Here is a 57,388-nt window from a genome sequence, read left to right on the forward strand (position 1 = left end):
GCGATCCCGACCATCGTCGGGGAGATCAAGCGGCACTTCCGTGACCGCACCTGGTCGGTCCGGGTGCCGCGGCGGCTGCAGGAGATGCGGCTCGCCATCACCGCCGCCAACGCGACGCTCAGCAACGAGCTGGGCCGGGCCGCCACCGTGGCCGACATCGCCACCCACCTCGGGGTCACCGAGGAAGAGGTGCTCGAGGGCCTGGAAGGCGCCCGCGCCTACAACGCCACCAGCCTCTCCACCCCGGTCAGCGCCGACGGCACGACCGAGCTCGGCGACACCCTGGGCGGCGAGGACCGCGAGTTCGAGGCGGCCGAGTTCCGGGTCGCGCTCGGGCCCGCCCTGGCCACCCTGAACGAGCGCGAGCAGCGGATCGTCCACCTGCGTTTCTACGGCAACCTGACGCAGACCCAGATCGCCGAGCAGGTCGGCATCTCCCAGATGCACGTGTCCCGGCTGCTCACCCGGGCCCTGGCCAAGCTGCGGAGCCACCTCGGCGAGCAGTGAGCAGGGCGGACTGCAGCCAGCGGTACGAGTCTCTCGGCGTACGGACCTGGGTGTCGAAGTCGACCTCGACGAGCCCGAACCGCTGGCTGTAGCCCTCGGCCCACTCGAAGTTGTCGAGCAGGGACCAGACGAAATACCCGCGCACGTCGACCCCGGCGGCGATGGCGTCGTGCACGGCTCGCAGGTGGCCGTCCAGGTAGTCGACGCGGAACTGGTCGTGGACGCCGGGCGCGGTCGAGCAGCCGTTCTCGGTGATGTGGATCGGGGGCAGCGCCTCGCCGTACGTCTCGCGCAGGCCGGTCAGCAGGTCGGTGAGCCCGGACGGGACGACCGGCCAGCCGAACGCGGTGGTCGGGTAGCCCTCGATCGGTTGCAGCTCGAACGGCAGCGGGGAATCCTCGCCCGGAGCGCCGACCTGGGTGGGGTTGTAGTAGTTGATGCCGAGCGCGTCGAGCGGCGTGCTGATCACCGCCAGGTCGCCGTCGCGGACGAGGTCGCCCAGGGCGTCGGCGAGGAAGCCGGGGTACGAACCGAGCAGCACCGGATCGTTGAAGAGCCGGTTGTGGAAGGCGTCGTAGACGGCCGCGGCGGTGACGTCACCCGCGTCCTCGCCCGCCGGCTGGACCGGCGTGCAGTTGTTGGTGATCATCACCTCGGACGCGCCCGCCGCGCGCAACGCCCGCGCGGCCAGCCCGTGGCCGAGCAGTTGGTGGTGCGCGACGGGCAGCGCGTCGAGCATGAGGGTGCGGCCGGGGGCGTGACTGCCGTACGCGTACCCCTGGGCCATGTGCACGATCGGCTCGTTGAGGGTGATCCACCGGCGGACCCGGTCACCGAGGCGGGTGACCACGTGCGAGGCGTAGTCGGCGAAGTACGAGGCCGTGTCGCGGTTCAGCCAGCCGCCCCGATCCTCCAGGGCCTGCGGCAGATCCCAGTGGAACAGCGTCGGCACCGGCACGATGCCCTTTTCGAGCAGCGCGTCGACCAGCCGGTCGTAGAAGTCGAGGCCGGCCCGGTTGGGCATGCCCGACCCGGTCGGCTGCACCCGGGGCCAGGCGATCGAGAACCGGTACGCGCCGACGCCCAGATCGGCCAGCAGGGCGATGTCCTCGGGATAGCGGTGGTAGTGGTCGCAGGCCACGTCGCCGGTGTCGCCGTTGAGCGTCCTGCCCTCGGTGTGCGAGAACGTGTCCCAGATGGAGCGACCGCGCCCGTCCTCGTGCACCGCCCCTTCGATCTGGTAAGAGGCCGTGGAGCAGCCGAAGAGAAATCCATCGGGGAAGAGGGGCAGCGGATCCACCATCTGCTGACCCTAATACAGGCGCTGCGCCGGCTTCCGCGGTCGGCACGTCGGGCCCCAAGCGCCGGCCAGGCCTGCCGGCCGTCCGGAGGCGTCTCGTGGAACCTCGGCCGGCCGCCGCGCCGCCGTGGTCGTCCCGGCCCCGAGACAGCCACCCGTTGCCCATTTCCACCCTGTCCGGCGGTCTGACAGCTTCCTGACTTCCGGTCGCGAGGCTGGTCGCTCGGCCCGGAACAGAACCGAGCCAGACGCTCGGGAGCCGCCGGGCAGGAGAGCCCGGGAGCGACCCGGGCGGAAGGTGAGGACTATCCATGCGTGGACACCTGTTGCTGACGAGCGCGAGCATGACCGCGATCGCGCTGGTGGCGCTGTCAGGCTGTGGCGGGGAGCCGGCGGAGAAACAGGGCGCCAAGGTGGCCACGCTGGCCAGCGCCGCGCCGTCGGCCGAGGGGAAGGCGCCGGCCAAGCCGCAGCGGCCGCGGGAACGGCTCGACACCACGCCCGAGGAGTACGAGGCGATGCTCGTGCCGTACAACAAGTGCATGAAGGAGCACGGCGGCATTGTGAAGGGCAACCCCGGCGCGGGCGGCGCTCCGCGGCCCGCGACCAAGGCCGAGATGGACAAGACCGAGGATGCCAACCGGATCTGCGAACCGCAGTTCCTGCCGTTGCCGCCCTGGGAGAAGGATCCGGCCAACCCGGAGGCGCGGGACTTCGCGCGGGACGTGGTCGCCTGCCTGAAGGAGAAGGGCGTCAAGTACGTGGCTGTTTCCGACGACGGCATCAGCATCGCCCTCGGTGGCGATCAGAACGACTCCCGCTCGATCCGGCTGGGCTTGGAGCTGGCCCCGGAGTGCGAGCGCCAGGTCGCCGCCAAGAAGTAAGAGTCGCAGTGCGAACCGACTGAGGGTGCGGCGGCCTGGACAGGCCGCCGCACCCTTCGCTGTCAGACTGTGGCGAGTCAGACTGTGGCGAGCGCTTGCGTCGGGGTCAGGCGGGCCGCCCGTACGCACGGATACACGCCCGCCAGCACGCCGATGACCACGGCGCTGCCCACCCCGGCCAGCGCCGCCTCGGCCGGGACGACCAACGGCCAGTCCTGCCAGCGGGCGTAGCCCAGGGTGGCCAGCAGCCCCAGTGTCGTGCCGCCGAGGCCGCCGGCCGTGGCCAGCAGCACCGACTCGGTGAGGAACTGGCCGCGGATCTGCCCCCGGGTGGCGCCCAGCGCGCGCCGCAGGCCGATCTCCGAGCGCCGTTCGAGCACCGACACCACCATCGTGTTGGCCACCCCGATGCCGCCGATGATCAGCGCCACCGCGGCCAGCGCCAGGAACAGCACCGAGAAGCTGCTTTCGGTGGCGCGCTTGGCCGCCAGCGCGTCGGAGGGCCGGGTGACGACCACCGCGCCCGGTCGTTCCGGGGAGACCGTCTCGGCCAGGACGGCCCGCACCGCTTCCAGTTGGGGCTCGTCGCACTGCACATACAGGACGGTCGGGCTGCCGTCGAAATCCAGGTGGGCCTTGGCCGCGGGCCAGCCGACCAGCACCGACCGGTCGATGTCGGGTGAGAGCGGGGTGGTGGCCAGGATCCCGACCACGGTGAACCCGCGGTCGGCGATCACCACCTGGGGCGACGGGCGGCCGGGGATCAGGTCGGTGATCCCGAGCCGGGTGGCCGCCACCGAGCCGAGCACCACGGCCGGGAAGCGCTCGGTGGCCGGGGTGAGCCAGCGGCCACGCCGGATCCGCGCGTCGATCGTGGGCAGCAGGTCGAGCCGGCTCGCCAGCACGGTCAGGCCCAGTCCGTCGGCCGGGTCGGTGCGGTCGTTGCGGCGTACGAGGGTGTGGGTGTTGGCGACCGCGCTGACCGCCGTGACCGGGCCGATCCGGCGGACCATCTCCACCGCCGACTCGGGCAGCCGGGCCGGCGGTTCGACGTCGGGCCGCGCCACCGCCTGCAACGCGTTGGTGCCGAGCGCGTCGAGCTCCTCGACCAGCGCGGCCTGGCTGGACGCCGGGATGCCGGTCACGACAAGCATGGTGGCGATGCCGATCGCGATGCCCAGCCCGGACAACGCCGCCCGCGCGGGCCGGGTCCGCAGGCCGAGCAGGCCCAGCCCGAACAGGTCCAGCGGCCTCATGCCGGCACCGCCGTGACCTCGTCGCGGACGATCCGCCCGTCGCGCATCTCGATCCGGCGGGGCATCGAGGCCGCGATGTCCCGGTCGTGGGTGATCAGCGCGATGGTCGTGCCCTCCTCGTTGAGCCGGCGCAGCAGCTCGAGGACGGCGTGCCCGTTCGCACTGTCCAGAGCGCCGGTGGGTTCGTCGGCCAGCACGAGGGAGGGCCGGTTGACCAGCGCGCGGGCGATCGCGACGCGCTGCCGTTCGCCGCCCGACAGCTGCTGCGAGCGGTGCGAGGACCGGTGGGCCAGGCCGACCCGGTCCAGCGCGTGCAGGGCGCGCTCCCGCCGGTGGCGGCGCGGCACTCCGGCGTACAGCAGGCCGGTGGCGACGTTCTCGGCCGCGCTCAGCCCGTCGGCCAGGTGGAACTGCTGGAAGACGAAGCCGATCTCGCGGGCCCGCAGGGCGGACAGGTGGCGGTCGCGCAGGGTGGCGACGTCCCGCCCGCCGATCAGCACGGTGCCGGTGGTGGGCCGGTCGAGCGTGCCGACGATGTTCAGCAGGGTCGACTTGCCCGAGCCGGACGGCCCCACGATGGCCACGAGCTCGCCCGCGGCCACGTCGAGGCTCACGCCGGCGAGCGCGGTCACGCCGCCCGGATAGACCATCCCGGCCTCGCGTACGGACAGAACGGGCGTGCTCACGCGGCCACCACCACGGCCATGTCCTCGGTCAGGCCCGGGCCGCTCACCTGCACCCAGCCGCCGGCGAACATGCCGGTCTTGACGGAGATCAAGCCCTGCGGTCCCTGTACGGCGTATCCGCCCTCGCTGAGCGCCACGAGGGCCTCGATCGGCACGGCCAGGACCTTTTTCGCCGTACGACCGGGGAAGGTGACCTCGACCTCGGCCGAGTCCAGCTGTGCGATCCGCCGGGGATCGTCGACCACCACGGACACCGTGAGCTTGGGCGCTTCGCCGTCGCCGGCGGTCAGGTCGCGGCCCACGGCGGTGACCCGGGCCTTGACCGTACGGTCGTCGGGCAGCGCGACGCTCACCCGGGCGCCCCGCGTCAGCTTGGCCGCGTCGCCCAGCTCGGCCGCCACGGTGATCACCTTGCGGGTCGAGGTGACGGTCATCAGCTCCGCGGCGGCGGGGACGCCGGGTTGCACGGTCAGCGACTCCACCCGTACGGCCCCGGCCTGCACCTCGACGTCACCCACCGCGACCGTCCCGGTGACCGGCCGCCCGAGATCCCGCTGCCACTTCTTGATCGCGGCTGTCAGGGCCGGGGTCAGCACACTCTCACCGGCCGGCGTGTTCGCGGGCCGGTAGCCGACCCGGTAGCCCAGCGCCCGCAGGTTGTCCGCGATGATCCGCACGTCCCGCCCCGACATGAGCGGCGTGGCGATGGGCCGGTAGAGCGGCAACCCGCCGTAGAACAGCACCACCGGCGCGTCGTCGGCCCGGAACAGCTGACGACCCCGTTTGATCGTCTTGCCCACGGGCGGCAGCCAGGTGACCGTGGCCGTCGTGTGCCCGGCCAGCGGGCGGGCCGAGCCGTAGCCGATGCGCCCGGGCAGCGACGTCGTGGTGGACAGGTCCCGGCGCTCGACCCGCACGGTCGCGACCTGCGCGCTCTGCTCGGCCACCGGCGTCCGGCCGGCCTCCCGGTCACGGGTCAGGACGAAGCCGGCCGCGGCGGCCACGACGACCATCGCCAGGACGCCGGTCGTGATTTTGCGGTAAGACATGGTTGAGCAGCGTGTCCGGCGATCGTCAGGATCCTGTCAGGTATCGCCGCTTTCCGGCCCGCCCTTCCCCGGCCGACCTATAGTCGCCGCCATGTGCGCGAAGGTGCTGGTGGCCGAGGACGATCCGCGGCAGGCCGAGGTCGTGCGGCGCTACCTGGCCGCTGAGGGGCACGAGACGCTGGTCGTGCACGACGGGCGGGCCGCGCTCGACGAGGCCCGGCGCTGGCGGCCGGGCCTACTGGTGCTGGACGTGATGATGCCGGGCCTGGACGGGCTACGTGTGTGCCGCACGCTGCGCGAGGAGTCGGACGTGCTGGTGCTGATGCTCACCGCCCGCACCACCGAGGAGGATCTGCTGCTCGGACTGGAGCTCGGCGCGGACGACTACCTGACCAAGCCGTACAGCCCGCGCGAGCTGATGGCTCGGGTGCGGACCCTGCTGCGGCGGGCTCCGAGCGGGCCGGACGGTCCCGCGCCACGGCGGATCGGGCGGGTGGCCGTCGATCTGGCCCGCCACCACGTGACGGTCGACGGCGAGCCGGTCGAGTGCACGCGGGGCGAGTTCGCGATCCTGGCCGCCATGGCCGAGCAGCCGGACCGGGTGTTCACGCGCGCCCAGCTGCTGCACCACACCCGCGGCATCGACCGCAGCTCCACCGAGCGCACCATCGACATGCACGTGCTCAACCTGCGCCGCAAGATCGAGAACGATCCGCAGCAGCCCACCCAGCTGGTCACCGTCTACGGGGTGGGCTACAAGTTCTCCTCCGGTACGCCGTGAGGACGCCCCGGGTGCCGCTGAGGCACAGCCTGGTGACCCGGCTGCTGGTCACCTCGGTGCTGATCGCGATCGCGGCCACCGTGGCGACCGCGTGGCTCGCGGCCCGCACTGCCACCCGCGCGATCACCCAGGAGCAGGGCCGGTCGCTGACCGAGGAGAAGGGTGTCTACGACCTGCTGGTCGGTTACGCGGCCACGCACGCCGACTGGTCCGGGGCCGGCGGGCTGATCGACGCGCGGGCGGCCAAGCTGGGCCGCCGGATCACGCTGACCACGGCCGACCGGACGGTGATCGCCGATTCGGGCGGTGCGGCCTCCCTGCGTACGGCCCGGCCGTCGGCTCTGGTCGACCCGCTCAACCTGGACGTGGGCCTGGTCGGGGGCGACGACCGCATCGACGCCCGGGCGGCCGGGCCGTTCCGTGTGCCGCCGGCCGAACGGCCAATACTGCAGAAGGCGGCCGAGGACGCGGTGCAGTGCGTCCGCCGGTATCGCATCCAGGCGACGACCGAGCAGCTGCCGAACGGCCGCCCGTCGATCACCCTCGCCACCCCCGACCCGGACGCCGCCGGCTGCGTCTCCTCGCTGCGCGATCTGACGACCAAGAGCGAGGCGGAGGCGCTGCGCACGCTGGGACGGTCGACCGCGAAGTGCCTCGAGCTACCGGCGGCCTTGACGGTGTACGTCACCCCAGAATTCACGCCCGCGCTGGGAAAGTCCGGGCTTGACGGCGGACCCAGGGACGAGCGGATCACCGCGGCCGAGTCGCTGTTCCAGTCGCCCGCCACGGGTGACGCCACCCGCGTCCGCGGCTGCGTGGACAAGTCGCGGCGGGCCATGCTGAAGAAGTACGTGGCCCCGCCCGCTCTGCTGTTCGTCACCGACCCCGGCGCCGGCGCCGACCAGACCCGCTTCACCCTGTCGCCCGCCAACACGACCCGGATCGTGGCCACCACGGGCGCCGTGCTGCTGGTCACCATCCTGGTGACCGTGCTGGTCGGGCGGCGCCTGGTCCGCCCGCTGCGCGCCCTCACGGTCGCGGCCGACCGGCACACTCCGGCGCCGGTAAGCCGGCAGGACGAGATCGGGTTGCTGGCCCGGGCCCTCAACGAGTCGGCCGAACGCCGCGACCGGGCCGAGACCCAGCGCCGGGCGATGGTCAGCGACGTGGCGCACGAGCTGCGTACCCCACTCACGAACATCCGCAGCTGGCTGGAGGCGGCCCAGGACGACCTGGCGCCGACCGACGCCCAGTTGCTCGGCCTGCTGCACGAGGAGGCGGTGCAGCTGCAGCACATCATCGACGACCTGAGCGACCTGGCCGCGGCCGACGCCGGCACGCTGCGCGTGCACCCGGCGCCCACGGCGGTGCGCGACCTGCTGGCCCAGGTGGCCGAGGCACACCGGGCCGCCGCGGACAACGCCGGCGTACGACTGCGGACCGCGATCGAGGGCGACCCGGTGCTCACCGTCGATCCCCTGCGCCTGCGCCAACTGCTGGGCAACCTGGTCAACAACGCGATCCGCTACACCCCACGCGGCACGGTGACCGTCGAGGCCCACGGCACCACCATCTCCGTCCGAGACACCGGGGTCGGCATCAGCCCCGATCACCTACCCAAGATCTTCGACCGTTTCTGGCGGGCCGACACCTCCCGCAGCCGGGCCACCGGCGGTAGCGGCCTGGGCCTCCCGATCGCCCGCAAGATAGCCGAGGCCCACGGCGGCACCCTCACCGCCGACAGCACCCCCGGTGCCGGCACCACCTTCACGCTCCGGCTGCCCGGTCAGGAGAACAGGGCGCTGTAGCCGTTCAGGGCGGGCTGGCCGCCGAGGTGGGCGTAGAGCACGGTGGAGTCGCGGGGGATCTCGGCCCGGGAGACCAGGTCGATCAGGGCCGCCATCGACTTGCCCTCGTAGACCGGGTCGGTGACCATGCCCTCGGTGCGGGCGGCCAGCCGCATGGCGTCCAGGGTCGTCTCGTCGGGGATGCCGTAGGTGCCGGCGTGGTAGCGGTCGTCGAGCAGGATCTCGTCGTCGGTCAGGTCGCGGGTCAGGCCGATCAGCGACGCGGTGCCGCGGGCGATCCGGGCGACCTGGGCGTGGGTCTCGGCGGGCTTGGCGCTGGCGTCGATGCCCAGCACGCGGCGGGGCCGGGAGCCGGCGTCGCGCAGGGCGGCGAACCCGGCGATCATGCCGGCCTGGGTGCTGCCGGTGACCGAGCAGACGATGACGGTGTCGAAGAAGACGCCCAGCTCGGCCTCCTGCGCCTCCACCTCGTACGCCCAATTGGCGAAGCCGAGCCCGCCGAGCCGGTGGTCGGAAGCGCCGGCCGGGATCGCGTAGGGCTTGCCGCCGGACGCCTCGATGTCGCGCAGTGCCTGTTCCCAGCTCTCCTTGAAGCCGATGCCGAACTCGGAGCGCACCAGCCGCACCTCGGCCCCGGCCAGGCGGCTGATCAGGATGTTGCCGACCTTGTCGTAGACGGAGTCGGGCCACTCGACCCAGCTCTCCTGCACCAGCACGCACTTGAGCCCGGCCCGGGCGGCGACCGCGGCGACCTGACGGGTGTGGTTGGACTGGACGCCACCGATCGAGACGAGCGTGTCGCAGCCCTGGGCCAGAGCGTCGGCGACCAGGTATTCGAGCTTGCGGGTCTTGTTGCCGCCGTACGCGATGCCGGAGTTGCAGTCCTCGCGCTTGGCCCAGACGGCGGCGCCGCCCAGGTGGGCCGTGAGACGGTCGAGCCGGTGCACCGGGGACGGGCCGAACAGCAGCGGGTAGCGCTCGAAGTCAATGGTCATGGTCGTCGTCTCCCAGGTGTTCCAGTGACCGCCAGATGAGGCCGGTCATCTCGGTTGCCGTCGCGGCATCGCCGGCAGCGCAGGCGGCGATCAGGTCGTCGTGCCGCTCGACGGAGCGGCGGGCGTGGTCGCGGCCGAACTGGAGACGTTCGAGCCGGCGGATCAGCGGGGTGTAGCGCTCGATGGTGGCGGCCAGGGCACGGTTGCCGCTGGCGCGGACGAGCACACCGTGCAGGTCGTCGTCGGCCGCCAGGGCAGCGTCGATGTCACCGGCGCGCGCGGCTGCCTCGAAGCGCTCGTTGGCGGCTCGCATCCGCGCGATCTCATCCGCGCCGAGAGCGCCGACCGTCGCCGACGCGGCCAGCTCGTGCATCGCGCGCACCACCGCGGCGGCGTCACGCACCTCGCTCGGCGCGACCCGGGTCACCCGCGTGTAGCTCTGCGGTTTCGTCTCGACCAGGCCCTCGTCGGCCAGCCGGGCCAGGGCGTCGCGCACCGGGGCCCGGGACAGGCCGAGCCGATCGGCCAGCTCGGCGCTGTTCACCGCTGCCCCCGGTGCGAGGTCGCCGCGCACGACGGCGTCGCGAATCGCTTCGTACGCCGTCTCGCGCAGCAGCCTGCGATGCACCCGTTCCACAACTGAAATGTTAGATGTCAGGTGCTGCGAAAGCCAGGCCCGGTTCTGATTTCCGGCGATCTTCGGGACAGCCCGAGCCCAGGTTGCCGCGCTAGATTGCGAAGACAACTCGGAACGGCGTTGGGGGCGAGCATGGGTGAGCGCCGGTGATGACTCCGACGCAGCTGCGCGCCTACTCCGCCGTCGTCCGGCTGGGCTCGGTCAAGCAGGCGGCGGCCCACCTGTCGGTGTCCGAGTCCGCGATCTCGCTGCACATCGGCCAGCTGCGGCGCGAGCTCGGTGACCAGCTCTTCTCCCGTACGGCGGCCGGGCTGGCCTTCACTCCCGGCGGCCTGCGACTGGCCAGCCGAGCGACCGAACTGCTCGGCCTGCAGGACATCACGGTGCTCGAAGTGAGCGCGGCCGGTCGCGGCCGACGCCTGCTGCGGGTGGGCGCCTCGAGCCTGTTCGCCGAGCACGCGGCGCCCGGCCTGATCGAGCGCTTCGCCGCCCGCGCCGACGACCTCGATCTCGAACTCAGCGTCCGCGACCCCGGCTCGTTCGAGGCGCTGCTGCTGAGCCGCACGATCGACATCGCCATCGGCCCGCCGCCCGCGGTGCTCGATCCCGCGCTCACCGCCCGCCCGGTCATGAACTACCGCGTCGTGGTCGTGGCCGGCCCCGGCAACCCGATCGTCCATCTGCGCCCGTCGGCCGCCCAGCTGCGCGACCAGACGTGGCTGCTGGGCCCGTCGGCCACCGCCGGCTCGGGTGCCATCCCCGACTTGCTGGCCCGGCTGGGCGTCCCCGAGGAACGCCAGCACATCTACCAGAGCAACGCCGCCGCCCTCGAGGAAGCCAAGCGCGGCAAGGGAGTGACCCCCGCTCTGTCGTTCGCCGTGGCCCCCGACATCCGCAACGGCAGCGTGATCCAGCTGCCCAGCCCGCACGCTGTCCTCGAGGCCGGCTGGCACGCCCTCACCCGCCTCGACCAGGGCGCCCCCTCCCCCGCCGCCGAGCTGTGCCGCTTCGCCTCCACCCCCCGAGCCATCCAGGCCATGATGCGCGGCGCCGGCGCCAAGGCCGGCCACTTCCGCCCGTCCGTCCACGTGACCCTCTGGAGCTGAGACCTTCAGCGACCGGCGACGGTGGGGATCAGGATGGGCAGATTGACGGCCAGGTGCAGCAGCATGCAGGCGATCAGGTTGCGGCGCCAGACGAACAGGACGTAGAGCGCCAGCGTCCCGGAGGCCTGGTAGAGCAGCCACGACGGCGAGAAGAAGACCAGGTGCGGCGCCACGAACAGCGGGACCGTGATCGCCAGGGCCGGCCAGATGCGACCGGTCAGCTCGGTGAGACGCTCGATCGGATAGCCGCGGTAGAGGACCTCCTCGAAGACTGCCGCCGAGAGGACGAGGGCGACCACCGCGAGGACGGGCATGGCAGCGATGGTGGCGGTTCCGCCGTCGGCCGGCGGAGGCCAGACGGTGCGGGCCAGCCAGGCCCAGGCCATGTGACAGCCGAAGAGGATGAGCACCCACTCGAGATCCTTGCCGGTGGGCCGCACCACGCGGATGGAATCCAGACGCCGCCGCTCGACCCCGAAGATGTAGGCCACGAGCAGGACGACCGCGAGGGCGTTCCAGAGGATCGAGGAAGCGGGGCCGGTGACACCGACGTCGACGCCGGCCGCTCGCGTCAGCGGGGGCAACCACATCGGAAGGTAGGCCAGGACCAGGCCGATGAGGGTCCTGGCCGCGGCTCTCATTTTGCTAGAGTAGCCGCTCTAGAGCCAGTGCTCTAGTGGAAAGGGAGCCACCATGGGTCGCATCGTCGACGAGCGGCGTCACACCGAGCGGCGCGATGCCATCCTGAGCGAGGCCTATCGTCAGTTCGCGACCTCGGGCTACGACCGCACCAGCACGGCGTCGATCTGTCGTGGCGCCGGCATCTCGTCGGGCACGTTCTTCCACTACTTTCCGACGAAGCTCGACGCGCTGGTCGGCGTGCTCACCGCCGGGCTGCAACAGACACGTCAGGCGCTCTCCCGCATCGAGAGCGACGGCAGCGGTCTGGCCGCTGTTCTCGCGTACGCGGGCGGCGTGCAGACCGAGATGGCCGACCCGCACTTCGGCGGTTTCGTCCACGCCGTCGCCGGTGTCGAACTGCTGCCCGAGGTCGCCGCGGTGCTCGACGACGAGTCCACGCTGATCAGAGCCTTCCTCGTCCGGCACCTGGCCGACGCCTCCGCCCGCGCCGAGATCAGAACCGACGCCTCCCCCGAACACCTGGCCCGCTGGACCCAGTGGCTCCTCGACGGCGCCGCCCAGCACGCCACCACCCCCGACTCGCAGCCCGGCGACGCGGTCGAAGCCGTCCGCGCCCTCCTCACCCCACCCTGACCAGGCGTTGAGCCGGGTGTGTCAGCGGCGTGGGGCGGGGGTGTTCAGGTGCTGGAGCAGGTGGGCGGCTCGGGTGAGGTCGTGGAACGTGGCTGCGGGGAGCAGGCGATCGCAGTACGGGAGGGCTGCGGCCATGCCGGCGACCGTGGGGGCGAAGCCGGGGGCGCTCGCTCGGGGGTTCAGCCAGAGGATGCGGTGGGCTCGGCGGCGCAGGCGGGACATGGCGGCTTCCATCCGGGTCGGTGGGTCGCTGTCCCAGCCGTCGGAGGCGACTATCACCAGGGCGCCGCGCAGGGTGTTGCCGTGGTGGGAATCGAGGACTGCGGCGAGGTTGGTCGCGATCTTCGTGCCGCCGAAGCGGTCGGTCACCAGGGCGCCGGCTCGGGCGATGGCTTCGGCGGCCGAGGCATGACGCAGGGTGGGGGTGAGGCGAGTCAGGGTGGTGGCGAAGGCGAACACCTCGGCGTCGGCCACCAGGGTGAACGCGCGCATCAGGTGCAGGTAGGCGGTCGCCTGGGCGCGCATGGATTCGCTCACGTCGCACAGCAGGACGGCTCGGCGGGGGCGGCGGACGGGACGTTCGCGGACCAGCGCCACCGGCTCCCACGCGGTGCGGCGGGCGCGGGCGATCGTCGGGCGCAGGGCGATGCGGCGGCCGGCGGGGTCGGCCGCGTGGCGGCGGGTGCGGCGGGTGGGCCAGCGGGTGAGGGTGGCTCGCAGGGCCTCGCCCAGCAGTTCGGTCTGGGCGGCGTCGAGGTCCTCGAAGGGGAGTTCGGCCAGGGCGGCCAGGGCGCTGGGGCGGCGTTCGGGCGTGTGCAGCGTCGCGTCGGTGGGGTCGGCCGGGGCCACCGCGGGGGGCAGGGTCGCCCACGGTAGGCCGCCGCCGTCGGCCGGCGGCTGGGTGTCGGCGGGCACGGGGACGTGTACGTCGTCCCGCCGGGCGGGGGTGTTGCCGGCTTGGCGGGTCAAGGGCAGGGGCGGGGCGTCGGCGAACACCGCGGCGAACACCTCGTCGAAGACCGCCAGGTCGGGCCGACGGCGGACCAGGGCGATCCGGGCCGTCCAGTAGAGCGTGGTCACCGAGAGGGGCGGGCTCACTTCGATCGCGTGGACGAAGTCGCCGGTCTCGGTGAGGCCGGTGGACAGGCCGGCACGGCGCAGGCGGTCGACCAGAGCCACGGCGAGGGCGGCCCGGTCGGTGCCACGAAGCAGCACCGGCCGGGCCGGCGGCGGGCTTCCCGGGCCGGGGTTCCGGGGCGCCGCGCCGGAGGGAAGCTCAGCGCCGGCCAAGGAGCCACGCGATGACGGCGATGATGACGGCCACGACGACGCCGAGCGGGATCAGCCGCTTGTAGACGGAGCTGCCGGCCACGGCGAGCAGGTCCAGCGCCTCGGGCTCCGCGCCGCCGACGGCCTGCGAAGCAGTCCCGGCCGCGGCCGGCGAAGTGGTTCCGGCGCCGACGGCCGGCGAAGTGGTCGCGCCGGCCGAGCCGCCCGGAGCGGCGGTCGACGATGACGTCGAGGCCGGAGTGGTCGTCGCTGGAGTCGTCGTGGAGGCGGCCAAGGGCTCGCTGCCGGCGACCGCGAGGCCGGCCGGCTCGGCCGCGCCCGGGTCGGCCGGAACGAGGTTCGCGGTGAGCGTCTCGGGGCTGGGCGCCTCGGCGCTGGGCCGCTGCCCGGGCACGCCGGGCGCCACTACCGCCGCCGTTCCCGGGACGGTGTCGACCGCGGCGGCCGAGGGAGCCTCCGTGGCGGGCGACGGAGCGGCCGGGGCGACCCCGTTCGTCGACCCGGCCCGGGCGGGCGCGGCGGCGGGCTGGTCGGCTGCGGGTTGGTCGGCTGTGGGCTGGTCGGCGGTGGGTTGGTCAGCGGTGGGTTGGTCGGCGGCCAGTTTGGCTTCGAGGTTGGCGACGAACTGGGCCAGCAGCTTGTTCGAGATCTCCTTGATCATGCCGCTGCCGAACTGGGCCAGCTTGCCGCTGATCTTCAGGTCGGTATCGACGGTGACGAGCGTGCTGTCGCCGGCGGGGGTCAGCGCCGCCGTGACCAGGGCCGCGGCGTTGCCGCCGGCCCGGGAGTCGCGGCCCTTGGCGTCGATCACCGCGCGGTACTTCTCGTCGTCCTTCTCGGTGAACTGGGCCGTACCGGCGAAGTCGGAGATCACCGGGCCCACCTTCACCTTGACCTTGCCCCGGTAGACGTCGCCGTCGACCCCGGTCAGCTGGGCGCCGGGCAGGCACGGAGCGATCCCGGGCAGGTCGGTCAGCGCCTGCCAGGCACGGTCGATGGGGGTGTGCACGGTGAACTCGTTGGTGATCTTCATGGGGTCTCCTGGTGGACGGCGAGAGCGACGGCGGCCCGGTCGTCGGGGGTCTTGGCGATCGTGCCGAGGGTGCCGATGACCGCGGCGTCGGTCAGGTCGGTGACGCCGAGCGCGGACAGGGCCGACACCCAGTCGATCGTCTCGGCCAGGCCGGGCGCCTTGTCGAGCTCGAGACCGCGTACGCGCCCGATGAACTCGGCGGCGCTGCGGATGAGCGGCTCCGTGGCCCCGGGCACGGACCGCCGGACGATCTCGGCGGCGCGGGCGGGGGCGGGGAACTCGATCCAGTGGTAGAGGCAGCGGCGGCGCAGAGCGTCGTGCAGGTCGCGGCTGCGGTTGGAGGTGAGCACCACGACCGGCGGCCGCAGCGCGGTGAACGTGCCCAGTTCGGGCACGGTGATCGCGGCCTCGCCGAGGAACTCGAACAGCAACGCCTCGAACTCGTCGTCGGCCCGGTCGATCTCGTCGATGAGCAGCACCGGCGGCGTCGGCCCGGCATGGCGTACGGCTCGGAGAATGGGCCTTTCCTGCAGGAACTCGGCGGTGAACAGGTCGGCGTCGGACAGCTTCTCCTGTCTGGCCTCGGCCAGCCTGATAGCGAGCAGCTGCCGCTGGTAGTTCCACTCGTAGAGGGCCTCCCCGGCGGTCAGGCCCTCGTAACACTGCAACCGGATGAACGGCGTCTCCAGGGCGAGCGCGAGCGCCTTGGCGGCCGCGGTCTTGCCGACGCCCGGCTCCCCTTCGAGCAGCAGCGGCTTGCCCAGCCGCAACGCGAGGAACACCGCCATGGCCAGACCGTCGTCGACGAGATAATCCACGGCGTCGAGCCGGGCCCGTACGTCGGACGCGTCCCTCACCGAGCCTCACCGGCCAGCAGACGCGCGTAGTCGTCGCGCGTGTCCACGTCGATCGGCACCGGCCCGGCCACCGGCACCTCGGTCACCGCGTACGCGCCGGAGTGCAGCAGCTTCCACACCGCCTTGTCGCCGTGCAGTTCCGCCAGGTCGCGAAACGTCTCCCGGCGGAACAGAAACGGATGGCCGGGCCCGTCGTCATAACGCGCGACGGCGATGGGTGCAGGCGCTGCCAGCAGCGACGCGACGGACGAGGCGAGCACTCCGGGTTGATCGCCGAGCATCAGAACCAGCGCCGACCCGCTCGCGTGCGAGACCGCCGTCCGAACCGAAGATCCACACCCCGACGAGTACGAAGGGTTCTCGATCACCGTGCAGCCGGAGAGGTCAACCTGCTCGCGCACCCGCGCCGCCGACCCGCCCAGCGTGACGAGCAGCTGGTCGAAGCCGCAGGAGCGCGCGACGCCGAGGGTGGCGTCGAGCAGCGTACGGCCGCGGTAGGGAAGCAGTTGCTTGGCCTCCCCCAGCCGCAGGGAGCCGCCCGCCGCGAGCACCAGCCCGGTGACCCCCATCGGCTAGCCCGCCACGAAGCTGTCGCGGCACCCCACCCGGCAGAACCAGTAGTCCTGCCCGTCGGCCACAGCGTGCGGAGTGTCGTCGTCGATGAAGACGGTCATGCCGCAGACCGGGTCGATGGCTTGCCGGGGCGGGCCCGCGGAGATCGAGACCACCGCCGGCCCGGGGCTCGAAGACGCTGCGGCAACAACGGTCGAAGGCAAGGCGGCAGCATGATCATCCGCCCCGCGGAGCCCACCCTCCCTGGGGGAGCCCCCGCTGGTCATTATCTCGGGGGCGTGCTTGATCGTGTCGGTGGCCTGTGGATAACCGGGAAGTGTGGACAACCGGATCTCGCGGACCACCTCGGCCAGGATGGACAGCGCGATCTCCTTCGGCGTACGGGCCCCGATGTCGAGCCCCGCGTGCGGGCGCACCCGCGAGCGTTCATCCGGTGTCAGCCCCATGCCGTCGAGAACCACTGCGCCCCGCCTGTGGCTGGCCACGAGCGCCACGTACGGAACCCCGGCGTCCAGCGCCGACCGGATCGCCCGCTCCTCGTCCCGCCCAAGGCCGGCCACCACCACTGCGGTCGCCCCTTCGAAAGAGGCCGCCGACGCGACTTCGAAGTCCAGATACGAAGCCAGATCGCCGACCGCGCGGGAGATCGGCGTGCTGCCCACCACCCCGAGCAGGGGCTTGGGCAGCACCGGCCGCAGAAAGATCTCGATCGCCCCGCCCGAGTGGCACGGGTTGACCACGACCAGCGCCCCCGGCGATTCCGGGAACTCCGCGTTGTCTTCCGGCAGCACGCGCAGCAGCACTGTGTTGCCGTCCTTCAGCGAGTCGAGCGCAGCCGCCCGTACGGAGCTCTCGGCGCACACCCCGCCCACGAACCCCTCGATGGAGCCGTCGTCGAGGATCACCGCGTCGTCGCCGGGCCGCGCCGAGGTGGGTTCCTGGGCGCGGACGACCGTCGCGTGCACGAACGGGCGGCGCGCCTGGGACAGGTCGGCGACGCGTTCAGCAACAGATGACATGAGCACCTCAGATCGGCGGGGTGGCGCGGCCGCGCATGGCGTCCCAGACCCGGGACGGTGTGAGCGGCATGTCGGCGTGGCGCACCCCGTACGGCTTGAGGGCGTCGACCACGGCGTTGACGATGGCCGGCGGTGAGCCCACCGTGGCCGATTCGCCCACGCCCTTGGCCCCGATCGGGTGGTGCGGCGACGGGGTGACCGTGTAGCCGGTCTCCCAGTCGGGCACTTCGAGCGCGGTCGGGATGAGGTAGTCCATGAGGGAGGCGCCGAGGCAGTTGCCGTCCTCATCGAACGAGATCATCTCCATCAGGGCCATGCCGACGCCGTCGGTGAGCCCGCCGTGCACCTGCCCCTCGATGATCATCGGGTTGATCCGGGTGCCGCAGTCGTCGACGGCGATGAAGCGCCGCACCTTGACCTGCGCGGTGCCGGGGTCGATGTCGACGACGCAGATGTACGCGCCGTGCGGGTAGGTCAGGTTGGACGGGTTGTAGCAGATCTGGGCCTCGAGCCCGCCCTCGACGCCCGCGGGCAGGTCGCCGGCGCCGTGGGCGCGCATCGCGATCTGCTGGATGGTGACCGCCTTGGCCGGGTCGCCCTTGACCTGGAACGAGCCCTTCACCCAGTCCAGGTCGGCCACGGTCACCTCGAGCATCGCCGAGGCGATGAGCTGCGCCTTGTCGCGCACCTTGCGGGCGACCAGGGCGGCGGCCGCGCCCGAGACCGGGGTCGAGCGGCTTCCGTACGTGCCCAGGCCGAACGGCGTCTGGTCGGTGTCCCCGTGCACGACCTCGATGTCGGCCGGCGGGATGCCGATCTCCTCCGCCACGATCTGCGCGAACGTCGTCTCGTGGCCCTGCCCCTGCGTCTTCACCGACAGCCGTACGACCGCCTTCCCGGTCGGATGCACCCGGAGCTCGCAGCCGTCGGCCATGCCCAGGCCCAGGATGTCCATGTTCTTGCGCGGCCCGGCCCCGACGGCCTCGGTGAAGAACGAGATGCCGATGCCCATCAGCTCGCCGCGGGCCCGCTTCTCTTCCTGTTCCTTGCGCAGGTCGGCGTAGCCGGCGATGTCCATGGCCTGGCGCATCGTGGGCTCGTAGTTGCCCGAGTCGTAGACCCAGCCGGTCTTCGTCGTGTACGGGAACTGGTCGGGCTGGATGAAGTTCTTCAGGCGCAGCTCGGCCGGGTCCATGTCGAGCTCGGCGGCCAGGCAGTCGACGATGCGCTCGACCAGGTAGACCGCCTCGGTGATGCGGAAGCTGCACGCGTACGCGACGCCGCCCGGCGCCTTGTTGGTGTAGACGGCGGTCATCTTGCAGTAGGCGGCCTCGATGTCGTAGCTGCCGGTGAAGACGCCGAAGAAGCCGGCCGGGTATTTCACCGGCGCCGCCGTGCCGTTGAACGCGCCGTGGTCGGCGAGCACGTTGGTGCGGATGCCCAGGATCTTGCCGTCGCGGGTGGCCGCGATCTCGCCGCGCATGATGTAGTCGCGGGCGAAGCCGGTGCTGATCAGGTTTTCCGAGCGGTCCTCCATCCACTTCACCGGCTTGCCGGTGACGATGGAGCCGACGATCGCGCAGACGTAGCCGGGGTAGATCGGCACCTTGTTGCCGAAGCCGCCGCCGATGTCCGGCGCGATCACCTGGATCTTGTGTTCGGGCAGGCCGGCCACGATGGCGTAGAGCGTGCGGTGCGCGTGCGGGGCCTGGGTGGTCGACCACAGCTTGAGCTTGCCCTCGACCGCGTCGAAGTCGGCGACCGCGCCGCAGGTCTCCATCGGGGCCGGGTGCACGCGCGGGTAGACGATGTCCTGCTGGACGACGACGTCGGCCCGGGCGAAGACGGCCTCGGTCTCGTCGGCGTCGCCGGTCTCCCAGTCGAAGCAGTGGTTGTCGGCCTTGCCCTCGAGGTCGTCGCGGATCAGCGGCGCGTCCGGCGCGAGCGCCTGCCGCACGTCGATGACCGGGTCGAGCACCTCGTACTCGACGTCGATCAGTTCGAGCGCGTCGCGGGCGGCGTACCGGCCCTCGGCGACGACGAACGCGACCTCCTGCCCCTGGAAGCGCACCTTGTCGGTGGCCAGCACGGCCTGCACGTCGTTGGAGAGCGTCGGCATCCAGGCCAGGCCCAGCCCCTTGAGGGTCTCGCCGGTGACCACGGCTTTGACGCCCGGCGCGGCCTCGGCGGCGCTGGTGTCGACGCTCACCACGCGAGCGTGGGCGAACGGCGAGCGCAGGATCGCGAGGTGCAGCATGCCGGGCAGCTGCACGTCGTCGGTGAAGCGGCCGCGACCGCGCAGCAGCCGCGGGTCTTCCTTGCGCAGCATGCGACCGAAGCCGACCGGCTTCTGGTCGTTGTCGTCGAACGTCGACGTCCGCGGTTCCTCGACTGTGGTCATTGCGCCGCCGCCTCCTGCTTCTGCGCCTCGGCCGCCTCGTGCACGGAGGCCCAGCGCACCGACCGGACGATCGTGGAGTAGCCCGTGCACCGGCAGATCTGGCCCGAGATGGCCTCGCGGATCTCGGCGTCGGTCGGGTCGGGATTCTTGTCGAGCAGGGCGCGGCAGGTCATCATCATGCCCGGGGTGCAGAACCCGCACTGCAGGCCGTGGCACTGCATGAAGCCCTCTTGGATCGGGTCGAGCTCGGCCCCTTTGGCCAGGCCTTCGACCGTACGGACGGCGTGCCCGTCGGCCATGGCGGCGAGCACGGTGCACGACTTGACGGGTTCACCGTCGAGCCAGACCACGCACGTGCCGCAGTTGCTCGTGTCGCAGCCCCAGTGCGTGCCGGTCAGGCTCAGCGTGTCGCGCAGGAAGTGCACGAGCAGCAGCCGGCCCTCGATCTCAGCTGTGACCTCGACGTCGTTGACGGTCATCGTGACCTGCATGATTCAGCTCCTCGCCCGGGCCACGGCCGCGCGCAGCGTCCGCCTGGTCAACTCGTCGGCGAGGTGGCGCTTGTAGTCGGCGCTGCCCCGCTGGTCGGTGGCCGGGTCGCAGCTGCGTGCCGCGATCGCGCCGGCCTGCTCGTACAGTTCCTCGGCGGGCTCGCGGCCCCGCAGCGCGGCCGAGACCTCCCGGATGCCGGTGGTGTTGGGCCCGACGGCCGCCAGCCCCACCCGGGCGTCGGCGATCGTGCCGTCGGCGGCCAGCCACACCGCGGCGCCGGCCGAGACCACGGCCCAGTCGCCGGCGCGGCGCTCGACCTTCTCGTACGCGCTGCCGCCACCCGGCCGCAGCGGCAGCCGGATCTCGGTCAGCATCTCGTCGTCGCCGACCGCCGTCTCGTACGGGCCGACGTGGAACTCCTCCATCGTCACGACCCGCTCCGAGCCGCCCGGCCCGCGGATGACGCAGCTCGCGTCGAGCGTCGTGCACACCGCCGACAGGTCTTCCGACGGGTCGGCCTGGCACAGCGAGCCGCCCAGCGTGCCGCGGTTGCGGACGATCGGGTCGGCGATCACGCGCTCGGCGTCGCGGAAGATCGGGAACGCGGCCGCCAGCTCGTCGGACTCGAGCAGCTCGCGGTGACGGGTCAGAGCACCTATGCGTACCTCGTCGCCGGCGAACCGGATGTAGCCCAGCTCGGCGTGCAACGGATTGATGTCGATCAGATAGTCGAAGTTCGCCAGCCGCAGCTTCATCATCGGCAGCAGGCTGTGACCGCCCGCGACCAGACGCGCTGAGCTGCCCAGACGTTCCAGCAGACCGATGGCCTGGTCCACACTGGTGGCACGCTCGTACTCGAACGGAGCCGGCACCTGCACCCTGCACCTCCTGCGATTGCCGAGCATCTTTCCTGAGCGCGATCCAATGTCAACAGCTACCTAAGAGATGCCTTAGGTTGCTCTGCGTGATCGCCTGGGGGTGTTCGGCCGGCCCCGAATCGTCGGCGATCAGCACGAATTGGGTGACGAGGCTCACCGATCGGCCCGCCGGAAATCGCGCCGGTCACTCCCTGCTGATACCGGATGTCCGGAACGACTTCGGACGGGGATTCCGATCTGTGACAACTGTTGCCGCCGGGACGGCTGCGAAAAGGTCAGAATCGCCGACCGCGGCCGATCGTCATCCCGTGCCGCCCCGGGACGCCGAGTCCCGCCCACCTGTGGGCGGCCCGACCTGACATCGACAGGAAACTTCCACGGGCGGGAACGGGGGAACCACATCGCCGGTCCACGGACCGGCTCGGGGTGAAGTCGCGCGAGCGGCGGGCCGCCTTCAGGCCTAATCCGACAGCTAACCTCGCAGGCGGTTGAAGGACCGAGGATCGTCTTGTCTTTCCCCATGACGCTGCGCCGCCTGCTGCTCGTTGCCGCGGCGGCGGTCATCGCCACCACCATGCTCGTCTCCCCCGCGGCCGCCGCGGCAGCACCAACAGCCTCAGCGGTCGTCGCCGCCCGCGGGCTCAAGGTCGTCGCCTTCGCCCGGGCCCAGAGGGGCAAGCCCTACAGGTACGGCGCTCAGGGACCGAGCGCGTTCGACTGTTCCGGGCTCGCCGGTTTCGCGTACGCCAAGGCCGGTAAGAAACTGCCCCGCACGGCGCAGGCCCAGTACCGTGCCGCCCGCAGGATCACCAGCGCGGCGGCCCGCCCGGGCGACCTGGTCTTCTGGGTCTCGGGCAGCCGCGCCTACCACGTGGCCGTCTATGCGGGCGCCGGCCAGGTCTGGCACGCCCCCAAGCCCGGCGACCGCGTCAAGCTGGCCAAGATCTGGAACTGGAAACAGGTCCGCTTCGCCCGCGTCGCCGGCTGACGGGCCGGCCGTCAGAGGCCGTTCTCGTAGGACGTGACGCTCACCGCAGGGCTCCCTTCTGGACCTTGCCCATAGCGTTGCGCGGCAGGGCGTCGAGCAGGCGCACGGACCGCGGGCGCTTGTGGGCGGCCAGGCGGTCGGCGACCCAGGCGATCAGGGCACGCTCGGTGACGCCTTCGGCGACTACGTACGCGGTGATCTGCTCTCCGAGGTCTGGGTGGGGTGTGCCGACGACGGCCGCCTCCCGCACGCTGGGGTGCAGCAGCAGCGCGTCCTCGACCTCGCCGGCGCCGACGCGGTAGCCGCCGGTCTTGATGAGGTCGGTCGAGGCGCGGCCGACGATGCGGTGCCACCCGTCGGCGCCGATCGTCGCGACGTCGCCGGTGACGAACCACCCCTCGGGTCTTTCCCGGCCCAGGTAGCCGTCGAACAGGGTGGCCCCGCGCACCTGCAGGTGGCCGATCGTGTCCGGCTCGTCGAGGGGGTCGCCGGCGTCGCCGACCAGGCGGGTCTCGACGCCGGGGATCGGGAGGCCGACCTGCCCCGGGCGGCGTTCGCCGTCGGCCCGGGCGCTCACCGTGATCAGGGTTTCGGTCATGCCGTAGCGCTCGACCGGCGCCTGGCCGGTCAGGGTGCGGAGCTCGTCGAAGACCGGGGCGGGCAGGGGCGCGCTGCCGGAGACGAGCAGGCGGGCCGAACGCAGGGCGCGAGCCTCGGTGGGGGCGGCGCAGACCCGGGACCAGACGGTGGGGACGCCGAAGTACATCGTGCCGGGCGTGGCCGCGTACGCCTGGGGTGTGGGCCTGCCGGTGTGCGACAGCCGGGAGCCAATCCGCAGCGGGCCGAGCACCCCCAGCACCAGGCCGTGCACGTGGAAGAGCGGGAGGCCGTGCACGAGAGTGTCGCCGGCGGTCCACTGCCAGACCTGCGCGAGGGCGTCGAGGTCGGCGGCGAGGGCGCGGCGCGAGATCACGGCGCCCTTGGGCGGGCCGGTCGTGCCGCTGGTGTAGAGAACCAGGGCGGGCGCGTCGGGATCGGGCTCGTCCGGAACACCGTGATCGGCGCCGGTGGCGTGCGCCTCGATCAGCTCGGCCCCGGAGTCGCCGAGGATGTGGGCCCGCTCCAGCTCGCCGGCGTCGGGCGGCACGGGTACGACGGGCACGCCGGCCAGCAGCGCGGCGGTGATCACGACGACGGTGTCGACGGTGGGCGTGGCCCGCACGGCCACCATGCGGCGGCCGGTGATCTCGGCGGCCAGCGCGGACGCTCGTCCCAGCAGCTCGTGCCGCGAGAGCGCCGACTGCGGGTCGCGTACGGCATCGGCCTGGTCGGCGTCGTCGTGCAGGGCGCCCAGCAGGCGCGTCATCGGGCCTCCCCCAGCTGGGTGACGAGCGGGGCGAGCAGGTCGTTGAGCTCCCGGACGAGCACCGTGACCGTGCGCTCGGCCAGGTCGGGCAGCTCCGGACCGGCGTCCTCGGGGATCCGGGGAAGGTCGGCCAGCGGCAGGGGCGCCTCGGCGGTCAGGGTGGAACGCAGGTGCGGGACGCGGCTGAGCTCCTCGGCCGAGGGCGCGAGAAACTGGCCGAACGTCTCGGGCCACCCCCGCCAGCCCCGGTCCTGCGTCCACGCCCGCGAACCGGTCAGCTCGGCCGGCCACGGCGCGACCAGCTCGGCGGTGACGGTGAGCGAGCCGTCCCAGGTGTTGCGCCGGCAGGTGGCCCGCAGCACGCGGCGATGCAGGCGCACGAAGCCCGGATCAAGGTGCGGCGTGGTGGCCAGCTTCCACGCCACACAGGCGAAGCCGACCGGCGAGATGTCACCCCAGCAGTCGCCGAACTCCTTGGCGTGCACCCAGACGTGCTCGGCGAACCGGCTGCGTCCCAGCCCCGCGTTCTCCCGGTCGTAGTGATGGTCGATCCAGGCGAACGTCAGCGGAGCCATCCGCCCAGCTTAAGGCTGGGGCCGGAGGCCGTCGAAGACTATGGCCAGGACCCGGGATCGCAGGGCGGCGCCGTCGGTGTCCAGCTCGGGGACCCGCGAGACGGCGAGCATCAGCGCGACCAGCTCCGAAACGGTGACGTCGGCACGGATCGCGCCCGCGGCCTGGGCCCGGGACAGCAGCGACCCCAGGGCGCGCGGCAGCTGCTCGCGGGCCGGGGTGAGCGCATCGCGCAGGTTGCTCGCGGCGAAGGCGTCGGCCCACGCCTGTTTGCCCGCGGCCACCTCGGCCACCCGGCTCAGGAAGACCCAGATCGCCTCACCCGCGTCCTCGGCCCCGACCAGTTCCTCGGCCTCCTCGCCGAAGCGTCGCAGCCGTTCGCGGAAGACCGCCTCGATGAGCGCCGCCTTGGTCGGGAAGTGCCGGAAGACGGTGCCGATGCCGACCCCGGCCGCCCGGGCGACCGCTTCCGTGGAGACCGCCGTGCCTCGCGCCACGAACACTTGCTCGGCCGCGGCCAAAACGCGGGACCGATTACGCAACGCATCAGCACGCGGCGCGCGTGCGGTCATGGTTCACACTCCTGTCCGATTTATTGCTTTGGCAGCCGGTTGACCGTTCATCAGCCTAGCGTCCCCTTTGTAACGGAGTGATCACTCCACTTTAGACACTCACGCCATCATCCTAGGAGGCTAGGTATCGTTTGTCGGAGGGTGTGGTTGACGAAACAGATCCACAAACGAACGAGCGCCCGGCCGAAGGGCCGGGCGCTCGTTCGGAGCTGTGTTACCTGAGCTGGCGCTTGTCCACGTCGAGCGACTTCGGCAGCGCGCTGGTGATCTTTCGCATGCCCGCAGGCTACGGAACCCGGGTTGATCGGGACCGGCCAATGGCTTGCGGCATCGCGCGCAGAAGATCAAACCCGGGTGGCGGTGCCCGGCTCGTGCATCCCGGCCAGCGTCTCCACGCCCCCGCCGAACCCGGCCGCGGCCACCGCGGCGATCACTGTGACCGCCCGCAGCGCGTGGAAGCCGCCGCGGCCCAGAGTGGCCGCCTTCAGGTTGTGCGCGACCGCGCGGGGCAGGGTGCGGCGCAGGTAGTCCTGCTCGGCGCCGAGTTTCTGGTCGCGCGGCAGCAGGCCGGCCATCTGCACCTTGCCGCGGCCCTCGGCGTAGCAGCGTCGCAGGAAGAACCGGAACGTCGAACGGTCGAGCGGCACGTCGTGCTCGATGACCGAGTCCGGCACGTACATCCAGTGGCCGCCGGTCTCGGCGCTGATCCGCAGGCAGAGCTCGGTGTCCTCGGGCCGGTTCTGGTCGCCGAGCTTGCCGAAGCCGACCCGGAACCCGCCCACCCGCACGAACGCCTCGCGGCGGATCATCATGCTGGCCGACCACACGTTGCGGATCTCGGCGATCGAGGTGGGCATTCCCGCGTACGAGACCCCGACCGTCCACAGCAACTCGTCCGGCAGCCACGACGGGCGGTGGCGTTCCCAGGCCGGCACGATCAGCCCGCCCGCGCCGACCACGGCCGGGTCGCCGAACGGGGCGGCCAGGTGCTCGAGCCAGGTGGGATGGGCGACGGTGTCGTCGTCGAGAAAGGCGATCAGCTCGGACCGGGCGTGGAAGGCGCCGGTGTTGCGATTGCCCGAGGCGCCCCGCTCGGACTCGTTCTCGAGCACGGTGACCTCGGGGAACTCGGCCTTGACGCGCTCGAACAGGTCCGGGTTGTGATCGACCACGACGATGATCTCGGCCGGCCTCACCCGCTGAGCCTGGGCGGACGCGACCGTACGCCGCAGCGACGCCCACCGGCGCTCGCTGTGCGTAGGGACGACGACGCTGGCTTCGATGCTCTCGGTCATGGGGCGGCGCTCCTGAAGACGTGGCGAAGCGAAGTTGATCAACCTGCGATCGGGACCATACACAGCGAAGCTATGATTTCCGTATGAGTGTGACCGGCAATGATTGACAGTTCCGACACCATTGTTTCGGCCAGGCAACCGCTCCGGGCAATGCCCCCTATTTCGGCGCTTCCCTTAACCCGCAGCTGTGGCGTAAAGCACTCATGTCAGCCGTGTTTCAACAGCTCAGAGTGTATGTAGAGGCGGATTGACGCCGGCCCAGCAGCAACACTTGCCGCGCGGAAAGCGTCACGCGCCCATGGTATCGACGGAGATCATCCGTTCGCCCGATGCCATTTCCGGCGCAACCGTGGACAACGCCGGAACGGCTCAGAAATAGCATCTTTGCGCGAATCACCGGACGCCCGACGGCGGGCGTACGGAAAGTGGTGAATTGACAGCACCCACAGTAATGAAATCGCCGGTCAGCCGGACCGGCGAATCCCGGCGCCCGCGCAGACGCACGCCGGGGAGCGGCCGCCCGGAGGCAGCCGCTCGGCGGGTCGGTTCGGCAGGGTCAGCGCCAGAAGACGGCGACTGCGGCGTTGGCCAGGGTCAGCACGATGATGCCGATGAAGTGGCCCTTGTTGACGGCCTCGCGCTTGCGCGGGATGAAGACCATGATGAAGATCAGGATGGCCAGCAGGAGCTTGACGCCCAGCTTGATCGGGCTGGGTTCGTCGTCGCCACCGCCGCGCAGGGGGGCTGCCAGGGCCAGGCCGGACAGCAGCTGGATCACCGAGCCCCACAGCACGGCCGGGTTGATCCGGAACTTGCCGGTGAGGAACTGGGCGATCGCGCCGCCGAGCAGCAGCGCGAAGCCGACCAGGTGAATGAAGAGCAGGATCAGCCGGAGTGCTTCCACGCCAGGAAGCTTGCCAAAGCCGCGGCGACGCCCGTCACTCGGGGCCCGAGATCACCGGCAAGGTGAACAGGCCGCGCAGCAGCAGTCCGGGGCGCCAGGTCAGATCGGACGGCGGGACGGCCAGGCGCAGGGTGGGAACGCGCCCGAGCAGGGCGGCGAAGGCGATCTGGGCCTCGAGGCGGGCCAGCGGGGCGCCCAGGCAGTAGTGGATGCCGTGACCGAAGGCCAGGTGCGGGTTCTGGGCCCGGTCGAGGCGCACCTCGCCGGGGTCGGGGAAGCGGGACTCGTCGCGGTTGGCCGACAGCAGGCCGATCACCACCGGGGCGTATGCGGGGATCTGCCGGCCGCCCAGGGTGACGGGCTCGGTGGTGATGCGGAACGTGGCGGTCTCGACCGGGGACTCGTACCGCAGGAACTCTTCGACCGCGGTGGGCAGCAGGCCGGGGTCGGCGCGCAGGCGCTCCCAGCGGTCGCGGTCGGTGAGCAGCAAGGCGGCGCCGTTGCCGATCAGGTTGACGGTCGTCTCGTGGCCGGCGATGAGCAGCAGGAAGACCATCGACATCAGCTCGTCCTCGTCGAGCCTGTCCTCGCTGTCACGCACCTCGATCAGGCCGGACAGCAGGTCGTCGCCGGGGTGGGCGCGGCGCGCGGCCAGCAGGCCGCGGATGTAGGCGACCATCGCCTGCGCGGCGCCGGGGAACTCGGCCTGGTAGGCCACGCCGCCGACGATGATGTTGGACCAGCGGCGGAAGGAGTCGCGGTCCTCGGCCGGGATGCCGAGCAGCTCGCAGATCACCTGGATCGGCAGCGGGAAGGCGAACGCGTCGATCAGGTCGAACGGCTCGCCCGGGCCGGGGAAGGCGTCGAGCAGCGACGTCGTGATCTCGGTGATCCGGGGGCGCAGGGCCTCGATGCGGCGGGCCGTGAAGGCGGCCGAGACGAGGCGGCGCAGGCGGGTGTGGTCGGGCGGGTCGACGGCCAGCATGTGGCGGGACAGGGCCCGCTGGATCGCGTCCGACGGGTGGCCCTCGTCGCGGCCCCGCTTCGAGAACCGCGGGTCGGTCAGCGCCTGCCGGGCGTCGTCGTAGCGGGTAACCAACCAGACGACGGCGCCGCCGGCGATCCGGACCTCCCGCACTGGGCCCTCGTGCCGCCACTGCGCATAGAAAGGATGCGGGTCGGCGTGGAACCGCGGGTCGGCCAGATTGTCCCGGACGCTCTGCGACATGCCTGCATCTCCCCCGTCGTCAATGGACATCTACGACAGTACGCCCCGGTATGCCGTGCCAGGCGAGCAGATTTTCGGCCTCGGCGACGATCGGATCGACGTCCACCGGGTGGAACATGGTGGCCCGCAGGGTGTCGCCGGTGATGGCCCACTTCCCGGCCACCCGGCCGTCGACCAGCACGAACCGCGCGCCCTCGACGCTGAGCCCGCGGTACGCGTTGTCGATGATCCGGCTGCGGTCGTCGAAGCCGAGCACCACGTTGTCGAAGGCGGGCAGGAAGCGGGGCGGCACCGGCTGATCCGGATCGGGCAGCGGCCCGTCGAGCACGTCGAGCAGCTCGCGGCCCCGGACGTCGCGGAAGCTGCGCAGTCGCGGCCGCAGTCGCTTGATCGATTCCCGCAGGCCGCTCAGCCCCGACCAGGCCCGGATGTCGGACGACGACGCCGGCCCGAACGCCCGCAGATACCGCAGCACCAGCTCGTCGGCGAGGCAGGCCGGGGGCACCGGGCGGCCCAGCCACGTCTCGATGGTCGTGTTGCGGGCGGGCGCCGACTGACCCCAGACCCCGCGCGGCGGCACCTGCACCAGCGGCACGTACGAGCTGAGCGCGTCCCCGAGCACCCGGGCCGGCACCGACGGCCACCGCCCGCCGACGGCCCGGCCCACCTCGGGCAGCGTGCTCGGCGTCCGCTCGAAGTGGGGTTGCCCGGCCGCCGCCAACTCGGCCAGGTCGACGCCTTCGAGGTCGCGGCGCAGCACAGCCCGGACGCGCGCCTCGAGCATCGGCTGGTGCAGCCCCCGCAACTCCAGGCAGTCGTCCGCCGTGACCAGGTGGATCGTGCGCCGCATGAGCAGGGTGCGTACGACCTGGCGGCTCTCGAGCAGCTCGACCAGCTCGTCCGGCCGGAACCCGTCGAGACGGCTCCACAGGCCCACGTACGGCTCGTGCGGTTCCTGTGCCTGCAGCCCGACGAGGTGCCGGACGACGTCGACCGCCGGCGCGGTGTGCCGGCGGTCGAGCATCTGGCGGGCGAGCAGGGCCCGGTTGAGCGCACGGTTGTCGAGCACGTCCATGCCAGGAAACTAGTCGTCGAACCCTTCGTCGGCGCGCTCCCGTCGCGGATGGGACTCGGCGCGGCGGGCCACCGGTCCCTCTTCGGCGGCCAGGCCCTCGTACGTGCCCCGCGCTTTCTCGTACGGCTGGTTCGCGCGAATCGCTGCGTGACGCCCGTCGCGACTCCGACGGCGTCCCCGTGGGCGAGGACGACGTCGAAGCGGACAAGCGCAACTCGGGCGCCTGACCCCGGTCAGGCCACGGTTGCCGCCGCCGCGGCCAGGGCGTCGAGAGTGGACCGGTCCGGCTGATCGAGCACGGCCTGTGACTCGTCGACCAGGCCGGTCAGGCGGGCGACCTCGGCCTCGGTCAGATCCCGGGCCACCTCGGACGCGGCCACGTTGGCCCGCAGATGACCGGGGTTGCCGGTGCCGGGGATGACGACCATCGCCGGCGAGCGGCGCAGCAGCCAGGCCAGGGCGACCTGGGCCGGGGACACACCCAGGCGCTGCGCGGGACCGGTCAGTTCCGCGTAATCGGCGAGCCGCCCGGAAGCCAGCGGGTAGTACGGCACGAACATGATGTCCTGCGCCTCGCAGTCGGCGAGCACCTGCACGCCGCTGCGGTCGAGGAGGTTGAAACGGTTCTGCACGGCCGCGATCGGCGTCAGCTTCTGCGCCCGGGCCAGCATCTGCGGTGACGCGCCGGACAGCCCGATGCGCCGGATCAGGCCCTGCTCCCGCAGCTCGACGAGCGCCCCGAGCGAGTCCTCGAGCGGAACGCCACTCGCCATACCGCGATAGTCGCCGTCGAGCCGCAGGTAGGTGAGCTCGCTTACCTCGACCCCCAGGTCTTCGAGCGCCTCGTGCACCTGCCGGCGAACCGTGTCCGGGTGGTCGGTGACGAGCCACTCGCCGTTCGGCCCCCGGCCCGCGCCGACCTTGTTGCCGACGATCACGCCCTCCTTGGGCAGCGCCTGCCCGATCAACTGATTCACCGTCCGCGGCCCGTACGCGTTGGCGGTGTCGAAAAACGTCACACCCAGCTCGACAGCCAAGCGCAGCACGCCCCGCGCCGCCTCGGGGTCCGCCGGCAGGCCCAGCACGTTCGGGCCGGCCAGTTGCATGGCGCCGTATCCCACTCGGTTCATGGTCTTCTCCTTGGCCGTATCACTGCCACGCCAAAATGCGTGGCAGTGCTCCGTTCCAGTGATACGCCAAATGCCGTAGCATTGCAACATGACCGATGCGAAGACCCGGGCGATCCTCGAGGTGGCGGGCGAGATCCTGGAGCGGGAAGGCGCCCAGGCGGTTTCGACCCGCTCGGTCGCCGCGGCCGCCGGCATCCGCGCCGCCTCGCTCTATCAGCTCTTCGGCGACAAGGACGGCCTCCTCGCCGCGCTGGCCGTCCACGCGTTCGACCTCTACCTGTCCGAGAAACACACGCTCGAGCCGACCGACGACCCGGTCGCGGACATGCGCCGGGGCTGGGACATGCACGTCGACTTCGGCCTCCGGCACCCCGCCCTCTACCTCTTGATGTTCGGCACCGACCGGCCCGGCCGCCGCCCACCCGCCGCCGCCGAGGCCGACCGGCTCCTGCTCACCTTCCTCGACCGCGTCGCCGCCGTGGGCCGGCTCCGCGTCCCGCCCGCGGTCGCCGCGTCCCTCGCCACCGCCGCGATCATCGGCGTGACGCTGACCCTGATCGGACTGCCCGCCGACGGCCGCGACCCGGCGCTGTCCGCCCGGATGCGCGACACCTTGATCGACTCGCTCGTCACCGATCCGGCCCCGGCTGCGGACGCCGGTCTGGCGTCGCGCGCCCTTGCCCTCGACGCCGCCGTCGCCACCGCGGGCACGCTCCCCCTGCGCCCCACCGAGACCGCCCTGCTGCGCGACTGGCTCGACCGCCTGGCCCGCTGAGCCGTCTGCGGGACTCGCGTCAGTTCACGACGGCCAGGGGCGCGGTCGGTGGTATCGAGCCGCCGACCGCGGCCGGGCCCGGGAGCGGCGGGTCGAGGCGGGCGTTCATCGGCGGGTCTCCAGCACGTGGAAGCCCCAGGCGAGCAGGCCGACGACCAGTCCACCGGCCGCCAGGTCGTCGCCGTCGCGGTCGAAGACGCGGCCGTCGAGCAGGTCGGTCAGGCGCCACTGCTCGCCGGCGGTGGGCCAGGGCAGCCGTACGCGGGTCCAGATCGGCTCCTGACTGAAGTTGATCACCACCAGGTGGCGGGTGGCGCTGCCCTCCCAGGTCCAGGCGAGCACGTCCGGGGTGTCGAGCAGCCGCCACTGCCCCGCGTCCCGGAGGACGACGAGGCGGTCGTAGAAGTCGCGCAGCCCCTCGTCGACCGGCTCGTCCGGGAAGCGGCCCAGGAACACGGGCAGCTTGACCCGGCGGCCCTCGAACTGACCGTCATGCCAGAGCGTCGAGCCGGGCAGGGTGGCGAGGGCGACCGCGGCGGCCCGTCCGCGCGGGCCGGGCAGGGCGGTGGCGGCGCGCGGCTCGTCGTGGTTCTCGATGAAGCGCAGGAGCTTGTTCTGATAGTCGAGTCCGGCGCGCAGGTGACCGCGCACGGCGTCGGCGTCCCCGTGGACCAGCCGGTCGTACAGGCGCTTGTCGTAACAGAGGTCGAAGCCCTGCTGCTGAAGCTCCCACTCGGTGTCCCAGTACGCCTCGGCGATGAACAGCAGCTCGTCTTTCAGCTCGGCGATGATCGCCGGCCAGAACTCCTCGGCGGGTCGCGGGCCGGCGCGGTCACCCCAGGTGCCGGCGAAGATGTCGTTGAAGACGAGCATGGCCATGTCGCAGCGCACGCCGTCGCACTGGGCGGCGACGTCGCGCAGGGTGCTCAGGGTGGCCGCGCGCAGGTCCGGGTGGAAGGCGTTGAGCTGGGCGACGTCGGGCCAGGGCGGGAAGTACGGGTCGCGGCCGCGGGCGATGACGCGGTCGCCGGCGGCGAACCAGCTTCCGGGGTCCCTCGCCAGGTCTTCGGGGCTGCCGTTGATGAACCAGTCGGGATGCTCGGTGACCGCCGGATGGTCGGGGGCCACGTGGTTGGGGACGTAGTCGAGGATGAGCTTGAGCCCCCGCCGCGCGAGCTCGCTTCGGGCCGCGGCCAATCCGTCGCGGCCGCCCAAGTGTTGATCAACTTCGTATCGGCGTACGCAATAGGGCGACCCGACGATGTCCCGGTCGGACAGATCGGGCAGGGCGGCGTGGAACTCCCGCTGCAAGGCCTCGTTGCTCCGGGCGATGCCGAGGCCGGCCGGGCTGCGTTCCCAGACGCCCATGAGCCAGACCGCATCGAAGCCGATCAGCTCGTCCCAGACCGCGCCCGGCACGTCGGCCAGGCTCCCCACGCCCAGACCGGCGAGCCAGGGCCACGTGTTGATCTCGTAGACCGACGTCATGGGCCGAATCCTGCCCGATAGGCGGCGACCGCGTCGTCCAGGCTCGGATAGAAGTGCGCGGGATCGATGGTGCGGGTCAGCTCGTACCGGTCGATCTTCTCCTTGACCGGGTGCTTCAGCTCGGCGAAGACCAGGGAGATGCCCTTGGCGTTGAGCTCCTCGTCCAGTTCCTCCAGCATGTCGGCGGCGGTGGTGTCGACGTCGGTGATCGGCTCGGCCGCGATGACGATCCAGCGCGGCTCCTGCTGCGCGAGGCGGCGGACCTCCTCCCGGAAGGTGCGCGCGTTGGCGAAGATGAGCGGCGCGTCGAACCGGAAGATGATGAGGCCGTCCATCCGCACGCCGTCCGGGTACTGGTGGAGGTCGTGGTAGCCGTCGACGCCGTCGGGCTTCGCGAGCACCGTGCGGTACGGCCACCACGCCCGGCGGAAGACGTTGAGCACGGACAGCGCGACCGCGACGGCGATCCCCGGCAGCACGCCGAGCACGGCGACCCCGACGAAGGCCGACGCGGCCAGCGCGAACTCGACGCGGCGCTGCCTCCACAGCCGCACCATGCCGTCGATGTCGAGCAACCCGATCGAGGCCGCGATGACCACGGCCGCCAGCATGGGTTGCGGCATGTCCCTGAGCAGGCCCGGGACGAGCAGCAGCATGAGCGTGATGGCCGCCGCGCCCACCAGCCCGGTGACCTGCGACTTGGCTCCGGCCGCGGCAGCCACCGCGGTGCGCGAGGCGCTCGTGCTGACCGGGAAACCCTGGAACAGCCCGGCCGCGAGGTTGGCCGCCCCGATGCCGGCCATCTCCTGGTTGCCGTGCACCTCACGCCCGGCCCGGGCCGCGAACGTCGAGGCCGTCGAGATGGTGTCGGTGACCGACACCAGCGTGATCCCGACCGCCGCCGCGGCCAGCATGCCCAGCTCCTGCAGGCTGACCAGGGGAATCGTGAACGGCGGAAACCCCTGCGGCAGCGGCCCCACCACGTCGACGTCGTCGAGCCCGAGCATCGTGACCGCCGCGATGGCCCCCACCACGGCCACCAGGACGCCCGGCGCCCGGGGCAGGAACCGCTGCAGCACCAGAATGACGGCGAGCCCGCCCGCGCCGATCGCCACCGCCGCCGGCACGGTTTCGTCCAGCCCGGTGACAAAGCCCTTGATGTCGGCGAACAGCCCCTCGCCCTCGACGGAGAAGCCGAAGAGCTTGGGCAGCTGCCCGAAGAAGATCGTGACGGCCAGCCCGTTGATGTAGCCGAGCTGAGTCGGATGCGACAACAGGTCGGCCACGAATCCCAGCTGGGCGACGGCCGCCACCGTCATGAACAGCCCCACCAGCAGCGCCAGCACCGAGGCAAGCGCGACGGCCCGGCCCGGATCGCCGTCGGCCAGCACGATCGGCACGACCACGGCCGCGATCATCGGCCCCAGCGCCGAGTCGGGGCCCAGCACCAACACCCGGGAAGGTCCGAAGATCGCGTACGCCACCAGGCAGAGAATCGACGTGTAGAGCCCCGTGATGGCCGGCAGCCCCGCCAGTTCCGCGTACGCCATGCCCTGCGGCACGAGCAGCGCGGTGAGCACGAGCCCGGCCACCAGGTCCCGCGGCAACCACCGGGCCTCGTAGGTCGCAGCAGCCCGCACCCCGGGAACCCACTGCGAGCCGCGCACGCTGTCACCGTAGTGGCTGCGCGGCCCGAACGCCCGATCGCCGGCATGAACCTGCTGGTCAGGGGTGCTGCGGGCGCCGGGTTGCCGGGTCCTCCGGTTCGCCGGGAGGGCCGACCACTACAGTTTCATCATGGACCAGCTGCCCGCCCTCGTTCGGCTTCCTTATGTGACAGGCGGACCTATCAAGGTCGGCACAGTAATCAAACAGGAAGACGACCTATACACCGTCAAATGGGATGACACCGGCGCTGAGCAGGAAGTTCACCTCGGCGACTACGAGAAGGTCACCGTCCGGGAGTCGCTCGAATTCCAGTCGCTGACGGATCCGGACGGCCTGCGAGCCGCCTTCGAACAGGATCCGCCCGCCGTGGCCCTGCGCTTCCTGCAGGAGTCGGCCGCGACCATGACCGGGAAAGAGCTGAAGCTGGCGCTGACCGGCTTCGGGATCGACGACGCCCGTTTCCGGGGCGCCTGGACGTCGATCCGCAAGCAGCTCATGACCGATCCGAGGCTGGTCGTCGCCGGGACAGGAGCCGGCACCACGTTCGCCTGGCGTGACGCCGGATCGTCGGACTGATCAGTCCCGGATCAGCAGCTCAGCCTCTCGCAGCGTGCTGGCGGCGAAGTCCGCCAGCTCCTCGCCGCCCTGGTAGTCGTCGGTGAGGACGTGCCGGGCCGTGGCCCAGCCGGCCGTCGCCCGCAGGCCGGGTCGCCGGGACTCGCGCGAGAGGAACTGCCGCAGATCCTTGCCGACCTGGTCGCCGCGGCTCGAGGAGAGCTCGGCGGCCCGGTCGGCCACGGCCCGGAAGTTCCGGGGGACGACGATCATGGCGTCACCCGGCGGGAAGGTGACGTCCTCGAAGTCGACGCCGTCGAACTCGGGGTAGGTCACGTCGGCCGAGGTGAAGGCCACCCGCCGCAGCACCGCGCTGTCGTGGGCCCGTCCGAGGAAGCGCGTCTCGGTCAGCGCGCCGGTGAACGACGAGTCCTCGATCGTGCAACCGGCGAACTCGGCCTTGGGCAGCGCCGGGAACGTGCACCCCGCGAAGTGGGTGCGCTCGGCCGAGAAGTACTTCATCTTCGCGCCGGTCAGATCGATCGACTGCCACGTGGTGCGAGCGAGCAGAGTTTCCGTCAGCGTCGCCCGCACCATCGAGCACTGCGTGATCGATCCGTCCGTGAACACCGCCCGGGCGAGGTCGGCCCCGTCGAAGCGGCAACCGCTGAACCGGACGTCCTCGAGGTGGGCGTGAGCCAGCGTGGCGTACCGGAAATCCACGCCGGTGATCGTGGCGGCCTGCGAGTCGAGGCCGCCGGCCGGGAAACCCCGGAGGTCGAGCAGGCCGTCCGCGACGGGTAGTTCGAGGTCGCGCAGGGAGCTGCCGTCGGCCAGCCGCCGGAGGACCTCCGTGCGGAGACTCCCGGTACGCCAGCGGTCGATCAGCTCCCTGCGCGCCACGTCATGACCCCTATCGTGTGGGCAGGTGGATGCCCCGGCCGAACAACTTCGTGTATTTGCTGTGCGAGTTCCAGTCACCGTCGGTGGTCATGTCCCACCATACGTTTCGGTCCGGTGCGTGGAAGTCGGGGCATTCCTGACCCCGGCCGCAGATGTGCAGGATCTTGTTGAGCTTCGGGTCCTGCGCGACCCTCTTCTTGACGGCCTCGTCGATCACGTCGCCGCGGAACATCTCGTAGAACGCGGTCCCCCTCGCGCGGCCGTCCCGCGCGCCGATGCGCTTGACCGCGCCCTGCTGGCCCGGGCTCAGGCCGATCACGCCCGTCTCGAAATCGTTGACGACCGCGTCGACGTGCTCCTGCAGGCGCTCCGTGATGGCCTGGGTCGTCATGCAGTTGTGCACGAGGACCCGGTTGTCGCCGGCCGCCACGTAGTACGTGTGGGTGCTGTCGACGGTGAGGTTGTAGACGGTGGTCCGGGCCGTGTGGTCGTGCGTGGTCTTGACCGTGACCGTGCGCCGGCCGCTGTCCCGGAGCCTGTCCCCGGGCTTCAGGTCGTCGGCGATGATCCAGCCCTTGCCGGGGCTGTAGAACTTGTGACCCGCGGTCGCGGTGATCTTGGAAGGTCCGCCGCCCCCGGCGCCCACCAACGTCAGCTCGACCAGGCTCTTGTCACCGCTTCCGGTGATCGAGGCGACGACCTGCTGCGGCTTGCTGAGGCCGGTCCTGGCGTCGGTGGCCTTCACCGTGTCGCCGGGCTGCACCTTCTCGATCGGCTTGCTGGTGCCGTCGGCCAGCAGGACGAGCGTACCGGCGACGAACGAGTTGGACAGCCGCTTGCCGGCGCCCTTGGCTACCTTGCAACTCTCCTCGGTGGAGGACTTGGCCTTGTTCCTGACCTTGTTGGCGGCGCTCTTCGCGGTGGCCTTGGCCTTGCCGCCGATGTCCTTGGCCGCCTTGACCGTGTTCTCGACCTGTTTGGCGGCGCCGGACTTCACCGCCGTCACCGGGGCGTCGACCATCTTCTTGATCCGTTGCGGGATCGAGGTCAGCGCCTTGCGGGCGGCCTTGAGGTTGCTGTAGGCGTCGATCAGGCGGCGACCCACGCCGACGGCCTTGATGGCCACCTTCGCGGCCTTGAACATCTTGCCCCAGGGCACGGCCTGCAGCGCGGTGGAGATGCAGGCGACGATGTCACCCTCGGTGATGCACGCCTTGGCGTCGTTGAAGCCGACCAGGTCGAGGATGAGATTGACGATCTCGTCGCCGATCTGCTTGACGAAGCCGTCGGCCTCGTCGACCAGCTTCTTGGCGTTGAGCCACTCCGGGTTGTCGACCTCGACCATGCCTCCGTCGGGCACGGTCGCGTCGGTGGTGGCGGCGCCCGCGTCGGGGTTGTTCATCCGGTGCTCGGCCGCGGTGACGCTGCCGTAGAACACCCCGCCGCTGTCCGGGTCCTCGCCGGTCGGGTCGGTCTGCACGGTCGGGCGGGCGTTGGTGTACGAGTACGTGGACACCGACGGGTCGGACTGCGGCTGGGCCACCGGGTCGGTGGAGTCGAAGCGGCCCGTGCCCGGGTCGTAGTTGCGGGCGCCCATCGAGTAGCGGTCGCCCTGGGTCACATCCTGGTAGGCGCCGGTGTACTGCAGCGGGTTGACCGGCGCGTCGTCGGTCAGCTTCGAGCTCTCGGTGACACCGAAGGCGTCGTAGTCGTACGACCATTGCGGGGTTCCGTCGGAGGACACCACCCCGGACACACCGCCGAGCCAGTCGTGCAGGTACGAGTGCGCGGCCGCTCCGGCCATGAGCCCGAGCGCCTGACCGCCGGGGTTGTAGAGGTAGCTGCGCTGTTGCGTGGCGCCACCGCTGGTCTGCGACTCCGCGGCCAGCACGGCACGCGGGCCGTTGGTGTCCCACGACCACTTCTGGACGATCTGCTCGGCGCCGGCGCCGGTGACCGCCTGGATCCGGTTGCCGACCGCGTCGAACGTGTAGTCGGTGACCTTGCCGTTGACGGTGGCCGAGGTCATCCGGTGGTCGAGGGAGTAGGTGAACTGGTCGGAGCCGACCCGTGTCTGGTTGCCCTCCTCGTCGTACGCGAAGGTCCGCAGACTGGTCCGCGAGCCGGCGGTCGCCTCGGCGACGAGCTGGTTGGCGGCGTCGTAGGTGTATTTGGTGAGCGTGTTGTCGCCCGGCGCGGCCACCTTCTTGGTGGTGCGGTTGCCGACCAGGTCGTACGTGTAGTCGGTCCGCGAGGCGCTGGAGCCGGAGCAGGCCTGCGCCCCGAAGCACTCGGCGGTCAGCCGGTCGGCCTCGTCGTAGGTGTAGGCGGTCGCCTCGGTGCTGGTCGGCTGGCCCGGCTCCCCCTTGGTCTCGGTGATCCGGGTCGGGTTGCCCACCTTGTCGAGCACCAGGTCGAAGGCGGAGAGCGTGGTGTCGCCCTTGGTGGCCTCGATGCCCGTCATGCGGCCGGCCCGGTCGTACTCGCGGTTCTCGACGACGCCGGTGGATGCCGGGTAGGTGGTCTTGATCAGGTTGTCGGCGACGTCGTACCCGAACTCGTAGCGCGAGCTCGTGCCGCCCTTGCTGCTGGTCAGCGCCGTGACCCGGTCGCCGTCGTCGTAGTCGGCGGCGATCCTGGTGCCGTCCGGGTAGCTGCGGTTGATGATGCGGTCCTCGGCGTCGTACGCGTAACCGAAGACCTGGTCCCCGCGGGCCACCTCGGTGAGCCGTTCGGTCTTGTCGTACTCATACGACTGCACCCCGGTCGGGTCGGCCGCCGCGGTGAGCTTGTTCTTGGCGTCGTAGCCGTACGTGTAGAGGGTGCCCTTCTCGCCGAGCTTCTTGCTGGTCAGCCGGCCCACGTTGTCGTAGCCGTAGAAGATCGTGCCGTCCGGGTCGGGCCGGCTCGGCAGCAACCGCGCGGTGCGCTCCTGGACCAGCTGCGAGTTGGCGTCGTAGACCAGCTCCCGCCGGCGACCGAGCTGGTCGGTGGTCGCCTCGGTGCGCCCGGCCCGGTCGTACTCGATGTAGGTCGAGCGCAGCAACGGGTCGGTGCGCCGGATCTCCTGGCCGTTCGCGTTGTACTGGAAGGTCGTCGACAGGATCGTGGCGTCCGGCCCGGTGACCGAGGTGAGCCAGTCGTTGTCGTTGTACCCGTACCTCGTGGTGTGGTTGTTGGCGTCGGTCACCGCGGTCACGCGGTCGTTGGCGTCGAAGGACTGCTTGGTGATGTTGCCGAGCGGGTCGGTCACCGAGATCTGGTTGCCGGCCTGGTCGTAGCCGTACTTCGTGGTGTAGTCGGCCGCGTTGTTGCCCTCGGCGTTGCCGCGCGGCTCGGTGATCTCGGTGGGCCGGCCGTCGTCGTCGTACTTCCAGGTGACCACGCCGCCGGTCGGGGTGGTCTGCCGGGTCGGGTTGCCCACCTCGTCGTACTCGATGCCGGCGTTGCCGCCGCCGCCCGAGGAGGCGCTTCCGGTACGCCGGTTGGCCCCGTCGAACGTGCTCGTCAGCGACTCACCGTTCTCGTCGGTCATGCCGACGACGTTGCCGTTGTTGTCGTAGCGCACCGCCGTGCTGTTGCCGAGCTGGTCGACCTGCTCGTTCGGCCGGTCCAGCGAGTCGAACGCGGTGTCCACCTTGACGCGGGTCGCGTCCGAGCCGTAGGGCCGGTCGGCCTGCACCAGGTTGCCGTTGAAGTCGTAGTGGAACGTGCTGGTGAACAGCGCCTTCTGGGCCGCGTCGGCGTTGCCCTTGGGCGCGACCTCGGTCGCCACCCGGCCGTTGGGGTCGTAGGTCCAGCTCGTGGTGAGGTTGAGCCCGCCCGGGTCGAGCGTCATCGACTTGCGCCGGCCGGCCGGGGTGTACTCGGTGGCGCTGACGTTGCCGACCGGGTCCTTGGTGAGGACCGGGCGGCCCGACTTGTCGTACGTGTAGATCGTGTTGCCGGCCAGCGGATCGGTCTCCACGGCGAGCTGACCGAGCTCGTCGAACGTCCAGCGGTGCGGCAGCGACTTGCCCGGCTCGCGCATCTCGACGACCTGGTTCTCGGCGTCGTACTCGTACCGGGTCCGGAACGTATCCGGGTCGGCGCCGGAAACCGTGCCACGCGGGTCGACGACCGAGCTCATCCGGCCCGTCCGGTCGTACGTCATGACGGTCTTGCGACCGGTCGGGGTGGTCTCGGAAGTGCGGTTGCCGTCGGCGTCGTACGTGTAGACGGTGGCCTTGTCGCGCGGGTCGGTGCGCTTGACCACTTGACCCTTGCTGTCGTACTCGTACTTGTAGCCGGTCTTCTGCTCCGGGTTGCGCTGGCTGGTGAGCTCGTTGAAGTCGTTGTAGGTGTAGACCCACTTCTGGCCGCGGCCGTCGGTGTAGGTGGTCTGGTTGCCGCGGTCGTCGAAGTCGCTGGTCTGCGTGAACGAGAAGGGCTCGGGCGCCGTACGCGTCCGGGGGTTGCCGTTCTCGTCGAACGCCGTCTCCTCCTGGTTACCCTTCGGGTCGACCACGAGACTCTTCTGCAGCTTGCCGTCGTAGCGCGTGTTGACCACGTCGTTGTTGGCATTGCGGCTGAACAGCAACACGTTGTCGCGGTAGCCGTCCACCACCACGACGCCGTCCGGGTCGGTGGTGGTGGCCCGCTGCTGACCGGCGTCCCAGGCGAAGGTGGTGACCCCGCCCAGCGCGTCGGTCTGCTTCGCCACCCGGCCGGTCGCGTCGTACTCGTTGAGCAGCTGACGATTGCCGCGCGGGTCGTGCACCGTGGTCAGCCGCCCCGCGGCGTCGTAGCCGTAGCTGGTCACGCTGCGGCGGGCGTCCTGCGTCTTGAGCAGCCGCCCGTCCTGGTAGTCGAACTGCGCGCTGCGCCCGTCGGGCATCGTCACCTTCGTGACCAGGCCCAGGTCGGCCCGCACCTCGAACTTGACGACGCGCCCGCTCGGGTCGGTGACGCGGTCGAGGTTCCCATTCGCGGTGTAGGCGAGTGTTACGCCGTCGCCGCGAGGGTTCTTGACCGAAGTCAGCTTGCCGGTGGCGTCGAAGCGCAGCACCCGCCGGTCCGGAGGCGTCAGCTCCCATCCGGTGTCGAGCTTGACCAGCTTTGCGCGTACGCCGGCAGGTGCTTCGTATGTGCCGTCGGCGCCGCCGGTGTAGACCACCTCGGCCCCGTCCTCGGCCCGCACCCGCGCCGCCCCGCCGTCGGCGGACACGATGCGCACGTCGTATGACGAGCTCCAGCCCGGCCCGAACAGCCCCTTGGCTGTGTTCCCGGAGGAGTAGTAGCGGGCCAGCCGGAACGGAATGCCGAACGACGGCATGGCGAAGTCCTGCTCGACCCGGTTGTACGCCCCGGTGCCCGTGTTGACCATCTGCCCGCGGAAGGCCTGCGCCCGCACGGTTGTGCCCAGCACGGTGGCGCAGCCACAGCCGACCGCCTGGCCGGCCGGAACCGATGGCGGCGTCTCCACCTTGCGCGGCCGCGCCGGCTGCGACTCCGGACTGCTCAGCTCACCCTCGGCCGTGGCCACGGTGACGGTGACCGTGTAGGTGCGGGCGGGATCCAGGACCCAGCCCTCGGCCGCGCCGAAGCTGCGGCAGTAGGTCGCCGGGAACGAGCAGATGTTCAGATCGGCCTGGCCCAGGTCGACCGACCGCTGCTCGGCGCCCGACTGGACGTCGCGGACGGTGGCCCACCAGCGGTCGGTGGGCCCGATCTCGGCGTTGAAGTAGACGACCAGCGAGGTATCGCCGAGCAGGTAGCCGGGCCGCACGATGGGCTGGCTGGGCGGCGCCAGCTCGGCGTTGAGGCGCAGGGTCTTGACGGTGGCCTCGCGCCGATCGGCCTTGGCTGTGGCGGCGACCTTCTTGGGCTTGCCCGCGGCCTCGGTGGCCGGCGGGACGGGCTCCGCTGCCTGCCCCGGGGGCAACCCGTGGTTCTTGACGGCGGAGGCCGGGAGCCCCCGGTCGACCGGACCGGCCCCGGCCGGAGCAACTGGTTGCCCCTCGGCAGCGGAAGCAGCGGACGGTGGCGGCACGGCCAGCATGGCCGCCGTGAGAATAGGAATCAGTAAATAGCACAGCCTGAGACGCTGCGGCACACGCATGGCATTCCCCCGTGGAAGCGATGGCAGTCCGCCTCACACTTCCGCCATTGATACATTTGAATCAATGGATCGAACAGCCCCTCCTCTCCCCCGAACGCCCTAGGTAGAGGATGCATCCCGGCCGGGTCATTCCCACACCAGCTCCCACCACTGCCAGTCCTCCGGTGCCGGCTTCCAGGCCGGGTCGGGCCGCCATCCCGCGGGCGGCGCCCAGCCTTCCGGCGGCGTCGGCCACCCCGGCGGCACCGCGAAGCGCACGCCCGTGGGCCGCGGCGGGATGGGACCGTGCTCGTGGCGCTCCTCGACTGCGGCCGCGGGCGCGGACGCGACGGCGGCCTCCGGTGCGGTCGCGGGCGCGACGCCGAGCCAGCTGTCGGGCAGCTCGTGAGCCCGGACGACGTAGAGGACTACCTCGGCCTTGATGCGATTGCCTTTGACGATCGCACGGACGGCGGTAGTCAAACCCTGCGCCGCGAGATGCTGGACCGCAGGGAGCAACTCGCCGCTCATTTTCGGGGTCAGCTGACCCACCCGGATCCCGTCGAGCCGCACCTCGACCAGCGAGTGCGTGGCGCGGGCGCTCCGCTCCACGATCTCGTGCAGGGTGGCGTGAACCCAGCACTCCCCCTCGGGCCGCAGATACGGCGTCAGCTCGGGAAGATGCTTGTTCTCCCCCGTGACCTGAATGGCGTGCCCCGACGGCAGCAACCGATGCCCCTCGGACGGCGGCAGGTTGGCCGGCACAATCATGTGCGGATCGGCCAGATCAAGCCGCACCGACCCGCGGAAGGTCGCACCCCGACCGTCGTTGTCGTCCCACTCGGCGCCCCACACCCGAGCGTTCACCTGCGGCGCCCACCCACCGGTCAGCAACACCACGAGAACCGGGTAGTAGCGCACCGCGTCCCCGCGGGTCAGATAGCCGACCTGGTTGCCGTCGACCCACACCCCGATGGCATGCCGGTCGTGCGGGTTCCCCGATTCGGGCATCAACACGGCCGGCCGCGTCAGCTCACTGCCCTGCGCCTTGAAGTCCTGCCCGAACAGAGACCGGATGGCGGGACCGTAGTGCGACTCCCCCACGATGTTCGCGTGCGGGTAGCCACGCTGCCCCCACAACTCGAACGCAACAGCCATCGGCAGACCGTAGGGCCCCACGTTCCGCAACGCAGTGGTCACTTCGGACGGTCCCGCCCACCGATCATCCGAGGTTAGTTGACGCCCATCATCAGCGGTCCCGCCACGTCGGCCGTGATCTGCCGACGACGGGGATGCCGATGTGCCATCTGCTCGGGCGGTTGATTCACCGGCCACACTAAAGACTCACGGCTGCGGCTGGTGAGGCCCTTCAGCTCGCTGACGGCATCGCATTTGAGTTGTGGGGCAGCTCCCGCCGTCGAGGAAGGCCGCAAGCAGATCCTGCTGAATTACTAGTCACTCGACGGCTAGTCGCAAACCTAGTAGCTATTTGTCTACCTCGCCATTTCTTATCGTGACCGGCGCGAGGCCACGCGTTTTGGCTGTCGTCCGGGATTCGCGAAGAGCGAGGAGGCCCTTGTGCGGCGGGCAGCGTATGTGGGAACGATTCAGGATTTCTACAAGTCGACGCGGCCGAACACCGTTGGCGCACTTATCAGTCTGTTGCGGGGCAATACCCCTCCACAAGACCGATGGGATCGCGGAGAACCAGCGTCCTGGGCCGCGAGCTTGCCCGCGCTCGCCGACGAATTGCACTCGGCAGGCCTCGACTCGTCCTGGGTCGCCCTCGAATACAGCCCGCACCAGGCAGGACGCCGTCGAGCCGACGCGGTCCTGATGGGCGCCGGCCGGGACGGCCGACCGTGTTACCTCGTCGTCGAGCTCAAGCAGTGGGCACAGGCTTCCTGGGACGTCGCGCGCGAGCAGGTCACCGGTACCGGCGCCGGATACGAGACCCCACGTCACCCTTTCGATCAGGCGTTCGCCTACGCCCAGTTCATCCGGAACTACACGTCTGGAATGCACGACGAAGACCAGGTGACAATCGCAGCAGCGGCCTTTCTGCACAATGCGACTGAGGGTTCCATCGAGACACTGCGTACAGCCGGCCACGATCGAAGCGCGGGCACCTTCAGTGGCGACAGCACTGGGCGGCGGCGGTTTCGCGAACGGCTGCACGCGCTTCTCGATCCCGGCCGGGACGGGACCGCGGCCAAGGACCGGCTGATGGAGGCGCACTATCAGCAGGGTCCGGCCTTGCTGGATGCGGCAGCCAGGATCTTCAGTGACCCCGACCGTTATCCGCTCACTGACCAGCAGTATGAGATCTTCGCTCACATCCAGAACGCAGTGTCGGACGCGATGAGCGTCAGCGCGGACCGAAATCAGGCCGTGATCGTGGTCAAGGGCGGCCCCGGCACCGGCAAGACCTGGATCGCCATGCACCTGCTGGGTGCGAATGCCCATGCTCACCGGCAGGTCGCCTATGCGACCAACTCGGGATCGCTGCGCAGCGCTCTGCAGAAATCGGCGAACTTCCGTTCCATCTTTGACGGCCGGCCCGCCCATGAGCTCATCACCTCAGCTCGCACCTACTGGGACAACGCGCGATGGCACAACCCGCTCGACCTACTCATCGTCGACGAGGCGCAACGGCTGGAGGAATACACCGTACGCCGAGCTCAGAACAACCCACGGGAGCTGCAGGAGCGGCTCGAGGCGCAGCAGATCACCCAGATCTTCGAGTTGAAGAAGTCGGCCAAGGTGCTCGTGCTGTTCATCGACGAGGACCAGGCCGCCACCTACCGGGACCACGTCACCATCGACGAGGCTGAACGCGTCGCACACCGGACGGGCGCCACCTTCGAGATCTTCGAGCTGAACGAGCAGCATCGCAGCGGCGGGTCCGAGGCGTACGAGGCCTGGGTCGACGCCCTCCTCGGTGGAACACCCACCGTGTGGCACGACGAAGACAACTTCACGGTTCGCGTCGCCGAGTCGCCCCAGGAGCTCGAACGGCTGACGATCGACGGCGATGCCGGCTCGGCGCGTCTCCTCGCCGGGTTCTGCTGGGAATGGAGCACTCCGCAGTTTCCGGTCACGATCGAAGACGTGCCGCACGACATCTCAATCGACGGATGGCACAAGAGGTGGAATCTCCGCCAACCTGTCGACGGCTTCCCCAGGGACACCGCCTGGGCTCACAATCCGCGTGGCGCGGAACAGGTGGGCTCGATCTTCACGGCCCAGGGCTTCGAGTTCGACCGCTGCGGCGTCATCATCGGCCCTGACCTGGTGTGGAGCGCCGAGGCCGAGCGAATGACCGTGGACATGGGAGCGTCTCGCTACAAGAAGCTCGTCTCGTTGCATCGCCGCGATCCGGCGGCAGCCGACCGGGTGCGCAACCAGTACCGGGTGTTACTCACCCGCGCGATGCAGGGCGTGGTTCTCTACTCGACCGATCCGGACACCAGGGAGATGCTCGAAAGCATCGTCAACCCGTTCGAGGGCTGAGTCGGCTTCAGACCACGGAGACGAAGCGCGTCGGCCCGTCGCCCCAGCAAGGTCGGCCAGACACGCCGCCCCGACCACAGCCGGCGACTTCTCATGCCGGCTCCAGGTTGTTGAGCTTGCGCCTTGAGCGGTCGGACGTAAGGCAGCGACGTGCCGTTCATCGCTCAGCGGCCATCCGCGACAGGTCGGGCCGGTATGGCCGCGCCGCGGTGGCGCGCACGGAACTGGCGGGCTCTTGCGGCGGCCTCGGCGCTGGTGAAGGCGGCGGTAGGAAAGCGGTAGATCTCCTCTGAAGGATGTAGTCGCTTTCGGGTTTGGCCGTCCCTTCCGCGAACGGGCCGGGGTTGGAGAGCGATGGAAACGGGCGGGGTGTTCCGCGTCGACGAGGCGCCGCCGCGGGATCTGGGGATCCACAGTGCCATTCCGGGGGATGAGGGGGACGACGACCTTCCGGTCTATGTGCCGAGGGACTTCGACTTTCGGCTGCGTAACGCACTGGGGGTGAACGGGGTCGACCGGGGGGCGTTCGTGGTCATGGTGGGTGGGTCGTCCACGGGCAAGACGCGGTCGCTGTACGAGGCTGTCTACGAGCTGGTGCCTACGTGGGCCCTGGTGCAGCCGGCTGATGCGGCGGAGCTGCTCTTCCTCAAGGGGGCTCCGCCGCGCCGGAGTGTGGTGTGGCTCGATGAGTTGCAGCGCTATCTGGGGGCTGAGCCGCCGCTGTCGTCCGAGTGTGTGCGGGCGCTCATTCGGGCCGGCAATCTGGTTGTCGGCACGCTGTGGCCCGATCAGTACGCCGCCTGGACCGCCGGCCACGATGACGTGCACCGGCTTGTCAAGGCGGCCACCGTCATCCCGGTGCCGGACGACCTGACCGACCAGGAGGAGCAGGAAGCCGAGGCCGTCGCTGAGCGGGACAGCCGCATCCGGCGCGCGTTGAAGACCCGTGACACGGGGTTGACGCAGGCTCTCGCGGGCGGTCCGGCGCTGGTGATGTGCTGGGAACAACCCGTGAATCCGTACGTCAAAGCCATCATCACCGCGGCGGCCGACGCGCACCGTCTGGGTGTGCAGTCGCCGCTGACCGAGTCGCTGCTGGTCGAGGCGATGGCCGGGTATCTGCAGGGGCGGCAACGGGTGCGGTCGCCCGGTGAGTGGCTGCCCGAGGCGCTGCCGCATGCGACCCGGCCGCAGTTCGGTGAGGTGTCCGCGTTGACGCCGGCCGACGGTGGCCGTCCGGGACGGCTCGCCGGTTACACCGTGGCCGACTATCTCGCCCAGCATCTGCGCCGGGTGCGTCGGGTCGAGACTGTGCCGCACGAGGCCTGGCAGGCGCTGGTGACCCGGCTGAGCCGCTCGACGGATCTGTGGCACGTGGCCGAGAGCGCCCTCGCGCGGCTGCGCTGCCGGTACGCCGAAGGGGCGTTGCGGCGGCTGGCCGAGGAGTTCCGCGACTCGCGCGCCGCCTCGCGGTTGGCTGACCTGTTCGTCCGGCAGGGGCGGTTCGCCGACGCGGTCACCGTGCTCGACGCGGAGTGGTCCGACGAGCAGACCCGGAGCCAACTGGCCCGTACGCGGGAATTGCGCCGGCGGGTGGACGCGATCCGGCCCCGGGCGATCGCCGGCGACCAGGCGGCCCGGGAACGGCTGGCCGACATCCTGCTCGACGGCGGCGAGTGCGACGACCTGCGCCTGCGGGCCCAGCGGGGCGATCGTCCGGCCGCCGAGCGGCTGGTCGACCTGCTGGTCGCGCGGGGCTGCGTACGGGAAATCCGCAAGAGGGCCGAGCTGGGTGACCTCTACGCGGCCGAGGCCCTGTGCGACCTGTACGTGGCGTGGGGCGAGCGGGATCTGCTCGAAGCGCGCGCCCAGGCCGGGGACACGGCCGCGCAGCTCCGCCTGTCCAAGGTGCATCCGCGTCAGGGCAGCGCCGAGACGGAACTGGCCGAACTGCGGGCGGCGGCGGACGACGGCCACCCGGAAGCCGGGCCGCACCTGTGCGCGCTGCTCTTCGAGCTGCGCGACGAGGCGCGACTCAAAGCGGAGCTGCACGCCGGGACCGCGGGGGCCGCCGACCGGCTCGTCGCCCTCTACATGGCCGGCGAGAGCACCACCCCGGAGCGGCTGGTCCAGCTGCGGGGCTTCGGCCTGCACGCCGACGGCCGGAACGTCCAAGCCATCCATCCGTGAAGGGATTCTCATGCCCGACCTGAGCTCGGCCGACTACGCCTTCCTGATCCTGCTCAAGAACGAGGGCCGGCAGGTCTCCAACACCGAACTGAACAGGCAGTACGGTGTGACGCTGATCGGCCCGGCCTGCATGCGGCTGAACGGGACCGGCTACGTCGATTCGGACACCACCCGCCGGCCCTACCGGCATCACCTGACCGAGGACGGCCGGAAACTGCTCGACCAGCAGTTGTCGATCGACAGCGACATCGTCGAGCCGAAGGCCAAGCGGTCGCCCGCGGAGAAGGCGCTGTGGGCCGCCCTCGTGAGCACCTTCAACCGGCAGTCGGTCACGACTTCCGTGTCGATCGAGGACCGCGTCCGGCGCGCGTACACGGAGCTGAGCGCGAAGCCCGGGCAGTGGATCGGCCTCGCGCAGTTGCGGCCGCTGCTCGCCGGTGTCTCCCGCGCCGAGCAGGACCGCGCGCTGGTGCGCCTGCTCGAATCGGACGACGTGCGCCTCGAACCCGAACCGCACCGGCACCGCCTCGGCGACGAGGACCGTGCCGCCGCCGTTCGTATCGGCGGGGAAGAACGGCACAAGCTGGCGATCGGCGTGCGATGACCGAGGAGGAACGGGCCGCCCTGGCCGCGCTGCGCTTCAGCTGGGCGCAGGCCGCGGACGACGTGTGGCGGCCCTCGCCGTTCCACGTCGACGGGCTGCATCCGGCGATCGTTCGCGACGTGCTCGACAGCCTGGCCGAAGCCGGGTTCAGCCCGGACACCAACCCGATCGGCCTGGTGCTGGAGGGCCGGCACGGCTCGGGGAAGACCCACCTGCTGGGCTGGGTGCGCGAACAGGTGCAGCAGCAGGGCGGCTACTTCTTCCTGATCGGGCTGCTCGACGGGCGGGCGTTCTGGGACGGCATGCTGGTGTTCCTGCTCAGCGGGCTGACCCGGCCGGTGCCGGGCAGCGAGAGCCAGTTGCGGCTGCTGCTGCGCCGGCTCTCGTCGAAGATCGGCGCGCCCCGGCTGGCCCGCCGCGCGGTGATGGGCGAGACCGAGCTGACGCGGGAGGCGCTCGACCAGTTCGCCGAGGGGCTGAGCGCGTACGACAGCTTTGTGGCCCACGAGTGCCGGGACACGTTGCGGGCACTGGCCTTGCGGGCCTCCGACGACGAGGACCAGCAGGACGTGGCGGACAGCTACTTCGACGGTGAGCCGATCACCGAGTCGCTCCGGGCGTGGGGCATCCGCCGCCGGCACCAGCCTCAGGACGTCGTACGGGAGATCTCGTGGCTGCTGGCCCTGACCGGCCCGTCGGTGATCGCCTTCGACCAGATCGACACGGCCATCGCCCAGCTGGCCGTGCGGGAAGACCTGGCGCAGCAGGCGAGCGAGGCGCAGAAAGCCGAACCGCTCATCAACATCGCCAGCGGTCTCACCGACCTGCGCGAGGTGACCCGGCGGACCGTGACGGTCGTCGCCACCCTCACCTCGACGTGGGAACAGATCGAGAGCCGGGCCACGGCCTCGTTCGCCGACCGGTTCCGGCGGTGCCCGTCCCTGCAGGGCATCCGCACGGTCGAGATCGCGCGGCAGATCATCGAGAAGCGGTTCGCCTCGCGGTACGCCGACACCGGGTTCAAGCCGCCCTACCCCACCTGGCCGGTGCGGCCCGAGGCGCTCATCGAGGCCATCAACTACACGCCGCGGCGGCTGCTCGTGGTCATCGACCGCCATGTCCGGGCCTGCCTCATCGCCGATGAGGTGCGTGAGCTGGTACGGCTGGACGAGGCTCCGGCGGAGAGTCGCGAAGTCGCGCCGTCGGTGACCGCGCCGGTAGCGCCGGACGAGGCGCTGGCGCGGATCGAGGCTCGCTACGAACAGCTCAAGCGGGACGCCGATGTGACGTCGCCGCTCGAGCACGACACCGAGGACTCGCTGTTCCCGGCGCTGTTGTCGGCCGGGTTGCACGCGTGGATCGTCGAGCGGGGCGACCGCGGGGCGGCGTTCAGTGTGGATCCGCCGCCCAGCGCCAAGCCTGATCTGCACGCGCGGCTGCGGCGGGATCTCGATGAGCGTACGGAGGAGGAACGCGAGAACTCGCTCGACCAGACGCGCACCGAGGATCAGATGCACTGGTCGTTCCGGGCCATCAGCGACACCCACCACGGGAATGCGGTGCTGAATCGGATTCGGCGCGCTCGGACCGCGGCGGGGCTGAATCCCGAGGTGGCCAAGCGGAAGCTGTTCCTCATCCGGAACGGGGAGTACTCGTCGTCGGCGCGCACCCAGGAGATTCTGGCTGACGTGCGGCGGGACGGCGGGGTGACGCTGTCGATCGACGACGAGGACCTGCGTGTGCTGGCGGCGCTGCGGGATCTGCGGGAGGAGAATCCGGCTGAGCTGCATGCCTGGCTCGTCAAATACCGGCCGACCGGGCAGCTGTCGCTGTTCAAGGAGGCGTTGGCGGAGGCCGTCGCCGATGAGCAGATCACTCCGAGGCGGGAGGAGCGGGCCGGGTTCACCGCCGGGATGTCGGGCGACCAGAATTCCGTACCTCTGAGTCTTGAGGCCCTTCGCAAGCATGCGGCGATCTTCGCCGCGTCCGGCTCGGGCAAGACCGTCCTGATCCGGCGCCTGATCGAGGAATGCGCGCTGCTCGGTGTGTCGTCCATCGTGCTCGACCCGAACAACGACCTGGCCCGCCTGGGCGACGAGTGGCCCACTGCCCCGGACAGGTGGTCGGTGCAGGACCTCGAACGCGCCCATGACTACCACGCCGGCACCGAGGTCGTGGTCTGGACGCCGCGCCGGGAGGCGGGCCGCCCGCTGAGTTTCCAGCCGCTGCCGGACTTCGCGGCCGTGCTCGACGAACCGGACGAGTTCTCCGAGGCCGTGGAGTCCGCGGTGGCTGCGCTCGCGCCCCGGGCCAACCTGATCGGGCGGACCACCCGGGCCCAGCTCGGCATCGCCGTCCTGCGCAAGGCGGTGGAGTACTACGGACGTCGCGGCGGCGGTTCCATGGACGGACTGGTGGACATCCTGGCCGACCTGCCCGACGGCGTCAGCCAGCTGCGCCAGGCCGACAAGATCGCCGCTGACGTCGCCCAGGCGCTCCGGGCCGCCATGGACAACGACCCCATGTTCGGCGGCGGCGGCACCCCGGTCGACCCCGGCGTCCTGCTGACCCCGTCGCCCGGGAAGCGCGCCCGCGTCTCGGTGATCAGCCTGATCGGCCTGCGCGCGAACGAGGCCCGGCAGAGCTTCGTCAACCAGCTGCAGATGAGCCTGTTCGCGTGGGTCAAGAAGAACCCGGCCCGCGACCGCCCGCTGCTCGGCCTGCTCGTGATGGACGAGGCGCAGGACTTCGCCCCCTCGGGCGCGATGACCGCCTGCACGCAGAGCACCCTGGCCCTGGCCTCCCAGGCCCGCAAGTACGGCCTCGGCCTGCTGTTCGCCACCCAGGCCCCCAAGGGTCTGCACAACCGCATCCCCGGCAACGCCGCCACCCACTTCTTCGGCCGCATCACCGCGCCGGTGCAGATCGACGCCGCCCGCGAGATGGCCAAGGCCAAGGGCGGCGACGTGCCGGACGTGGGCGCCCTGACCTCCGGCGAGTTCTACATCGCGCTCGAGGGATCCCCGCCCGAGAAGATCCGTACGCCGATGTGTCTTTCGTTTCATCCGGCCAGTCCGCTCACCGACGAGGAGGTCCTGGTGAGGGCCCTCCGTTAGCATCGGAGCATGTCACGACGGGTGGCGCTGGCCCTGGGCTCCGGTGGCGCGCGAGGTTTCGCGCACATCGGCGCCATCGAGGTGCTCGAGGAACGCGGGTTCGAGGTCAGCGCCGTGGCCGGCTCCTCGATGGGCGCCCTGGTCGGCGGCGTGATGGCCGCCGGCCGCCTGAAAGACTTCCGCGACTGGGCGGTCTCGCTCAAACAGCGCGACGTGCTGCGCCTGCTCGACCCCAAGTGGGCCGCCGCCGGCGCGATAGGCGCCGAGCGCCTGATCACCCACCTGAACGAATTCCTCACCGACGTCGAGATCGAGAACCTCCCCATCCCCTACACGGCGGTGGCCACCGACATCGAGGCGCGCCGCGAGGTGTGGTTCCAGAAAGGCTTATTGCGTACGGCGGTCAGGGCGTCGATCGCGATCCCCGGCGTCATCACCCCGGTGGTGATCGACGGCCGCCTCCTGGCCGACGGCGGCCTGCTCAACCCGGTCCCGATCGAGCCCACCGCCGCCTCCGGAGCCGACCTGACCATCGCCGTCTCCCTGCAAGCGCCCCGGACTCACCAGGAGCTCGCCAGCCCCGTGCGAGCGACCGCCACTCCTCAGTGGGTCGAGGGCATCCGCCAGCGCTTCGCCCCGCGCAAGACGGCCCCCGCCCTCCCCGACGACCTGCGCATCGGCACGGTCCTGGCCCTCTCCCTGGACGCCATGCAGGATCTGATCGCCCGTTACCGCCTGGCCGGCCTGCCTCCCGACATTCACATCGCCGTGCCGGTCAGCGCCAGCGGCGTCATGGACTTCAGCCGGGCCGCCGAGCTGGTCGCCCTCGGCCGCGAGCTCACCACCAAGGCCCTGGACGACGCGGGGTACTGAGAGCTCTGATCCGGCCGATCGTCCCGACAGACACCGGGGACGTTGGGCACGTCGGCCCCGTGCCCGGGGTCAGACGCAGGATCGGCTGCCACCGGGGTCAGCGGAGGCAGCGCGGGGCACGCAGCCCGAGGATGCGCCGGCCGGCTCCGATCAGGTGCTCACGCAGCAGGTCGTCGTCGAGTTCGGGCGCTCTCATGCCCCTCCCGCAGGCGATCCCGGAGACGGTGAGATCGGCCTTGATCCACCCGCCTACGCCGGGATCGACGTCGGCGAGCAGCTTGAGCAGACGTTCGCCCAGGTCGTTCCAGTCGGCGTGCGAGCGCAGGATCTCGGTCGCCCCGGGATCGCCGGCCAGCACGGGAACCAGCACGCGGTTGCGGATCACGACGTCGATGAAGCCGCTGAGCATGCGCTCCGCGCGGGCTCGCCGGGTCCGTTGCGTCTCAGCCGCCATGACAGTCGCCCGCAACTCCCCGGCCAGTGGCTCGACCACCGCGGTGAGCAGTTCCTCGCGGGTGTGGAAATGGTGGTGCACGGCTGACTTGGTGACGCCCACCTCGTCGGCGATCATCTGCAACGACGTGCCGGCGAAGCTGTGCCGGGCGAACAAGCGGATCGCGGCATCGACGAACCGCTGCCGGCTGTCGGCCGCTCTGACTGCTGTCACGACCATGCGCGCTCCTGACTGAACCCGGTCTTCGACCGCAAGCTTAGCTGGCCGATCGTGCACTCCGTCACTGCACATCCGTATAGACAAAACTGCACGATCGTGAAGTAGGCTACTTTACGATCGTGCAGCGACGGACTGCACGATCGGCTAGCTGTGGGGATGCGGAATCCCCCGGAGGAGACCCGAGATGGCGTCGTTCTTGTACCGGCTCGGCAGGTTCGCGTTCCGTCGGCGATGGCTGGTCGTCGCGTTGTGGCTGGGGGTCCTGGCGGTCACGGTGACCGGCGCCGCGACATTGTCCGGTTCGACGTCCGACGAGTTCCGGATTCCCGGCGCGCCCTCGCAGCAGGCGATCGACCTGCTGCAGGAGCGGTTCCCGCAGTCCTCCGCGGGCGGCGCGACTGCCCGGGTCGTGTTCGCCGCACCGCCCGGACAGCAGCTCACCAGCGCGACCACGAAGGCGGCCGTCGAGCAGGTCGTCGCCGAGTTGCGGCAGGCGCCGCAGGTGGCCTCGGTGACCGACCCGTTCCGGTCCGGCGCCGTGAATCAGGCCGGCACCGTCGGCTTCGCCCAGGCGACCTACCGAGTGGCCGCTCAGGCGCTGACCGACGGCGACCGCGACGCGCTCACCGGCATCGCCGAGCAGGCCCGCGCGAAGGGCCTGAGCGTCGAGGTTGGCGGTGACGCGCTGCAGCCGCAGGCCGAGCAGGGCCTCGGCGAGGTGATCGGTGTCGCAGTGGCCGCCGTGGTTCTCGTGATCACGTTCGGTTCCCTGGTGGCCGCCGGCCTGCCGCTGCTGACCGCGCTGCTCGGCATCGGTATCGGCATCAGCCTGATCACCGCCGCCACCGGTTTCCTCGACCTGTCCTCGACCACGCCGATCCTCGCGCTGATGCTCGGCCTCGCCGTCTCGATCGACTACGCCCTGTTCATCGTCTCCCGCTACCGGCACGAACTCGCTGCCGGCCGCGAACCCGGGGAAGCTACCGGCCGGGCGGTCGCCACCGCCGGCTCAGCGGTCGTGTTCGCCGGGCTGACCGTCGTCATCGCGCTGGCCGCGCTTTCCGTCGTCGGCGTGCCGTTCCTGACCCAGATGGGCCTGGCCGCCGCGTTCACCGTGGCCATCGCCGTGGTCATCGCGCTGACCCTGCTGCCCGCCATGCTCGGCTTCGCCGGCCGCCGGGTCCTCGGCAAACGGGCTCGCACTCAGGACACCCGTGATTCCGAGACCGGCAGAACCACCTTCGGCACCCGCTGGGCCCGCGCGATCGCCCGCCGGCCGGTCGCCGCACTGCTGATCGCCGTGGCCGCGCTCGGCATCGTCGCGACCCCGGCCCTGGACCTGCGACTGGGCATGCCGGACGACGGAACCGCCGCAACCGACACCACGCAACGCAAGGCCTACGACCTCCTGGCCGCCGGCTTCGGCGCCGGCTTCAACGGGCCACTCATCGTCGTGGTCGACACCCCGGCCGTCGCCGCGAAGACCACCGCCGAGCGGGTCGTCCAGAAAATCACCGCCCTGCCCGACGTCACCACGGCCGCCACCACCGCCGTCAATCCCGCCGGCGACACCGCCGTGCTCACCGTCATCCCCACCAGCGGACCCGGCGACACCGCCACCAAGGACCTCGTACACGCCATCCGCCAACTCGACGGCACCGTGGCCGGCGCGAGCATCGGCGTCACCGGCCTGACCGCCGTCAACATCGACGTCTCCACCAAACTCACCGACGCCCTCCTCCCTTACCTGGCCGTGGTCGTGGGTCTGGCGTTCCTCTTGCTCATGGTGGTGTTCCGGTCGGTGCTGGTACCGATCAAGGCCACCCTCGGCTTCCTGCTCAGCCTCGCCGCCACCTTCGGCGCCCTGGTGGCCCTCTTCCAATGGGGCTGGGGCGCCGCCCTGCTCGGCGTCGAGCAGACCGGGCCGATCGTCAGCTCCCTGCCCATCGTCGTGATCGGCATCGTGTTCGGGCTGGCCATGGACTACCAGGTCTTCCTGGTCACCCGGATGCGCGAGGACCACGTGCACGGCGCCGCACCCCGCGAGGCCGTGATCACCGGCTTCGGCCACGGCGCACGAGTGGTCACCGCCGCCGCGCTGATCATGATCAGCGTCTTCGCCGGATTCATCATCGCCCCCGACGCGCTCATCAAGTCGATCGGCTTCGCGCTCTCCGCGGCCGTGCTCTTCGACGCGTTCGTCGTCCGGATGACCATCGTGCCGGCGGTGATGACCCTGCTCGGCCCGGCCGCCTGGTGGCTACCCCCATGGCTGGACCGGCTCCTGCCCGACGTCGATGTCGAAGGCGAGAAACTGCGCCACCAACTCGACGACGGGCCCCTCGAACCGGTCGCGAGCATCCCCGAGCGGGTGCAGTCATGAAGCTGCTCGTATACGGCGCCGGAGTTCTCGGCAGCCTGCTCGCGGCCCGCATGCACGAGGCCGGGCACGACGTCGCGCTCCTCGCCCGCGGCGAGCGCCTGGCCGCCCTCCGCCGGCACGGCGTTCAGCTCGCCGAGGACGACAGCCCGGTCGTCCGGCGGGTGCCGGTGCCGGTGGTCGAGGACCCGGCAGACTCCTACGACCTGATCGCCGTCCTGGTCCGCGCCCATCAGGTGGAACCTGTCCTGAAATCGCTCGCCGGCCTCGACAGCGACGTGCTGTTCCTGCACGCGTGGGCGGCCGGCGCCGAGCCGCTGGGCGCGGTCATCGGCCACGAGCGGGTGCTGCTCGGCTTCCCCACCGGCGGCGGCACAATGGACGGAGACGTGGTCCGCCACCGCGCGACCAGCTTCGTCACCCGCCGCGTCCCGATGCAGATCGGCGAACCCGGCGGGCGCGACAGCCCTCGACTCGAGCGGATCGTGCGGATGTTCCGCACCGCCGGGATCAACGCCAAAACCGAGCCGCGGATGGATGCCTGGCTCCAGACGCACGCCGCCATCGCGGTGCCCCTCGGGCAGGCGGCAGCCGCGGCGGGCGGCCCGGTGGCACTCGCCGGCGATCCGGATGCGGTCCGCGGCATGATTCGCCACATGCGGCAGAACCTGGCCGCCCTGCCGATGCCGCCGGTCCCCCGCGGTCTGGCCGCGGTGCTGACTCTGCCGAACGGAGTGCTCGTGCCCGTCATCCGGCGGTTCCTGCGAAGCTCGACGGCCACACGCAGCGGGCTCAGCAACACCTCACCCGCGACGGAAGCGGCCGAACTCGAACGGCTGGCCGATCAGCTGCGCGCCCAGAGAAAGGCCCGGTAGGCAGTCACTCGTTCTCGCCGAGTTCGGCCGGCGAGGCGACGCCGTCGGGTCCTCGGAGTCGTCACAGCCAGTGGACGCCGAACACGGCTTGACGGCCCGTCAGCATCGGGCTCCAGCCGGCGCTGAGAAAGTCGCGCATCGGTCCGGCCGCTGCCCGGCGCCGATCGACGACGGTGGTGCCGGCATAGGTGGCGAGGAAGAGGTGCACGCTGCGATCGGGTAACGCGAGGAAGCCGTCGACACGGTCGTCGGGCGCCATGGTGGCCACCAGGTGCAGGGTCTCGCCCGCGGCGTCGGTCCGGAAGAGGCCATCGACCCGGCGGGGTCCGCACTGCTCGGTCACCGTGGCGGTGAACCACACGTCCGCCCCGACGACCTGGATCTCGCCGTAGATCTCCCACAGCTGCGCGGCCGCAAGCTCGGCCAAAGCTTGCAGTTGATCGGTGGCTCCGATCACCGAACCACGCCGCACGTGCGCGCGCAGCCCCGTCCCGAACGGGCGCGTCGCCCCGGACGACACATCCAACAGACGCGGTCGCGCTCCGAACAGATAGACCAACGTGCCGGCATCGAGCCAGGCATAGCGATAAGCCGAAGTGCGGAACTGCGTCAACGCCCCCGGCCCGACCCCGGCGACGCAGAGCGTGCTGCGGTCGCCGGTCCGATGAATCCAGGCGACCGTCGCGCCGTCCGGGCCGACCGACAATGCCGGCGGCCCCCAGTTGAACCGGCCCACCTTCACCTCACGCATCACCACCCCGTGCTGGTCGAGCAGGGTGAGACCCGCGCCGCGGTGGACGGCGTAACGGCCGCCGGACAGGCACACCGGATCATGCGCGTAGCCGCGATACAGCTGCTGCCAGAGACCATTCTGCGGATCGCAGCGGAACAGCCGCAGATCCCCGCGTTCACCAGCGTGCACGTCGGGCACGCGTGCGCCCTGCGGCGCCGCCGTCGCAATCAGCTGCTGCTGGCACCCGCACCAGCGAATCGCCGAGACATCGGCGAACTCCCGCAACGACACCCGGGACACCACGGAACCCGGCCCAGCGGTGACGAGCAGGTCCTGTTGATCTAAACGGCGGAACACGGCATCAGCATGACCCAGCGGTACGACACCGCGCACCGGGCAGGCCCAGCGATCCAGCCCAGCGGGCCGGACGGACAACACCGGCCCTCGAGTCGACGCGCATCGTCGGCGGGGAGAATGCGGTCGTGAGTTCGCCACTCTCCACGCCACCGACGATCGCGGCCGGAAGCCTCGCCGCACGTCCACAACCCCTGCTTACCGCCCCTGAGGGTCTGGTCCTGCGTCCGTGGGAGCCGTCCGATGCTCCGGCCTTCTTCGCTGCCTACCAGGACCCCGTGATCCGACATTGGCACCCTCGTCAGCCCGCCACCGAGGACCAGGTGAAGGAGTGGTTCGAGCAATACCGTCAAAGCTGGCAACAGGAGAAAGGCGCAAGCTGGGCGGTGACCCGCGGCGGCGACGAAGTGGTCGGGCGCATCGCCCTGGGAAGCTTCAACCTCGACGCGGGCTTGGCGGGCTGCGCCTACTGGGTCCTGCCGGCAGCCCGTGGCGTCGGCATCGCACTCCGGGCGTTGGCAGCCGTCAGCGCCTGGGCACTGGATGAGGCCGGCTTCCACCGGCTGCACCTGAGCCACTCGACCCGCAACGACGCCTCCTGCCGCGTCGCCGTCAAAGCCGGCTTCCGGCTCGAAGGCACCAAGCGCGGCG

The 57,388-nt window shown here is 70.9% G+C and carries 47 protein-coding genes and 1 riboswitch (2 of these 48 only partly in view); of the genes, 17 read left to right on the forward strand and 30 right to left on the reverse strand.

Annotated features, from left to right (window positions below):
• Nucleotides 1-507: the 3' portion of a SigB/SigF/SigG family RNA polymerase sigma factor gene (locus LXN57_RS31610; protein ID WP_251801838.1), read on the forward strand. Its footprint begins 264 nt before the window's first position; the window shows 507 of its 771 coding nt (coding positions 265-771); the start codon falls outside the window, past its left edge; it ends in the stop codon at nt 505-507.
• Here the strand turns inward: LXN57_RS31610 and LXN57_RS31615 are convergent.
• Complete coding sequence (locus tag LXN57_RS31615) at nt 461-1,810, reverse strand: GH1 family beta-glucosidase (RefSeq protein WP_251801839.1); 1,350 nt, start codon at nt 1,808-1,810, stop codon at nt 461-463. The two genes, LXN57_RS31610 and LXN57_RS31615, sit on opposite strands and share 47 nt — an antisense overlap.
• Before the next feature lie 308 nt (nt 1,811-2,118).
• Between LXN57_RS31615 and LXN57_RS31620 the strand changes: the two genes are divergently transcribed.
• The gene (locus tag LXN57_RS31620) at nt 2,119-2,691 is read left to right on the forward strand and encodes a hypothetical protein (RefSeq protein WP_251801840.1); all 573 of its coding nucleotides are present in this window, start codon (nt 2,119-2,121) and stop codon (nt 2,689-2,691) included.
• A gap of 77 nt (nt 2,692-2,768) precedes the next feature.
• On the opposite strand, the gene LXN57_RS31625 is transcribed toward LXN57_RS31620, so the two are convergent.
• From LXN57_RS31625 to LXN57_RS31635, 3 genes are read right to left on the reverse strand one after another with little or no spacing between them, the layout of a single operon-like run.
• Nucleotides 2,769-3,947, reverse strand: a complete 1,179-nt coding sequence (locus LXN57_RS31625) for an ABC transporter permease (RefSeq protein WP_251801841.1) — start codon at nt 3,945-3,947, stop codon at nt 2,769-2,771.
• Nucleotides 3,944-4,597: an ABC transporter ATP-binding protein gene (locus tag LXN57_RS31630; protein ID WP_251801896.1), complete on the reverse strand. Its 654-nt coding sequence runs from the start codon at nt 4,595-4,597 to the stop codon at nt 3,944-3,946. The genes LXN57_RS31625 and LXN57_RS31630 overlap by 4 nt, the downstream gene beginning before the upstream one ends.
• 32 nt (nt 4,598-4,629) lie before the next feature.
• The gene (locus tag LXN57_RS31635; protein ID WP_251801842.1) at nt 4,630-5,682 is read right to left on the reverse strand and encodes a peptidoglycan-binding protein; all 1,053 of its coding nucleotides are present in this window, start codon (nt 5,680-5,682) and stop codon (nt 4,630-4,632) included.
• A 91-nt stretch (nt 5,683-5,773) separates the two neighbouring features.
• On the opposite strand from LXN57_RS31635, the gene LXN57_RS31640 reads away from it, so the two are divergent.
• The gene (locus LXN57_RS31640) at nt 5,774-6,463 is read left to right on the forward strand and encodes a response regulator transcription factor (protein ID WP_251801843.1); all 690 of its coding nucleotides are present in this window, start codon (nt 5,774-5,776) and stop codon (nt 6,461-6,463) included.
• Nucleotides 6,464-6,474: 11 nt separating this feature from the next.
• The gene (locus LXN57_RS31645; RefSeq protein WP_251801844.1) at nt 6,475-8,271 is read left to right on the forward strand and encodes a sensor histidine kinase; all 1,797 of its coding nucleotides are present in this window, start codon (nt 6,475-6,477) and stop codon (nt 8,269-8,271) included.
• On the opposite strand, the gene LXN57_RS31650 is transcribed toward LXN57_RS31645, so the two are convergent.
• On the reverse strand, nt 8,250-9,266 hold the full coding sequence (locus tag LXN57_RS31650) for a 1-aminocyclopropane-1-carboxylate deaminase (protein ID WP_251801845.1): 1,017 nt from the start codon (nt 9,264-9,266) through the stop codon (nt 8,250-8,252). The two genes, LXN57_RS31645 and LXN57_RS31650, sit on opposite strands and share 22 nt — an antisense overlap.
• A complete protein-coding gene (locus tag LXN57_RS31655) occupies nt 9,256-9,903 on the reverse strand; it encodes a GntR family transcriptional regulator (protein ID WP_251801846.1) in 648 nt (215 codons plus the stop codon). The genes LXN57_RS31650 and LXN57_RS31655 overlap by 11 nt, the downstream gene beginning before the upstream one ends.
• A 149-nt stretch (nt 9,904-10,052) precedes the next feature.
• On the opposite strand from LXN57_RS31655, the gene LXN57_RS31660 reads away from it, so the two are divergent.
• Nucleotides 10,053-11,009 carry a LysR family transcriptional regulator gene (locus tag LXN57_RS31660; protein ID WP_251801897.1) on the forward strand — a complete coding sequence of 319 codons (957 nt, stop codon included), beginning with the start codon at nt 10,053-10,055 and terminating at the stop codon, nt 11,007-11,009.
• A gap of 5 nt (nt 11,010-11,014) precedes the next feature.
• On the opposite strand, the gene LXN57_RS31665 is transcribed toward LXN57_RS31660, so the two are convergent.
• A complete protein-coding gene (locus LXN57_RS31665) occupies nt 11,015-11,650 on the reverse strand; it encodes a CPBP family intramembrane glutamic endopeptidase (protein WP_251801847.1) in 636 nt (211 codons plus the stop codon).
• A gap of 52 nt (nt 11,651-11,702) precedes the next feature.
• Between LXN57_RS31665 and LXN57_RS31670 the strand changes: the two genes are divergently transcribed.
• Nucleotides 11,703-12,284, forward strand: coding sequence for a TetR/AcrR family transcriptional regulator (locus LXN57_RS31670; protein ID WP_251801848.1), 582 nt, complete (start codon nt 11,703-11,705; stop codon nt 12,282-12,284).
• A 21-nt stretch (nt 12,285-12,305) separates the two neighbouring features.
• Here the strand turns inward: LXN57_RS31670 and LXN57_RS31675 are convergent, their stop codons facing one another.
• Genes LXN57_RS31675 through LXN57_RS31710 form a run of 8 tightly spaced genes read right to left on the reverse strand, consistent with a single transcriptional unit; the run spans nt 12,306 to nt 20,827 of the window.
• On the reverse strand, nt 12,306-13,574 hold the full coding sequence (locus LXN57_RS31675) for a vWA domain-containing protein (RefSeq protein ID WP_251801849.1): 1,269 nt from the start codon (nt 13,572-13,574) through the stop codon (nt 12,306-12,308).
• The gene (locus tag LXN57_RS31680) at nt 13,561-14,607 is read right to left on the reverse strand and encodes an SRPBCC domain-containing protein (protein ID WP_251801850.1); all 1,047 of its coding nucleotides are present in this window, start codon (nt 14,605-14,607) and stop codon (nt 13,561-13,563) included. The genes LXN57_RS31675 and LXN57_RS31680 overlap by 14 nt, the downstream gene beginning before the upstream one ends.
• Nucleotides 14,604-15,464, reverse strand: a complete 861-nt coding sequence (locus tag LXN57_RS31685) for an AAA family ATPase (protein WP_251801851.1) — start codon at nt 15,462-15,464, stop codon at nt 14,604-14,606. The genes LXN57_RS31680 and LXN57_RS31685 overlap by 4 nt, the downstream gene beginning before the upstream one ends.
• Nucleotides 15,461-16,033, reverse strand: a complete 573-nt coding sequence (locus LXN57_RS31690) for a nucleotidyltransferase family protein (RefSeq protein WP_251801852.1) — start codon at nt 16,031-16,033, stop codon at nt 15,461-15,463. Before LXN57_RS31690 ends, LXN57_RS31685 begins: the two co-directional genes overlap by 4 nt.
• A 3-nt stretch (nt 16,034-16,036) precedes the next feature.
• Nucleotides 16,037-17,056, reverse strand: a complete 1,020-nt coding sequence (locus LXN57_RS31695) for an XdhC family protein (protein ID WP_251801853.1) — start codon at nt 17,054-17,056, stop codon at nt 16,037-16,039.
• A 7-nt stretch (nt 17,057-17,063) separates the two neighbouring features.
• Nucleotides 17,064-19,457, reverse strand: a complete 2,394-nt coding sequence (locus LXN57_RS31700; RefSeq protein ID WP_251801854.1) for an aerobic carbon-monoxide dehydrogenase large subunit — start codon at nt 19,455-19,457, stop codon at nt 17,064-17,066.
• Nucleotides 19,454-19,948 carry a (2Fe-2S)-binding protein gene (locus LXN57_RS31705; RefSeq protein ID WP_251801855.1) on the reverse strand — a complete coding sequence of 165 codons (495 nt, stop codon included), beginning with the start codon at nt 19,946-19,948 and terminating at the stop codon, nt 19,454-19,456. Before LXN57_RS31705 ends, LXN57_RS31700 begins: the two co-directional genes overlap by 4 nt.
• Nucleotides 19,949-19,951: 3 nt before the next feature.
• Nucleotides 19,952-20,827, reverse strand: coding sequence for an FAD binding domain-containing protein (locus tag LXN57_RS31710; RefSeq protein ID WP_251801856.1), 876 nt, complete (start codon nt 20,825-20,827; stop codon nt 19,952-19,954).
• Nucleotides 20,828-21,191: 364 nt separating this feature from the next.
• Nucleotides 21,192-21,323, forward strand: a riboswitch (cyclic di-AMP (ydaO/yuaA leader).
• Nucleotides 21,324-21,347: 24 nt separating this feature from the next.
• On the opposite strand from LXN57_RS31710, the gene LXN57_RS31715 reads away from it, so the two are divergent.
• Nucleotides 21,348-21,815 (forward strand): C40 family peptidase, encoded by a 468-nt coding sequence (locus LXN57_RS31715; RefSeq protein ID WP_251801857.1) that lies wholly within the window; start codon nt 21,348-21,350, stop codon nt 21,813-21,815.
• Between the two features lie 40 nt (nt 21,816-21,855).
• Here the strand turns inward: LXN57_RS31715 and LXN57_RS31720 are convergent, their stop codons facing one another.
• From LXN57_RS31720 to LXN57_RS31755, 8 genes are all read right to left on the reverse strand, one after another.
• Complete coding sequence (locus tag LXN57_RS31720; protein ID WP_251801858.1) at nt 21,856-23,181, reverse strand: AMP-binding protein; 1,326 nt, start codon at nt 23,179-23,181, stop codon at nt 21,856-21,858.
• Nucleotides 23,178-23,756 (reverse strand): hypothetical protein, encoded by a 579-nt coding sequence (locus LXN57_RS31725; protein WP_251801859.1) that lies wholly within the window; start codon nt 23,754-23,756, stop codon nt 23,178-23,180. Before LXN57_RS31725 ends, LXN57_RS31720 begins: the two co-directional genes overlap by 4 nt.
• A gap of 9 nt (nt 23,757-23,765) precedes the next feature.
• Nucleotides 23,766-24,326, reverse strand: coding sequence for a TetR/AcrR family transcriptional regulator (locus tag LXN57_RS31730; RefSeq protein ID WP_251801860.1), 561 nt, complete (start codon nt 24,324-24,326; stop codon nt 23,766-23,768).
• Between the two features lie 344 nt (nt 24,327-24,670).
• Complete coding sequence (locus LXN57_RS31735) at nt 24,671-25,621, reverse strand: glycosyltransferase family 2 protein (RefSeq protein WP_251801861.1); 951 nt, start codon at nt 25,619-25,621, stop codon at nt 24,671-24,673.
• Between the two features lie 556 nt (nt 25,622-26,177).
• Nucleotides 26,178-26,525 carry a hypothetical protein gene (locus LXN57_RS31740; protein ID WP_251801862.1) on the reverse strand — a complete coding sequence of 116 codons (348 nt, stop codon included), beginning with the start codon at nt 26,523-26,525 and terminating at the stop codon, nt 26,178-26,180.
• 34 nt (nt 26,526-26,559) lie between these two features.
• Entirely contained in the window at nt 26,560-27,753 is a 1,194-nt protein-coding gene (locus LXN57_RS31745; protein WP_251801863.1) for a cytochrome P450 family protein, read from the reverse strand.
• A 19-nt stretch (nt 27,754-27,772) separates the two neighbouring features.
• Nucleotides 27,773-28,828 carry a winged helix DNA-binding domain-containing protein gene (locus LXN57_RS31750; RefSeq protein WP_251801864.1) on the reverse strand — a complete coding sequence of 352 codons (1,056 nt, stop codon included), beginning with the start codon at nt 28,826-28,828 and terminating at the stop codon, nt 27,773-27,775.
• Between the two features lie 233 nt (nt 28,829-29,061).
• Entirely contained in the window at nt 29,062-29,958 is an 897-nt protein-coding gene (locus tag LXN57_RS31755; protein ID WP_251801865.1) for an aldo/keto reductase, read from the reverse strand.
• A gap of 88 nt (nt 29,959-30,046) precedes the next feature.
• On the opposite strand from LXN57_RS31755, the gene LXN57_RS31760 reads away from it, so the two are divergent.
• Nucleotides 30,047-30,733, forward strand: coding sequence for a TetR/AcrR family transcriptional regulator (locus LXN57_RS31760; protein ID WP_251801866.1), 687 nt, complete (start codon nt 30,047-30,049; stop codon nt 30,731-30,733).
• A gap of 105 nt (nt 30,734-30,838) precedes the next feature.
• Here LXN57_RS31760 and LXN57_RS31765 read toward each other — a convergent pair whose 3' ends face one another.
• Together LXN57_RS31765 and LXN57_RS31770 are read right to left on the reverse strand one after the other, a co-directional pair.
• A complete protein-coding gene (locus tag LXN57_RS31765; protein ID WP_251801867.1) occupies nt 30,839-32,221 on the reverse strand; it encodes an alpha-amylase family protein in 1,383 nt (460 codons plus the stop codon).
• Nucleotides 32,218-33,888 (reverse strand): SulP family inorganic anion transporter, encoded by a 1,671-nt coding sequence (locus LXN57_RS31770; protein ID WP_251801868.1) that lies wholly within the window; start codon nt 33,886-33,888, stop codon nt 32,218-32,220. The genes LXN57_RS31765 and LXN57_RS31770 overlap by 4 nt, the downstream gene beginning before the upstream one ends.
• A gap of 130 nt (nt 33,889-34,018) precedes the next feature.
• On the opposite strand from LXN57_RS31770, the gene LXN57_RS31775 reads away from it, so the two are divergent.
• A complete protein-coding gene (locus LXN57_RS31775; RefSeq protein ID WP_251801869.1) occupies nt 34,019-34,465 on the forward strand; it encodes a hypothetical protein in 447 nt (148 codons plus the stop codon).
• Here the strand turns inward: LXN57_RS31775 and LXN57_RS31780 are convergent, their stop codons facing one another.
• The 3 genes from LXN57_RS31780 to LXN57_RS31790 form a co-directional block, all read right to left on the reverse strand.
• Nucleotides 34,466-35,347: a pentapeptide repeat-containing protein gene (locus tag LXN57_RS31780; protein ID WP_251801870.1), complete on the reverse strand. Its 882-nt coding sequence runs from the start codon at nt 35,345-35,347 to the stop codon at nt 34,466-34,468.
• A gap of 10 nt (nt 35,348-35,357) precedes the next feature.
• Nucleotides 35,358-41,447, reverse strand: a complete 6,090-nt coding sequence (locus LXN57_RS31785; protein ID WP_251801871.1) for a polymorphic toxin-type HINT domain-containing protein — start codon at nt 41,445-41,447, stop codon at nt 35,358-35,360.
• Nucleotides 41,448-41,573: 126 nt separating this feature from the next.
• Nucleotides 41,574-42,584, reverse strand: a complete 1,011-nt coding sequence (locus LXN57_RS31790) for a hypothetical protein (RefSeq protein ID WP_251801872.1) — start codon at nt 42,582-42,584, stop codon at nt 41,574-41,576.
• A 438-nt stretch (nt 42,585-43,022) separates the two neighbouring features.
• Between LXN57_RS31790 and LXN57_RS31795 the strand changes: the two genes are divergently transcribed.
• The 5 genes from LXN57_RS31795 (at nt 43,023) to LXN57_RS31815 (ending at nt 51,722) form a co-directional block, all read left to right on the forward strand.
• Nucleotides 43,023-44,939 carry a DNA/RNA helicase domain-containing protein gene (locus LXN57_RS31795; RefSeq protein ID WP_251801873.1) on the forward strand — a complete coding sequence of 639 codons (1,917 nt, stop codon included), beginning with the start codon at nt 43,023-43,025 and terminating at the stop codon, nt 44,937-44,939.
• Nucleotides 44,940-45,293: 354 nt separating this feature from the next.
• Entirely contained in the window at nt 45,294-47,129 is a 1,836-nt protein-coding gene (locus LXN57_RS31800) for a hypothetical protein (protein WP_251801874.1), read from the forward strand.
• Nucleotides 47,130-47,139: 10 nt separating this feature from the next.
• On the forward strand, nt 47,140-47,733 hold the full coding sequence (locus LXN57_RS31805) for a helix-turn-helix domain-containing protein (RefSeq protein ID WP_251801875.1): 594 nt from the start codon (nt 47,140-47,142) through the stop codon (nt 47,731-47,733).
• Nucleotides 47,730-50,849, forward strand: coding sequence for an ATP-binding protein (locus tag LXN57_RS31810; protein WP_251801876.1), 3,120 nt, complete (start codon nt 47,730-47,732; stop codon nt 50,847-50,849). Before LXN57_RS31805 ends, LXN57_RS31810 begins: the two co-directional genes overlap by 4 nt.
• A 9-nt stretch (nt 50,850-50,858) precedes the next feature.
• Nucleotides 50,859-51,722: a patatin-like phospholipase family protein gene (locus tag LXN57_RS31815; RefSeq protein ID WP_251801877.1), complete on the forward strand. Its 864-nt coding sequence runs from the start codon at nt 50,859-50,861 to the stop codon at nt 51,720-51,722.
• Nucleotides 51,723-51,819: 97 nt separating this feature from the next.
• Here LXN57_RS31815 and LXN57_RS31820 read toward each other — a convergent pair whose 3' ends face one another.
• A complete protein-coding gene (locus LXN57_RS31820; RefSeq protein ID WP_251801878.1) occupies nt 51,820-52,389 on the reverse strand; it encodes a TetR/AcrR family transcriptional regulator in 570 nt (189 codons plus the stop codon).
• Nucleotides 52,390-52,579: 190 nt separating this feature from the next.
• Between LXN57_RS31820 and LXN57_RS31825 the strand changes: the two genes are divergently transcribed.
• Nucleotides 52,580-54,778, forward strand: coding sequence for an MMPL family transporter (locus LXN57_RS31825; protein WP_251801879.1), 2,199 nt, complete (start codon nt 52,580-52,582; stop codon nt 54,776-54,778).
• Nucleotides 54,775-55,650: a ketopantoate reductase family protein gene (locus LXN57_RS31830; protein ID WP_251801880.1), complete on the forward strand. Its 876-nt coding sequence runs from the start codon at nt 54,775-54,777 to the stop codon at nt 55,648-55,650. The genes LXN57_RS31825 and LXN57_RS31830 overlap by 4 nt, the downstream gene beginning before the upstream one ends.
• A gap of 61 nt (nt 55,651-55,711) precedes the next feature.
• Here LXN57_RS31830 and LXN57_RS31835 read toward each other — a convergent pair whose 3' ends face one another.
• On the reverse strand, nt 55,712-56,740 hold the full coding sequence (locus tag LXN57_RS31835; protein ID WP_251801881.1) for a hypothetical protein: 1,029 nt from the start codon (nt 56,738-56,740) through the stop codon (nt 55,712-55,714).
• Between the two features lie 125 nt (nt 56,741-56,865).
• Between LXN57_RS31835 and LXN57_RS31840 the strand changes: the two genes are divergently transcribed.
• Nucleotides 56,866-57,388, forward strand: partial view of a GNAT family N-acetyltransferase gene (locus tag LXN57_RS31840; protein WP_251801882.1) — the 5' portion only. The gene runs 65 nt beyond the window's last position; only the first 523 of its 588 coding nucleotides appear in the window; its start codon is at nt 56,866-56,868; its stop codon lies beyond the right edge, outside the window.

It is taken from the genome of Paractinoplanes hotanensis (assembly GCF_023717965.1).
Lineage (GTDB): Bacteria > Actinomycetota > Actinomycetes > Mycobacteriales > Micromonosporaceae > Actinoplanes > Actinoplanes polyasparticus.

What these genes read in the sequence shown, in the direction of transcription:
- LXN57_RS31700 (WP_251801854.1), bottom strand. Translation starts at nt 19,457, where the DNA reads ATGACCACAGTCGAGGAACCGCGGACGTCGACGTTCGACGACAACGAC.
- LXN57_RS31620 (WP_251801840.1), top strand. Translation starts at nt 2,119, where the DNA reads ATGCGTGGACACCTGTTGCTGACGAGCGCGAGCATGACCGCGATCGCG.
- LXN57_RS31730 (WP_251801860.1), bottom strand. Translation starts at nt 24,326, where the DNA reads ATGACCGCACGCGCGCCGCGTGCTGATGCGTTGCGTAATCGGTCCCGC.
- LXN57_RS31690 (WP_251801852.1), bottom strand. Translation starts at nt 16,033, where the DNA reads ATGGGGGTCACCGGGCTGGTGCTCGCGGCGGGCGGCTCCCTGCGGCTG.
- LXN57_RS31630 (WP_251801896.1), bottom strand. Translation starts at nt 4,597, where the DNA reads ATGGTCTATCCGGGCGGCGTGACCGCGCTCGCCGGCGTGAGCCTCGAC.
- LXN57_RS31790 (WP_251801872.1), bottom strand. Translation starts at nt 42,584, where the DNA reads ATGGCTGTTGCGTTCGAGTTGTGGGGGCAGCGTGGCTACCCGCACGCG.
- LXN57_RS31760 (WP_251801866.1), top strand. Translation starts at nt 30,047, where the DNA reads ATGACCGATGCGAAGACCCGGGCGATCCTCGAGGTGGCGGGCGAGATC.
- LXN57_RS31755 (WP_251801865.1), bottom strand. Translation starts at nt 29,958, where the DNA reads ATGAACCGAGTGGGATACGGCGCCATGCAACTGGCCGGCCCGAACGTG.
- LXN57_RS31815 (WP_251801877.1), top strand. Translation starts at nt 50,859, where the DNA reads ATGTCACGACGGGTGGCGCTGGCCCTGGGCTCCGGTGGCGCGCGAGGT.
- LXN57_RS31810 (WP_251801876.1), top strand. Translation starts at nt 47,730, where the DNA reads ATGACCGAGGAGGAACGGGCCGCCCTGGCCGCGCTGCGCTTCAGCTGG.
- LXN57_RS31745 (WP_251801863.1), bottom strand. Translation starts at nt 27,753, where the DNA reads ATGTCGCAGAGCGTCCGGGACAATCTGGCCGACCCGCGGTTCCACGCC.
- LXN57_RS31635 (WP_251801842.1), bottom strand. Translation starts at nt 5,682, where the DNA reads ATGTCTTACCGCAAAATCACGACCGGCGTCCTGGCGATGGTCGTCGTG.
- LXN57_RS31625 (WP_251801841.1), bottom strand. Translation starts at nt 3,947, where the DNA reads ATGAGGCCGCTGGACCTGTTCGGGCTGGGCCTGCTCGGCCTGCGGACC.
- LXN57_RS31765 (WP_251801867.1), bottom strand. Translation starts at nt 32,221, where the DNA reads ATGACGTCGGTCTACGAGATCAACACGTGGCCCTGGCTCGCCGGTCTG.
- LXN57_RS31680 (WP_251801850.1), bottom strand. Translation starts at nt 14,607, where the DNA reads ATGAAGATCACCAACGAGTTCACCGTGCACACCCCCATCGACCGTGCC.
- LXN57_RS31785 (WP_251801871.1), bottom strand. Translation starts at nt 41,447, where the DNA reads ATGCGTGTGCCGCAGCGTCTCAGGCTGTGCTATTTACTGATTCCTATT.
- LXN57_RS31640 (WP_251801843.1), top strand. Translation starts at nt 5,774, where the DNA reads ATGTGCGCGAAGGTGCTGGTGGCCGAGGACGATCCGCGGCAGGCCGAG.
- LXN57_RS31705 (WP_251801855.1), bottom strand. Translation starts at nt 19,948, where the DNA reads ATGCAGGTCACGATGACCGTCAACGACGTCGAGGTCACAGCTGAGATC.
- LXN57_RS31670 (WP_251801848.1), top strand. Translation starts at nt 11,703, where the DNA reads ATGGGTCGCATCGTCGACGAGCGGCGTCACACCGAGCGGCGCGATGCC.
- LXN57_RS31715 (WP_251801857.1), top strand. Translation starts at nt 21,348, where the DNA reads ATGACGCTGCGCCGCCTGCTGCTCGTTGCCGCGGCGGCGGTCATCGCC.
- LXN57_RS31830 (WP_251801880.1), top strand. Translation starts at nt 54,775, where the DNA reads ATGAAGCTGCTCGTATACGGCGCCGGAGTTCTCGGCAGCCTGCTCGCG.
- LXN57_RS31720 (WP_251801858.1), bottom strand. Translation starts at nt 23,181, where the DNA reads ATGACGCGCCTGCTGGGCGCCCTGCACGACGACGCCGACCAGGCCGAT.
- LXN57_RS31650 (WP_251801845.1), bottom strand. Translation starts at nt 9,266, where the DNA reads ATGACCATTGACTTCGAGCGCTACCCGCTGCTGTTCGGCCCGTCCCCG.
- LXN57_RS31665 (WP_251801847.1), bottom strand. Translation starts at nt 11,650, where the DNA reads ATGAGAGCCGCGGCCAGGACCCTCATCGGCCTGGTCCTGGCCTACCTT.
- LXN57_RS31825 (WP_251801879.1), top strand. Translation starts at nt 52,580, where the DNA reads ATGGCGTCGTTCTTGTACCGGCTCGGCAGGTTCGCGTTCCGTCGGCGA.
- LXN57_RS31725 (WP_251801859.1), bottom strand. Translation starts at nt 23,756, where the DNA reads ATGGCTCCGCTGACGTTCGCCTGGATCGACCATCACTACGACCGGGAG.
- LXN57_RS31735 (WP_251801861.1), bottom strand. Translation starts at nt 25,621, where the DNA reads ATGACCGAGAGCATCGAAGCCAGCGTCGTCGTCCCTACGCACAGCGAG.
- LXN57_RS31660 (WP_251801897.1), top strand. Translation starts at nt 10,053, where the DNA reads ATGACTCCGACGCAGCTGCGCGCCTACTCCGCCGTCGTCCGGCTGGGC.
- LXN57_RS31750 (WP_251801864.1), bottom strand. Translation starts at nt 28,828, where the DNA reads ATGGACGTGCTCGACAACCGTGCGCTCAACCGGGCCCTGCTCGCCCGC.
- LXN57_RS31775 (WP_251801869.1), top strand. Translation starts at nt 34,019, where the DNA reads ATGGACCAGCTGCCCGCCCTCGTTCGGCTTCCTTATGTGACAGGCGGA.
- LXN57_RS31615 (WP_251801839.1), bottom strand. Translation starts at nt 1,810, where the DNA reads ATGGTGGATCCGCTGCCCCTCTTCCCCGATGGATTTCTCTTCGGCTGC.
- LXN57_RS31695 (WP_251801853.1), bottom strand. Translation starts at nt 17,056, where the DNA reads ATGTCATCTGTTGCTGAACGCGTCGCCGACCTGTCCCAGGCGCGCCGC.
- LXN57_RS31800 (WP_251801874.1), top strand. Translation starts at nt 45,294, where the DNA reads ATGGAAACGGGCGGGGTGTTCCGCGTCGACGAGGCGCCGCCGCGGGAT.
- LXN57_RS31805 (WP_251801875.1), top strand. Translation starts at nt 47,140, where the DNA reads ATGCCCGACCTGAGCTCGGCCGACTACGCCTTCCTGATCCTGCTCAAG.